The 57,671-nt window shown below is 42.2% G+C and carries 39 protein-coding genes (2 of these 39 running past the window's edge); 21 read left to right on the top strand and 18 right to left on the bottom strand.

Annotated elements, in window-relative coordinates; genetic code table 11:
• The 5 genes from ACTXGH_RS06440 to ACTXGH_RS06420 all read right to left on the bottom strand — a co-directional run.
• A protein-coding gene (locus ACTXGH_RS06440) for an ABC transporter permease (protein WP_439296012.1) crosses the window boundary here: on the bottom strand, nt 1–1,146 show its 5' portion. Its footprint begins 60 nt before the window's first position; the window shows 1,146 of its 1,206 coding nt (coding positions 1–1,146); its start codon is at nt 1,144–1,146; its stop codon lies off the left edge, out of view.
• Nucleotides 1,146–2,477, bottom strand: coding sequence for an ABC transporter permease (locus ACTXGH_RS06435; protein WP_439296011.1), 1,332 nt, complete (start codon nt 2,475–2,477; stop codon nt 1,146–1,148). Before ACTXGH_RS06435 ends, ACTXGH_RS06440 begins: the two co-directional genes overlap by 1 nt.
• A gap of 3 nt (nt 2,478–2,480) precedes the next feature.
• Complete coding sequence (locus ACTXGH_RS06430) at nt 2,481–3,662, bottom strand: HlyD family secretion protein (RefSeq protein ID WP_439296010.1); 1,182 nt, start codon at nt 3,660–3,662, stop codon at nt 2,481–2,483.
• A 60-nt stretch (nt 3,663–3,722) separates the two neighbouring features.
• Nucleotides 3,723–4,589, bottom strand: coding sequence for a YihY/virulence factor BrkB family protein (locus ACTXGH_RS06425; RefSeq protein WP_439296009.1), 867 nt, complete (start codon nt 4,587–4,589; stop codon nt 3,723–3,725).
• A 104-nt stretch (nt 4,590–4,693) separates the two neighbouring features.
• Complete coding sequence (locus tag ACTXGH_RS06420) at nt 4,694–6,313, bottom strand: TolC family protein (RefSeq protein ID WP_439296008.1); 1,620 nt, start codon at nt 6,311–6,313, stop codon at nt 4,694–4,696.
• A gap of 398 nt (nt 6,314–6,711) precedes the next feature.
• Here ACTXGH_RS06420 and glpK point away from each other — a divergent pair, with 398 nt between their 5' ends.
• The 4 genes from glpK to ACTXGH_RS06400 all read left to right on the top strand — a co-directional run bounded on the left by glpK (nt 6,712) and on the right by ACTXGH_RS06400 (nt 11,610).
• The gene (glpK, locus tag ACTXGH_RS06415; RefSeq protein WP_439260720.1) at nt 6,712–8,292 is read left to right on the top strand and encodes a glycerol kinase GlpK; all 1,581 of its coding nucleotides are present in this window, start codon (nt 6,712–6,714) and stop codon (nt 8,290–8,292) included.
• Nucleotides 8,293–8,866: 574 nt separating this feature from the next.
• Nucleotides 8,867–9,337, top strand: coding sequence for a hypothetical protein (locus ACTXGH_RS06410; RefSeq protein WP_299217962.1), 471 nt, complete (start codon nt 8,867–8,869; stop codon nt 9,335–9,337).
• Nucleotides 9,338–9,668: 331 nt separating this feature from the next.
• Nucleotides 9,669–10,697, top strand: coding sequence for an endonuclease/exonuclease/phosphatase family protein (locus ACTXGH_RS06405; RefSeq protein WP_439296007.1), 1,029 nt, complete (start codon nt 9,669–9,671; stop codon nt 10,695–10,697).
• Between the two features lie 220 nt (nt 10,698–10,917).
• The gene (locus tag ACTXGH_RS06400; protein WP_299216147.1) at nt 10,918–11,610 is read left to right on the top strand and encodes a TetR/AcrR family transcriptional regulator; all 693 of its coding nucleotides are present in this window, start codon (nt 10,918–10,920) and stop codon (nt 11,608–11,610) included.
• 138 nt (nt 11,611–11,748) lie between these two features.
• Here the strand turns inward: ACTXGH_RS06400 and ACTXGH_RS06395 are convergent, their stop codons facing one another.
• The 7 genes from ACTXGH_RS06395 to ACTXGH_RS06365 all read right to left on the bottom strand — a co-directional run bounded on the left by ACTXGH_RS06395 (nt 11,749) and on the right by ACTXGH_RS06365 (nt 26,266).
• On the bottom strand, nt 11,749–12,681 hold the full coding sequence (locus tag ACTXGH_RS06395; RefSeq protein ID WP_439296006.1) for a hypothetical protein: 933 nt from the start codon (nt 12,679–12,681) through the stop codon (nt 11,749–11,751).
• A 114-nt stretch (nt 12,682–12,795) separates the two neighbouring features.
• Nucleotides 12,796–18,096, bottom strand: a complete 5,301-nt coding sequence (locus ACTXGH_RS06390) for a hypothetical protein (protein WP_439296005.1) — start codon at nt 18,094–18,096, stop codon at nt 12,796–12,798.
• Between the two features lie 142 nt (nt 18,097–18,238).
• Nucleotides 18,239–20,347, bottom strand: coding sequence for a hypothetical protein (locus tag ACTXGH_RS06385; RefSeq protein ID WP_439260724.1), 2,109 nt, complete (start codon nt 20,345–20,347; stop codon nt 18,239–18,241).
• A 47-nt stretch (nt 20,348–20,394) separates the two neighbouring features.
• Nucleotides 20,395–20,859 (bottom strand): hypothetical protein, encoded by a 465-nt coding sequence (locus ACTXGH_RS06380; RefSeq protein WP_299216135.1) that lies wholly within the window; start codon nt 20,857–20,859, stop codon nt 20,395–20,397.
• A 244-nt stretch (nt 20,860–21,103) separates the two neighbouring features.
• Nucleotides 21,104–23,194, bottom strand: a complete 2,091-nt coding sequence (locus ACTXGH_RS06375) for a hypothetical protein (RefSeq protein ID WP_439296004.1) — start codon at nt 23,192–23,194, stop codon at nt 21,104–21,106.
• A gap of 512 nt (nt 23,195–23,706) precedes the next feature.
• Nucleotides 23,707–25,752: a hypothetical protein gene (locus ACTXGH_RS06370; protein ID WP_439296003.1), complete on the bottom strand. Its 2,046-nt coding sequence runs from the start codon at nt 25,750–25,752 to the stop codon at nt 23,707–23,709.
• A 43-nt stretch (nt 25,753–25,795) separates the two neighbouring features.
• Entirely contained in the window at nt 25,796–26,266 is a 471-nt protein-coding gene (locus ACTXGH_RS06365; protein ID WP_439296002.1) for a hypothetical protein, read from the bottom strand.
• A 940-nt stretch (nt 26,267–27,206) separates the two neighbouring features.
• Here ACTXGH_RS06365 and aceE point away from each other — a divergent pair.
• Nucleotides 27,207–30,023: a pyruvate dehydrogenase (acetyl-transferring), homodimeric type gene (aceE, locus tag ACTXGH_RS06360; protein ID WP_299216120.1), complete on the top strand. Its 2,817-nt coding sequence runs from the start codon at nt 27,207–27,209 to the stop codon at nt 30,021–30,023.
• 24 nt (nt 30,024–30,047) lie between these two features.
• A complete protein-coding gene (locus ACTXGH_RS06355; protein WP_439296001.1) occupies nt 30,048–31,790 on the top strand; it encodes a 2-oxo acid dehydrogenase subunit E2 in 1,743 nt (580 codons plus the stop codon).
• A 157-nt stretch (nt 31,791–31,947) separates the two neighbouring features.
• Here the strand turns inward: ACTXGH_RS06355 and ACTXGH_RS06350 are convergent, their stop codons facing one another.
• On the bottom strand, nt 31,948–32,580 hold the full coding sequence (locus ACTXGH_RS06350) for an OmpW/AlkL family protein (protein ID WP_439260729.1): 633 nt from the start codon (nt 32,578–32,580) through the stop codon (nt 31,948–31,950).
• Nucleotides 32,581–33,404: 824 nt separating this feature from the next.
• On the opposite strand from ACTXGH_RS06350, the gene ACTXGH_RS06345 reads away from it, so the two are divergent.
• Nucleotides 33,405–34,385 carry an ion transporter gene (locus ACTXGH_RS06345; protein ID WP_299216111.1) on the top strand — a complete coding sequence of 327 codons (981 nt, stop codon included), beginning with the start codon at nt 33,405–33,407 and terminating at the stop codon, nt 34,383–34,385.
• A gap of 26 nt (nt 34,386–34,411) precedes the next feature.
• On the opposite strand, the gene ACTXGH_RS06340 is transcribed toward ACTXGH_RS06345, so the two are convergent.
• From ACTXGH_RS06340 to ACTXGH_RS06330, 3 genes are all read right to left on the bottom strand, one after another.
• A complete protein-coding gene (locus ACTXGH_RS06340) occupies nt 34,412–35,068 on the bottom strand; it encodes a TerD family protein (protein ID WP_439260730.1) in 657 nt (218 codons plus the stop codon).
• Between the two features lie 41 nt (nt 35,069–35,109).
• Nucleotides 35,110–36,243, bottom strand: a complete 1,134-nt coding sequence (locus tag ACTXGH_RS06335) for a helix-turn-helix transcriptional regulator (protein WP_439260731.1) — start codon at nt 36,241–36,243, stop codon at nt 35,110–35,112.
• 231 nt (nt 36,244–36,474) lie between these two features.
• Nucleotides 36,475–39,180 carry an AAA family ATPase gene (locus ACTXGH_RS06330; RefSeq protein WP_439296000.1) on the bottom strand — a complete coding sequence of 902 codons (2,706 nt, stop codon included), beginning with the start codon at nt 39,178–39,180 and terminating at the stop codon, nt 36,475–36,477.
• A 290-nt stretch (nt 39,181–39,470) separates the two neighbouring features.
• Between ACTXGH_RS06330 and rsmG the strand changes: the two genes are divergently transcribed.
• The 10 genes from rsmG (at nt 39,471) to ACTXGH_RS06280 (ending at nt 49,740) form a co-directional block, all read left to right on the top strand.
• The gene (rsmG, locus tag ACTXGH_RS06325) at nt 39,471–40,187 is read left to right on the top strand and encodes a 16S rRNA (guanine(527)-N(7))-methyltransferase RsmG (RefSeq protein ID WP_439295999.1); all 717 of its coding nucleotides are present in this window, start codon (nt 39,471–39,473) and stop codon (nt 40,185–40,187) included.
• Between the two features lie 229 nt (nt 40,188–40,416).
• Nucleotides 40,417–41,196 (top strand): ParA family protein, encoded by a 780-nt coding sequence (locus tag ACTXGH_RS06320; protein ID WP_439295998.1) that lies wholly within the window; start codon nt 40,417–40,419, stop codon nt 41,194–41,196.
• Nucleotides 41,197–41,332: 136 nt separating this feature from the next.
• Entirely contained in the window at nt 41,333–42,481 is a 1,149-nt protein-coding gene (locus tag ACTXGH_RS06315) for a ParB/RepB/Spo0J family partition protein (protein WP_439295997.1), read from the top strand.
• A 148-nt stretch (nt 42,482–42,629) separates the two neighbouring features.
• Nucleotides 42,630–43,364: a MotA/TolQ/ExbB proton channel family protein gene (locus ACTXGH_RS06310; protein WP_439295996.1), complete on the top strand. Its 735-nt coding sequence runs from the start codon at nt 42,630–42,632 to the stop codon at nt 43,362–43,364.
• Nucleotides 43,365–43,414: 50 nt separating this feature from the next.
• Entirely contained in the window at nt 43,415–43,846 is a 432-nt protein-coding gene (locus ACTXGH_RS06305) for an ExbD/TolR family protein (RefSeq protein WP_439295995.1), read from the top strand.
• 260 nt (nt 43,847–44,106) lie between these two features.
• Complete coding sequence (gene msbA, locus ACTXGH_RS06300; RefSeq protein ID WP_439295994.1) at nt 44,107–45,885, top strand: lipid A export permease/ATP-binding protein MsbA; 1,779 nt, start codon at nt 44,107–44,109, stop codon at nt 45,883–45,885.
• A gap of 50 nt (nt 45,886–45,935) precedes the next feature.
• Nucleotides 45,936–47,138, top strand: a complete 1,203-nt coding sequence (lpxK, locus tag ACTXGH_RS06295) for a tetraacyldisaccharide 4'-kinase (RefSeq protein ID WP_439295993.1) — start codon at nt 45,936–45,938, stop codon at nt 47,136–47,138.
• Nucleotides 47,139–47,252: 114 nt separating this feature from the next.
• Entirely contained in the window at nt 47,253–48,080 is an 828-nt protein-coding gene (gene kdsB / locus ACTXGH_RS06290; protein ID WP_439295992.1) for a 3-deoxy-manno-octulosonate cytidylyltransferase, read from the top strand.
• 104 nt (nt 48,081–48,184) lie between these two features.
• Complete coding sequence (locus tag ACTXGH_RS06285) at nt 48,185–49,303, top strand: DNA polymerase III subunit delta' (RefSeq protein WP_439295991.1); 1,119 nt, start codon at nt 48,185–48,187, stop codon at nt 49,301–49,303.
• An 89-nt stretch (nt 49,304–49,392) separates the two neighbouring features.
• Nucleotides 49,393–49,740: a PilZ domain-containing protein gene (locus ACTXGH_RS06280; RefSeq protein WP_299216078.1), complete on the top strand. Its 348-nt coding sequence runs from the start codon at nt 49,393–49,395 to the stop codon at nt 49,738–49,740.
• A gap of 87 nt (nt 49,741–49,827) precedes the next feature.
• Here the strand turns inward: ACTXGH_RS06280 and ppk2 are convergent, their stop codons facing one another.
• Entirely contained in the window at nt 49,828–50,841 is a 1,014-nt protein-coding gene (ppk2, locus tag ACTXGH_RS06275; RefSeq protein ID WP_256713825.1) for a polyphosphate kinase 2, read from the bottom strand.
• Between the two features lie 249 nt (nt 50,842–51,090).
• Nucleotides 51,091–52,566 carry an acetyl-CoA C-acetyltransferase gene (locus ACTXGH_RS06270; protein ID WP_439296070.1) on the bottom strand — a complete coding sequence of 492 codons (1,476 nt, stop codon included), beginning with the start codon at nt 52,564–52,566 and terminating at the stop codon, nt 51,091–51,093.
• A 736-nt stretch (nt 52,567–53,302) separates the two neighbouring features.
• On the opposite strand from ACTXGH_RS06270, the gene ACTXGH_RS06265 reads away from it, so the two are divergent.
• The 4 genes from ACTXGH_RS06265 to ACTXGH_RS06250 all read left to right on the top strand — a co-directional run.
• Nucleotides 53,303–54,703 carry a 3-oxoacyl-ACP reductase gene (locus tag ACTXGH_RS06265; protein WP_439295990.1) on the top strand — a complete coding sequence of 467 codons (1,401 nt, stop codon included), beginning with the start codon at nt 53,303–53,305 and terminating at the stop codon, nt 54,701–54,703.
• Between the two features lie 348 nt (nt 54,704–55,051).
• Nucleotides 55,052–55,966 (top strand): MaoC family dehydratase, encoded by a 915-nt coding sequence (locus ACTXGH_RS06260; protein ID WP_439295989.1) that lies wholly within the window; start codon nt 55,052–55,054, stop codon nt 55,964–55,966.
• A 50-nt stretch (nt 55,967–56,016) separates the two neighbouring features.
• Nucleotides 56,017–56,532, top strand: coding sequence for a protein tyrosine phosphatase family protein (locus ACTXGH_RS06255; RefSeq protein ID WP_439295988.1), 516 nt, complete (start codon nt 56,017–56,019; stop codon nt 56,530–56,532).
• 123 nt (nt 56,533–56,655) lie between these two features.
• Nucleotides 56,656–57,671 carry the 5' portion of a serine hydrolase domain-containing protein gene (locus ACTXGH_RS06250; RefSeq protein ID WP_439295987.1) on the top strand. 370 nt of this gene lie beyond the right edge of the window, so 1,016 of the gene's 1,386 nt are visible here — the first part of the coding sequence; it begins with the start codon at nt 56,656–56,658; the stop codon falls past the right edge of the window.

Below are 57,671 nucleotides of genomic sequence, written 5' to 3'. Positions count from 1 at the left end.
GATAAAGTAAAACAGCCATAAACCAAACAAGGCATAAAACCCTATAGCGACTTGCGAGAGACTGGCGCCCATCTGATTTAGCTGTACTGAAGTATTGATCGCAGGGGTAGTAGGTATTAGCCAACGTAAAATTTGTAGTATTTCTGGCAACTGGTTAGCAGGCCAAGGATAACCACTCATAAAAAACATCGGCAGTGAGCTGAAAATCAAGATTTGCATACTGCGTTCACGCAAGCGAAACCACAAGCCAAACACACAACCAAGCGTCGCTACTGTCGGACAAAAAATCATCAGAAATAGCAAACTACCAAGCATGTTTTGTCCGCGCGGATAATGATGCAGCTCAAAGGTCCAGCCATAATAAAAGCAGCCAACTGTAAAGCTAAGTATACTCATGGCTGCAATCCGGCCGAGCCAGCCGCGAATACTGGTACTATGACGACGCTGCTCGTACCAAGTACTAATCAGCATTGCCGTGGCTATCAATAAAGTCTGTTGTAAAATAATAATAGACACTGCTGGTACCACATAAGCACCATAACCCTCAGTTTGATTATACAAAGGCATAATCTGTAATGGTACGGCTTGAGTGTTTTGCGCAGCAGTAGGCGCATAAGCCCCTTGAGCGACGTTTTTTTTGACTTCTATACCTGCAGATACTGTACTGACCGCCTGTAAGAATCCCATCTGCACGTTTTTATTTAATAAAAAGTAACCACCATTACCGAGTACGCTGACGCTGGCGGCTTTGCCTGATAACACTTGCTGCTCAAGTCCGCTTGGGATAATCATGTAGCCTGCAATCTGGTCTGTCCAAATGGCTTCTTTGGCTGCTTGCTCATTAAGGAAGCGTTTGGTGTTTAGTTGCGGACTGGCACTACTATAACGCACAATGGTACGCGATAAGTCGCTGTTATCATAATCAACAATACCGACCGGCACATGATTGACTACCTCAGATGAATAGGGCCATGGATAAAAAAAACCATAAATAATAGGCGCTATAACCAACATTAAGAGCACGCCTTTATCGGTAAACACGTCTTTAAACGTTTGGGTAAAGTTTGTCCAAAATGACTGTGGCACTGATGGTTTCTTTAAGGAGATTGGTGTTTTTATAGCATTGGTTTTAGATGGCTTTGACATTAGCGGGCTCCCCAGCGCTCAGGATGCGACAAGGCACGTTTGGTCAAAAAAACCATCAATATCAGCGCAATGATGGTTGCTAAAAGTAGGCCGTAGACAATGGGCAGTGATACCGCAACCGGAGCTTGCATTTGTAGCTGCGCAATGTGCAGCTGTAGATAATGCGTCAATGGTAGTGCATCCGCCCAATATTTGGCGCTGTCGGTAATGGCGATATAAGGATAGGTCACGCCTGCGAACGCATAGGAAGGTACGGAGATGAATCCCGTCGCAGATAATCCCATACGTAATGAAAACGAGCCGAGCGTAAACACGGCACCAAGCCAAAATGACAACATCATTAGTAATACTAGACTGATATAAGTGACTATCAAGGACTCTATGGCTACACCTTGTTGCGGTGTGGCAAGCCATAATGCCAATGCAGACCAGATGCTATAGGCCAGTATGGGCCAAAAATACTTACCTAATAATCCTGCAAATAATACAGCTAAGCTTGATTTTCTGACGTCAGCTATAGGTTTAGTAGGTTTAATATTTGGTACACTACTTAGCTCGTGTTGAGTATCTGTCACAGATTTACTGTGTTCGTTATATTGGTTGCTATCGCTGGTTGACTTTAAATAAGGTAAATCAGGCGTACCTGTATCAATAAAGCGAGACCAATGTCCAAGCTGCTTATCGCGCAGCTCGCGGCCAATTGTCGTTGCGCCAATCACCATTACTAAAATATGTAATAGTGCAGGAATCACCGTCGATGCCAAAAACTGCTGATAATTATTGATGGTATTAAATAGACTGGTACGCTGAATGGCGATAGGAGAGTAGTTGATTGCTGCCTGCGAAGGTGCCATCCCTTGCTTGACCATACGCTGTATCTCAACGCCTGCTGATAAAGTACCGACGACTGCTTGTACACTGGTCTGAATGATGCCTGAATGCGTACCATACTGAGCATTCACTTGCAGAATGACTGGTGCTGGTTTACTAGATGAGATATTGCGTGAAAAGTTCTCAGGTATGACGACGACCGCATAAACATCCAGTTGCAATATAGCCGCTTCGACATCGGCTGGCGAGTGGTACTGTTGATAGATGCTTAGCTCAGGACTGGCTTCTAAATAGCGCACCAGCGTATTGGCAATAGGGCCGTTATCTTGATCAACCACACCAATAGGCAAATCTTTGATTTGGGTTTGCGAAAATATCCACCAAACCAGCAATACCGTCGCTAATGGTATCCAGACTACCATTGCCAAATCCCATGGGTTTTTGGCTAAAAACCGCCGCTCGTACGCAGCACTACGTATGAATGCTTTTAACAGACGCATGCTTTACTCTTGAGCCTGAATAACAGCGGCCGGATCAATCTGGACAATAACACTCATACCAGAGCGAATCCGGCTGTCTGGGTTTGAAGGTCTTGCCTTGATTTCAAAAGTGCGTACATCAAAGCCGTCATTATTGTTGGTTGGTCGCCAAGTAGCGAAATCAGACAGTGTTGAAGTCGCATAAACTGTAAACTCTTTAGTAAAAGGCTTATCTGTAGACGATAGCGCTGGGATAGTACCCGTAAAATGCTGTCCAATGGCGAATTGGTTTAAATAATTTTCGGTAACGTTTAACACGACCCACTGCTCGTCTGTATTGACTAAGGTCAGTATTGGTACACCTTGTCCAATGACTTCACCTGCGCTGACGATGACATCATCCACAATACCAGCAATCGGGCTTTTGAGGTTGGCTTCTTCTTTTGCGACCAGCGCTTCATCTAGCTGAGCGTCGACTTGCGCGACTTGTGCGGTGGCAGCAGACTTATCTTCGCTGCGCGCGCCTTCTAATGCCAAGTCATACTGCAAACGCGCCGCTTCAGTTTGGTCTTGCGTAGCCAGATACTGTGCATAGGCTTCATCGCGCTTCTGCCTTGCCATAAGTCCTTCTTCATAAAGGCGATTGACACGTTGGTAGGTATTCTGTGCCAAATCAGAAGCGGCTTTATTGGCTTGCCAAGCGGCTTTTGCTTGCGCGATCTCTTGCGGGCGCGCGCCGTTTTCTGCCTTGTCTAACTGGCTTTGTGCCATATCTTTACCGGCACGAGCTTGAGCAATCTTTGCGTTGATTTCGGGAGAGTCCATCTCAATCAGCTGCTGACCCAGTGTTACTCTATCGCCCTCAGTGACCATAATCTGCGCAATACGCCCTGGTACTTTCGCTGCGATGGACGTTTGCTGCATTTGCATTTGTCCTTGTAGTGTCATGACTTGCGGCTTGCTCTGCCCAGTACTTTTGTACAAGCCATAAGCAATGACGCCAATGATGATGAGCAACACCATAGCAAGCAGCACTTTTTTTATCATGGCCGAGTCATTTGCTTTAGGCTTATTGTGATGATAATTGGGCGTAGCCTGTTCTTGTTTTGCATCTGACATATCCTCTATAGGCTCAGCAGCCAGCGCCGACTCATCAGAATCAGTTGGCTTGCTTGAGTCGTCTGATTCGTTTGGAAGTTTAGTCATGATGGTGATATTCCTAAAGCAACTAAGTTGAGGATAAAGGGGTTTATTACTAGGGGTGCTCTAATACACTCGAATAGTACAAGGTTTGTCGTTTCTTATGGCTTTAGAATTAAAAATAGCACCAAAGGCGACAACAAATGCGGAATAATAAAGCCACAGCATAATGACCACAGCTGCTGACAACGCTCCAAACTCGGCACTATAATTATTAAAGTTTTGCACATAAATCGAGAACAGCACAGACAATACAATCCAGAGAACGGTTGCAAGAACTGCGCCTGGTACCAGTTTCTTTAATGCTACAGCATCACGGTTTGGCGCTAGACGATAAAGACTTAGAAAGCTTAAAAATATGATACCTGCCAATATCGGCCATCTGCTCCAAAGCGCAATCGTCTTGGCTACTTGAGGGAAGGGAAAATAAGCCGCTCCTAAAGGAATTATAGCGATAGAAGAGATCGCTATAATTAAAATCACCACTGCTCCAAAGGTCAAACTGATGGCTCGAATCGTACCTTGTATAAAGCTGCGTTCTTGCGTGATATGGAAGGCAAGATTGATAAGAATAATCAATGACTTGATACCTTTAGAGCCAGCATAGAGGGCGAGCAAAGTCGATACAATAAGACTGAAAGTTAATGTAGATGTGGTGCTAGAGACCAATTCGCTTAAACGCGAGTTGAGGACTTCATATACTGTGTCAGGTATAAATGGACGCAAAATTAAAATCTGCTCTTGAATCTCAGTCGGTGAAAACGCGAGTCCATAAACTAGCACAAACACAGCCATTACTGGAAAAATCGATAAAAAACCAAAAAATCCTACGTTTGCACAATGTGCCCAAACATTAGAATTGTTCGCGGTACGCCATGTCTGTAGTAAAATCTGCAGCCAACTACTGGTCGATTTAGAAGTCATTTCTTTCATAAAAAATTGGTTCACAATAGGATTGGTGATGGAATGGTTATGAGATTATCTACAGTCATGAGTACAAAGGCCTATCGACGTAGCTTATTACTTTTAGTCATAAATCACTGTTTAGTATATAAAGTTGGCAATCGAATATCAGCCACCTTCAGATAATCGTTAAAGGCAAGCGGTGTACCGCAGCTTTGCATGAGAGCTGCAAGCCCTTGTACATAGTCGTTTGCAGCCTGCGCTTGTTCAGTACGGGCTTTAAGAGCTTGCGTTTGTGCTTGTACGACTTCGATAGTAGTATTCACACCTTCTTGCAGACCAAGGCGACGCAAGCGTAATACCTCTGCGGCTAAGTCGACATTGCTTTGAAGAGCCTGGTAGCGCGATTGAGCATTGTTCACATCGTTCCAGTTTTTTTCGACTAACAACAATAGGTTGTCACTGACTTCAATTTCGGACAAATTTGCTTGCCGTATCTTAGCATCATTGGATGCTAGCGACGCTGCTTTATCGAGTCCGCCCCACAGCTTCCAACTGGCTGACACACCTGCAATCCAGCTAGGATCTCTTTCAACCTGTCCATAGCCATACAGCATCACAGTTGGTTTATAACCTGTATCAGATAACTTACGTAGTTGCTCGGCTTGCATGCGCTTTGCAGCGACTTTTTGTAAACCTGGATGATGATTTAGTGCCAAGTTCTGAAAGTAACTGACATCTGGTAAAGAGCGGCTGGATACAAATAGTGGGGTGGTTGGTTTGATACGGTAGTCTGTTCGCAACAGACGTTGTAAGGCTATCATCGCCAGACGTGCGTCATTATTGGCATTCACTGATTCACTTTTTGCATCTGCCAATGCTGATTGCGCCTCCAATCTATCAACACGTGAGATAAAACCCTCTTCATAAAGTCGCTTCGCCATATAGTCGGTCTGTTGCAGCGTGTCATAAGCGTCTTCACGCAAGTAAGCGGCAATAATCGCCAGTTGCGCCTTGAAGTAACGCTCAATCAACGTGTTATAAAGCGCATTTTTATCAAGTACGCTGTCTGCCACTGCCTCTTGAGTGCGCGCATCTGATGCACCAGTGAGTGCTGAAGTGCGTCCAGCAGTATAAACAGGCCAAGCAAAACCAAGACCTGCCCCTGCTGTAGAGCCTGAGCGCTTAAAGTCGTAGGAGTCAGGGATACGATCACCAATCATCTCACCAAAGTTTGGCAAATCTGGTACAGGTGGCATCGGAGGAATAACGTCACCAGTATTAGCACCAGCATTATTTACACCGTTTTTGAGCGTTGATAAGTCAATATCTTCTTGTACATTGTAGGCATTGGCCGATAACTGCGCGAATACAAAAGGATTGTCTATTGTTTTAAGAGCATCGGTTTGATATTCATTGGCTACAATGGCAGCTTGATTGGCAGCAAGTTTGGGTGAAACTTGTAATAAGATTTCTTGTGCTTGCTCAAGACTTAAAAAGCTAGATACATCTAATGGATAGCTGTTAGCGACTTCTTTATGAGTAATAGGGTCAATGAGAGTGTCTAAAGTAGGGCTACTTGATGGCTGCAGTAAAACCGAGTGAACTGGTTTAGGATGAGTTTTATTCATTGAAACAAGTTTTTGGCCATCATCTGTACTTACAGTATGGTCGTTCGCTGTGCTGTGAGTTGATACTCCTACTAGCATAATAGTTGCAATCGTACATGGCAGAGATAAGATGGCAGATTTCATGAAATATAAACCGTCAATCAAGAAGCAAATGGTCGTCGTATAATAAGGTATTGCGATACAGAATACTTAAGTAAAAAACAATTGAACCCACTGTCACCTATAGTAGAAGCTTTAATACAGGTAGCAAGGCGTATACTGTAGAGATACAACTGTAACAGGTCAATGCTTATTACTTACTTATCGTTCATTCAGTGTTGAGGTTTTATATAATATGCATCAAGAGATAGGGGCATTATAATACTATACCGCTATAAATTTTGTAGAATGATGGTGTATGCTTTATTTTAGGGACTATCATAAAAACAGACAACTATATAACTGGCTTTAATACGGTTGGTCTTAAAAACATCGGGTAAGTAGAGCCAAAGATATTGCTTGATAAAGTTGAGGAGTAAAAAATGGCAGGATATATAGTGGCATTGGATCAAGGAACAACATCGAGCCGCGCGATTTTGTATGATGATCGTGCGCGTCCTATCGAGATTGCCCAGCAGCCCACTACGTTACACACGCCAAAAGCTGGCTATGTAGAGCAAGATGCGCGGCAAATCTGGCAAACTCAAATTAGCTGTGCGCACGATGTCATTAATCAAGCGGGGTTACTGGCAACTGATGTCACTAGTATTGCTATTACCAACCAGCGTGAATCTATTGTCGTTTGGGACAAACAAACAGGTACACCGCTAGCGCCAGCGATTATTTGGCAAGATAGGCGTACGACAAGCTACTGTAAAAACTTGGCCAGAGATAGTGTTGATGATGTAGCGATGCACATTCAACAGATTACAGGCCTGCGCTTAGATGCCTACTTTAGTGCCAGTAAGATTGCTTGGCTGCTTGAACATAATCCCAAGATTAAAGCGCGCGCTGCCAGCGGTCAGTTAGCGGTAGGTACCATCGACAGCTGGCTAATTTATCAGCTGACTGGTGGCGAGCATGTTATCGATATCACCAATGCTTCACGTACACTATTATATGATATTCATAAGCTGGCATGGTCAGAAGATCTGTGCGCGCGCTTTGATATTCCAATGAATATATTACCGAAAGTACTGCCATCAGATGGTGAGTTTGGCAAGACCAAAAAAGGCTTGTTTGCCAAACAAATTCCTATTCATGCCGTGCTAGGAGATCAGCAAGCAGCGTTATTCGGACAAGGTTGTCTTAAGCCTGGCATGGCCAAAAATACTTACGGTACTGGGTGTTTTATGCTGATGAATATTGGTCAGATACCCAAACTTAGTGAGCACCAACTACTGACTACGATAGCTTGGCAGCGTAAAGCTCCTATTAATCGTGTAGATAACCTATCTATCAGTGACATTGTGCAGTCTGGTAAACGTATGATACAAGCGCCCGCTTCTTTCTTTGGTCGCGAAGTTACTTACGCGCTAGAAGGTAGCGTCTTTATGGCAGGCGCTATCGTCCAGTGGCTACGTGATAATCTTGGCATGATCAAACAAAGCTGCGATGTTGAAGATTTAGCGCGGCAGGTAGACAGCAGCGAAGATGTCGTATTGCTTCCAGCCTTCACTGGGCTTGGCACCCCTTATTGGCGCTCGGATATACATGCTAGCATTAGCGGTATGAGCCGCGGTACTACTAAAGCACATATCGCTCGTGCCGCACTCGAAGCAATTGCCTTTCAAACTTATGATGTGCTGATTGCTATGCAAAAAGACAGTCCGCATTCATTAACGGAGCTAAGAGTCGATGGTGGTGCGGCAAACAATGATTTACTTATGCAGTTTCAAGCAGATTTACTCAATGTCCCTGTTTTACGACCTAAAGACACTGAAATTACCGCTAAAGGAGCAGCATTATTGGCTGGTCTAAAGAATGGTTTATATGACGATCAAACAATTAAGGAGTCGTGGAAAGTCGACCAGATTTTTGAGCCTCAAATGCCTTCTGATAGACGAGCGCAGCACATTGATAAATGGCAACAAGTGATTGCTAAAGCGCTAATGGAAGTTTGAGAGATATACAAATATAAGATGCCTTTGTTTAACATTCTTAATATAAGGTTTATATGGCTGACTAACAACTATACATCCTGTAACCTAAGGTCATCATGACATCGACATATTTTACATAAACGTTCTATCGACAAGTGTTGATGATTTTTATACTTTAATTGTGGTTAACCAAGAATAGTAGCCAATTAGAAGTTTGGCTTATCAATCTAAATTTATAAATAATAACCAATTTAAGGATAAAATTATGAGTAATAAAAATATAAATCGTAGCGACCGTGTGATTTTAGAAGATGAACACATAAATGACGATCAAAATAATAAAACTTTTGCTGGTGACCCATTAGTTAGTACCGATGGTTCTATCATAGAAGATCCCAACTCACATCCCTCTACTCATATTAGTGACCAGTTAGTTAGTACAGATGGGCACATTGTCACTGATGATGATTTAGGAATCTCTGATAAAGAGCGTATCATTGCTGACAATGCCCGTAGAACGGCCGATCCTGAAGTGGTCGACAGAAAAGTAGTTACTAATGATCGAGACAACATTGATCGGACTGAAGTAAAAAATATGTCTAAAGAGACAAAGAAAGATCTTAATGCAGATCCTATTACTGGCAAGCCAGGATCTCATCCGGTAGGTACAGGTGTCGGTGGTGTTGGTGGCGCAGCTGCAGGAGCAGCAATTGGTACAATGGCAGGACCACTTGGTACCTTAATCGGTGGTGCTATCGGTGCAGTTGTTGGTGGCGGCGCAGGACATGCAGCAGCAGAAGCGATAGATCCAACTCGCGAAGAAGCTTACTGGCGTGCAGAACATGCCAATACTAGCTATTATCAGCAAGGCCATGATTTTGAGCGTGACTTACACCCAGCTTATGCAGTAGGTTATGCCAACAGAGCACGTTATCCTGCTGATGCACGTTTTGAAGATCATGAGCACGACCTAAGACGTTCTTGGGAAGAGGTGAAAGGTGATTCACGTTTGGCATGGGATGATGCCCGCCTTGCATCACGTGATGCATGGAACCGTGTTAGCTAGTAATTACTGTTAGTAAGTTACATGTCGTCTAACAGCGTAGGTTTACAAATAGTTTAAGTTGTATACATTATTACTACTTAAAAGTAAAGGGTGGTAATTATTGTGTATAAAATATTGCTGGTTTGTGAGTCACAAGGGAACAAATGTATATGCAGTATAACGAATATACCCAACTAATGTAATTTGTGCTATGTTGAAGCTTCCAAAGGTAACTTTGGAGGCTTTTTTGTTTGCTTTTATTTAGTATCAATGAATATTGAGCAATAATGGATCGAAACACAATATTTAAAACAGTCATTTAAAGCCATATAAAAATAAAAATAGGTAATCTATGGATCGTCATACAGGTAAAAATGAACAAAGGCAATTTTATATAGCGACTGCTAATTTACTCAATTTTGCCAATCCAAATCGAATTTATTATGAGAATGCGCCAGCTTACAATCAAAAGACCTATCAAGATAAATTGCAAGGAATAACTGAATTACTCACCAAGGCTCATGCAGATATTATCGCAGTACAAGAAGTATGGGACAGTGAGGCGTTGGAAGCGTTGGCAGTATCACTGGGATTTAAAGCAGAACATGCGATCATTCCACTTGCTAGTAACGATAGCTCTAGTAAACATACCTACGGTCAAGGCGCACAAAAGACGCCAGCTGTTGGTTTTATTAGCCGTTTTGCTCAGTTAGAGAGCACACTATTGACAGATATAGTGTCCGAAGCTGTCATTGATATTCCTGATGTTGGAGCTTATCGTCAATTTAATCGCCCACCACTGTTATTACGGGTTGATGTGCATGGTCAGCCAATGACAATCATCACGGCCCACCTTAAAAGTAAACGTGCATACTTTTTAAGAGATGAGTCTGGTGATTTGTTAGAAGATATGGATGATCCTAATATTCGTGTGCGCGCTAAGTTACGCAGTTTATGTATGCGAGCGGCAGAAGCTGCATCGATACGTATGTCTATCATTCAGCGATTACAGCATACCCGTGAACCGTTGATATTGTTAGGTGATATGAACGATGTCACTGGTAGTGTGACTACGCAGTTAATGTCTGAGACAGGAGAGGTGAACTATGACAAAAGTATGCGTGACACAGCCTTGTTCGATGCGGCGCGTATTCAGGCTCGTTATGGTTGGATGAAAGACGTGGCATATACACATATTCATCAGGGCATGCCAGAAGTTATCGACCAATTATTTGTTTCAGAAGAGTTTTTGCCTGACAGTAAGTTTTCGCTAGGCCATGTAGAACGTGTGGATTATTTTAATGATCACTTAAAGTGGGATTATGATGATAGAGTCACTGACCATGGTATTGTTCGAGCAAAGATAAGACTTCACAATTAACCGTACAACATAACGAGCCAAATTATCAATAGGTACATTATCATCTAATCTATTCACGCCCCTTGTTTGATAATGTGCAAGTGTTTATGATGCTCCCTCATCGAATTTAGTAGCAACAATACTTACTATTAAATTGACATTAGTATGCTGGTTTAATGTTAGTGTTATTCGATGAAGATCATATCTATAAATAATAGGGCGTAATAACAAGAGGTTCATAATGAGTGATCATAAAGACGACAAAATAGAAGACATATTGGTCGATTCAGAATTGGCTAAGAAGTTGGTACCAAACAAGTTCAAGTTTACAAGCCAGCAAGGTCGAGTACGCCGTCAAAAACTGCTGATGGGCGCAAAAAAACTGAGTGAGACTCGCTCTATTAATGATATTAGCTTGGCTGATGTGTGTGAAGAAGCGGGTATTCCGCGAGCCTCTGCTTATCATTTTTTTCCAAACATTGAAGCGATATTTTTAGCATTACGCTTTTTGAATGCAATCGAGATTTTAGAAATACTAACCACGGTTGAGACCGTAGATTATGATAGATGGCAGGGTTATCTAACGGCTCTTATCCAGCGCTGCGTAAGTATCTTCCATGATGACCAGACCAAAGCCAAATTGATCTATGATACCAATACACCAGATTTTGAAGGTGATGGTTTTGGTGAAGACATGGATCATCAAATTGTTGAGCTAGTGTATAAGCGTCTATCAGAACGCTATGAGATGCCAAAGTTTGAAGACATACAAGATATACTATTAGTAACTTACAGTATTATCAATGGTGTATTTACTTTGTCTTATCGTCGTCATGAACGAATCACAGATAACTATCTACAAGAAGCTACCACAGCGTCTATTGCTTATCTACGTTGCTATTTACCAGAGAAGCTTCCTCGTAAAAACCGTTAAGACTCGGTTGTACTCATTTAAGCTTTATTTCATCATAGATAATACCGTTTACTATGAATAAATAACGAAACAACTGATATTGAAAAGCCGACATAATGTCGGCTTTTTTTGTTTTACAGATCTCTATAGAGCCATAACTTAGTTGATGAGATGTTTTATGGTGTTATGACCAATACTATATTTGGCAGTTGGCATAGTCATATTTAGTGTTATAGACTGAGTTAAAGACGAGTTTTTAACGTCATTAATGTTTGATGTATGGGAGGTCAAAGACAATGATTGACCACGACAAATATCATCTTGCGGATCTAATGGTACGTATTGCTTATAGTAATCGACGATTGAGTTCTCAAGTGCTACGTTGGTCTTTGAATCATGAGCGTTAACGTAGGCTTCACGTGCCTGCTCTAACCAACGCTCAGCCATCCGAAAATGCGTACCAGACTCACGTCTACCATGCGCACATTGATCAGCTGCTGCCCAAATGAGAGCGACTTCACTAAATGCTAACTCACGTGGAGCAATGATTTTGTTATCACTGTTTGTTGAAGCGCTACCTTTCAAGGCACTTATTATTGCCCACAGATCAGGCCTCATCAAAGCAGATGTCGATGGAATATCAGTTGTTAAACGTAGCTCCTCATCGGCATTACTTTGTAGCTTTTGTAAAATAGTAGCGGCAGCTTCTAATGCTTGTCTGCCAGCAGATGAGTGGCTTTTTATACTGTTCTCATAAGAAGCGTAGTTTAGCCAAGCTTGGGCTTTATAAGCAAAGTATTGCTGGCGTGCGGTTAGAGGGTTTTGTTGGTATGAAGCAAGCTCGGTCAGCATACAATCAATAGTTTGCGGCTCAGACAGCTGATACTGTAAGCGGGCATTTGGTTTTACTTCATTATCATAGCAATAGTTAATTGTACTGGGGTTGTCTTTAGCTGGGCTCTTGTTGTGACGATTACTATCTGCAGCCTCTGCCAAAGGCAAAAATGCTATTAGCGTCATTGCAGATAGTGCAGTACGTTTGCAAAGCTTGTAGACAGATACTATCGTCGTCAAGTTTGAAGTATTTAACATAGTGCAAGCCTTGTTGTATGTCGACTCATGCATGAGCCAACTTATAATTTTTACAAAATATCGTTATATATGAAGCTATTTTATCAACAAACATGCTCTCAACAATAGGTTTTTTTAGGTCTTAGGCTTAGCGCTTATATGTTTGTTTTTACGTGGGTCGGTACGTTCAAATAAGTCTTCATCAAACTTAAAGCGTAGCCTAAAGTAAGCGCCTTCTTGGGTGCTGTCATCATAGGCGATATCTTCGTCTTCAAAGCCCATAAAGTTATAACCAAGTGATAACCATAAGTTGGTCATTGGACTATAACCAACCTCCGCACCAAGCATATAAGCTAAATCATTGGCTTGATTGTTCCAGTAGGTGCCTGCTTGTAAGCCAATATCCCAACGCTCACTAATATCGTATAGACCACGTACATAAGCAGCATGAGCTGTGTTTTCGCTTTCTAAATTATCAGCTTCGTATTGGTTATATTTACCCGCATAATGTCCAGATAATGTTAATGGACGGGTTGGATGGTAGTTGCCACTCCATGACCATATCAGTGAGTCTTTTTGATATGGATCTGTTCCAGTACTGTTATCGTCTAAGCGATACTCAAGCTTTGCGAGCATATCTAACTGGTTGCTATCATAATCACGATACGCTGCACCCAGCTGGAAGCGGTTGATAGTACGATGACCATCATCATAGTCTACTCGTGAGTAGATGTCTTTTGCCAGTAGGGTAATGTCATCAGTATAGCGATAGGCGATACCGGCACTACCTAATAATGTATCACTAGAATTGCCCCAACGTTTCTCTAAGCGACCTGATGCTTTGTAGTTTTCTTGAGCCAAGTATTCAACACCAAAGCCAGCAGCGGTTGCCGTGCTGTCCTCTTCGCCTTCAAGCGATTCAACCCGCTCAAATAAAGTATTTAGGGTTAGACCTTCTTGGACATACCATTTGTTTTTCAAACCAATAGCCGCTTCGGCTTCACGTGCGCTAATGGCATCGCGGGCACGGTATTCACTATAGACTTTACCGTCTTTCATATAGGTCGCATCAAAACCTACAACAGTACGTTGACGCTCATCGGTATCATCAAGACCGTAGCTACCTGATAAGCTATTGATTAGGTCATGACGCGCATAAAGACGACCTAGATTACCTAGTGGAGTTTCACCGCCGATAGACGTTGCGTTACGTGCACTGTGCTCAACATCTTGCTCATATTCAGCAAATACCAAGGCTTTATTGAGCTTAGGTAGGCGAGCAGTGATACGGGCGCGGGCTGTCATGCCTTCTATATCTTTTTCTAAAGTATTCACGCCGTTGAGTGCTGACTGGTTAATCAAACTGTCATTAAATATTGGATTCTCATTTTGATCGACGATATCAGTGTCTACGACGTCGGTCGCTGCTTGCGTATTACGTGAGGCAGCAGTCGCTTCTTGTTTATAATAACGTAGTCCAATTTCACCAACGATGTTTTGGCTTAAGCGCTGCTCAATACTCGCCTGTACGCCTTCGCGACTGGCATTGGTAGTATGGTCTTCGGTACGTATACCTTCAAACGTTAGTACAGTTGTTTTGTTTTTAAATTTATGATTGGCTTCTATCCCAGATTCAGTACGTCCAGCGGTTAGAGGAGAGGCACCTGTAACGAAGCCTTCATCAGCTTTATTATAATAAGCTTTAGCGCGCGTGCGGTTTTTGTCGTCGTAATTTAGCTCGATACGTAGGGCATCGCCATCAGTATTGTCGCCTTCTAATAACTCTGCATTGATCTGATTGCTAGGTTCATAATTAGGATTTTCAGCTTTGTTCTTGGCATACTCTGCGACCAGATTCAAATTGTTGTTAAATTTGATGACACTGTTAATGCTGGCAAGCTCTTCTTTGTTTAGTGGATCATCACTATTGATATAGCTACCACCGACAGAGATTTTGCCAGTTAGCTGCTGTTTGGCTGCTACGCCGCCGACCCAGTAGTTTTCGCCGCCTTCGTCTACTTCAACAGTGACGCGCAGGTAGATAGGATTGCCATCAATATCTTGGCTAGCAATAGGAGCTTTGAGATATAGGCTGCGACTAATAGGATCGATCTCATAGTCAGCAAAGCGCGTTAATGTCTCACGGCGCACGATCAAGCCAGGATTGTTTGCATCGCGGGTGATGACTTCGATGGTTTCAGAATTTTCGAGTACCGCGTCAAAGTCGCCAGCGAGTAGATAGGGGCCTGAAATACCGAGACCACGAGTTTCATTTACACGTTGTGATGAGCTGGTTTCAGCAATGAAAGTCGTAACACGAGTATCTGCATCCTCATATTGGGCTTTAACACCCGTTAAGGTACGGTTGTATTGACCAAGCTTGATACCTTCGTCATTGTCGATCTGAGTTTTTAGGTCGCCGTACATAGCAAATGAGCGGCCTTTATCTAAGCGGATATATAGCTTGCTCGTAGATTGAGCGTCGAAACCTTTGGCGGATGAATCGCCATATACTGGGTAGTATTCACCTGGATCGATATCACGAAATAGACGCTCACCTTTTTTGTCGCTGTCATAAGCTAGGGTCAACAGATAATCACCACGTACTTTCCCTTTTAAAAACATTGCCGCGCGAACAGATGCTGCATAGTCGTCACTGCCTGCAAATTCATGCAGCTCTTGTTCAAATGCGCCTTGAGCATCAGTGATACTGCCGCTATCAAAGTCTTTTAGTGATATAGCGCCTTCTACAATACCTACCGCGATAAGCGGACGTAGTTTTGCGGTAAACTGCAGCGGAATCACTTGCTTGCTGCTACCAGTATCAATAATTAGCTCACCTTTACCAGGAGCATTTGGCGCAATTACTGGAATCAGTAGCTCGCCACCGTCTACGCTAAACTGGGTGCCAGCTTGATCTTTGTTGTTGTCTTTTAGATTGATACGGCCAATATTGGTATCAATAGTAATAGGTGTCGATGAGATATAAGGAAGATTGTTACGATCTTTTAGGCTAATGACGACTTGGTATTCGCTCACACCATCAGCTTCGATCAAACGCTCTTGAGTACGATAATTAATCGCCTGCAAGCTATCGGGCGCGATGACTTCGATAGTTTGCTCTGAGATAACCTTACCTGTGACGTCAGTTGCGACGCCGCGTAGAGTATTGCTACCACGCTTAAAATCAACGGCATAATAATCAAAAGCTGTGACATTTTGGTTTGCTTGTTCGGCTGTCTTTCCGATTTTCTCTTCTGGTACCGCTTTACCATTCGCATATAGAGTAAAGTTTGAGCCTAGTGGCGCTTGAACTTGAACCAATTGCTTGTACGAGTTTATCTGTTGACCTGCACTTAAGTTAATAAATGCTACATCGTTGTTGGCTACTTTTTTAAGATATTTTTCAAGCTCTGTTTGTTTGGGCGGTACGACAGTATTGACTGTTAGGTTAATACGTTCGTCAGTAGGGTTAGCCATATCGGCAACGATCGCTGAATCACACTGAATACCACGATCTAATTCATCATTAGACTTACAGCCACTGGCATCGACATTGTCGTCATTATTAAGGTCGTAATCAGGCTCCAAAGCTAACTCGCTCTTGACGGCTTGCTCAAGAGCGTCATTTTTGGCACTAATGCTTTTACTACGCGTCATAAGCTCTTGGTTTAGGCGCTCAGTACTATCGCCCATGCCGCCCACTAGCGCAAAATCCGCACGATGCATCTCGCCATATTTTAGGTCGACAAAACGGCTGCCCGCATCGCCTGCGTTACGGTTGCTTTGAGTAATGAGCTCGGTACCCACCGGTAGAGTCGTGCGATCGACTTTTAGTACGTGGGTCTTGGCGCTGATACCGTAGAAGTTATATTTACCTTCAGGATCTGTAACGATATAGTTGCCGTCTTCCATATAGATGCGGACACCAGCGACACCAAGCTCACCATTGTCTTTTTGCTGGATACCGTCGCGGTTGATGTCATGATAAATTTTACCAACGATAATACCATCGGTATTCATGACGCCGCGGCTTACATCAATTTTCCATTGTGCTTCTCTAGAGACTAATACTTGGTCGTTTTCATTACGACCTTGAGCGATAGCTCTATTAATACCGTCACCACCTAATGCCGATGAGCCAATCAACACGCGATAGTTGATGCTTCTGCTCTCACCAATGGCCATATCGCCCAAACCTAAAACTTGATATTTTCCCTCAGTTTTAAACTCAGTGATTTGGCTGTTATCAACGCGTAGACTGCCGGTCACATAATCGAAACCACGTGGTAGCGCATCTTTTAATTGGACGTCATAAGCAGTCGCTGCACCATCGTTTTTTACGGTAATACTATAGTTAACATAATCACCAAGCTCGGCAGATTTGACATCACCTTCTTTAGTCACCTGTAAGTTAGGAGACTCATTGATGATGGCGATATCACTGCTGATTTGCTCATCAATATAGCTAAAATGAGACGCATTAGGTTGCTCATCTAACCCAACTTTTTTGTCAATACAAGCAACCAATTTGGCTTGTAGCGTATCGCCCTTTAATGTTTGGATGATATTGTCATTGAGTGCATTGGCATTATTTTGTGTTGGTGCTGACAAACGGTACTTACCCGTATTGTCACCCGTTTCGACAGCTTTAAGAGAGTAGGTGTCTCCCGTTTTCGGTGAAGTAATAGTCACCCAGGTTTGATCTGGCTTATCAGGCTGTACATTACACTGTGCGTAACCGGCCTCAACATAAATATCGCTACCAATTTGCGAGTTTCTTTTACCACCAGTAAAGTTCCAAGACATAAAGTTAATACTAGGCTCGACAATGACGAGGCTGTCGGACACTGCTGCCTTTACTGACTCATCTTCAACGACGACTGCGCCGATCTTAATGTCAGCAGTATCGCCATCTTGCGCGTTTCTGTCAGTAAGGGCTTGTACGATGAGCTGGATACTCTCACCTTGTCCGATTTTGATTGAATTAACATTAGTAATTAATAAATCATCTGAATCAATCAGACCGTCTTTATTGATATCTTGATAGACTTTAAAGTTGGATAGACTGCTTGGGATATCATAGCTTAGCGCGATAGTTTCATCACTATAACTGTTATTAGTCAGCACGTTTTTCCATATCACTTCACTACCAGACGCTACAGTCTGTAATGGTGATTGGCTTAGGCGAAGGTCATACTTCTCTAACGCTGATGCTTGGACTTTTACTTGGTTTGAGGTGCTGGTCAGTAATACGTCTTTATCGTTATTGACATAATATTGAGCATTGGCAATATTATCAATGATGCTAAGTACATCAGACGTAGCTGCCATAGCGGAATTTGATTGCATAATCAGTATAGCCGCAGTTAATGCAGATAATTTGGCTGCTTTAGCCGATAGACGAGTAGACTGAGTGATACAGTGAAGTGTCATATTACGTGATTATCCAATCAAATCCAAAAACATAGGGATTGTCTTTGCTTACTTGTAGAGTAATCTAAGCAAAGACAATTTTTGCGTTATCTATAATCTAATTACAGATAACGGTATATAAAAATAAATAATTTACACAATGTTAAATTGAGCCAGGAGCAGCGCCGTCAGGATTAATTTTTACTGAAAATATAAGTGCTGCATACTTCTGTGGGTCTAAGCTTGGTACCGTACCGCTAATAGCAGTAGAGCCTGCCGCTGCACCATAAGTGTTGTTTGCAGGTGAGTCATTTGCATCGTCTACTTCAGCAAGTTTGACTGCAAAAGCAGGAGTAGTGCTAGAGGTCAGTACTTGAGCCTTGTTATTAAAGCGAGCAGTAGTATCCGTTATGATCAGATCGGTGAAGTTAAATCGTGCATCCGACGCTGCAAAGTTATTAAACGCTGTGATCTTATAAACGATACAGTCGCCAGGCTTAGCACCGACATCAGCCTGCGTAAAGACTAGCGACGCATTAGCATCGCAAGTCTCATTTAATGCTTGTTGTTTCACCAGTTTGAGACCTTTGACTACAGTCGTGTTTTCAACAGAGCGCGCACCTGTAGAAGGAGCGTCTTGCCCGCCAACGACTAACGTAACTGTGGTTTTTTCGGTTGAGTCAATAACGGCTTGTGTAGACTCTACTTTATAGTTGATGGTGACACTTGAGTTCGGAGCCATACCAGTCCATGCTGCTCCGCCATTTTTAGGGACGGCCGTACTGAGATCATAATCACCGTTACCGTCTTTTGTGACAGTGTAGGTAACATTAGCAGTGGCTGGGTTATCGTCAGCGTCGTATACCACTTCTACCGTGTTCGGTATTTGAGTGATTTGGTCATTGGCACCTTCAGTGATGGTAAACTTAATCTCACCGAGTTGATCGCCTTCGGTCTCTCTACCTGTATTTCTGATGACAGCTGAATGTGTGACTTGTGTGGTGTCGTCAGTAGTAGTTGGAATACCTCTGGTAGTAGGTGCTGTTATGCTAACAGCACGCTGGTTTGCGACTAAGGGGGCCGCTGAGTCACTACCAGTAGTTGTGCTAACAGTACCGTTCGTGACTTCGCTATCATCAGCAGCTGGATAGAAGTTGGCAGTGTTTTGCTTGGTGTCAGTGCTATCTGTCGTGTCGTAGATGGTCTGGTTTTCACCAAGATTGAGGGTGACAGAAGCATGATTAATGATGTTTTTTGGGTCAGCAAGTGGTTCGGCTTGATCTTTTTGCACATCGAACGTGATAGTGGCTGTTTCACCTGGCGCTAAATTCAGGAGAGTAACTCTGATACTATCGTTTGAATCACTAGTACCTTTACCTTCATTACCCGGTACGATAGTCGCATTATTACTCACACTTAGATTTGGCTGATCTGCTAAACGTAAGCCTTCTGGTAAGCCATCAAAGACAACAATGTTGTTGGCAGCGGCAGCGTAAGGAGCAGTATCGTCATTACGAACCGTTACGGTATAAGTAACCTTAGAGCTTGGATCATTCAAGTTTAGGGTACTGTTTACCTTACTGGTGATTTTGAACACAGCTACTTTAGTAATACTGTTGTCAATGTTCGTCAGTGTCGCTTTGGTAGTATCAGCACCTGTAAAGAATTCACTGGTTGCTGATAATGTTAGATTCTGTGAGTCACCACCGACGTTTCCAGCTGTTTTTGCTGCGATTGAAATGTCAGCATGTTCATTAGGTTTAAGAGTAATATTGGTGTCTTGAAACACAGTGCCAGTAACAGTGGTTGTGCTCTTTAAAGAGTCATCTGCATTATAGATAGTGTAGGTAACATTAGTCGTGTCCAAATCGTATGAGCTGGCATCTTGCGGGCTACCTGGAATAGTACCGCCTTGAGCCAAGTTAAGCTTAAAAGTGTCCTCTACGTTACCTGTGTTGGTTAACGTATGGCTAAAAGTCACTCGACCTTTAGGCGTTACGGGCAAGTCACGGTTATAGTCATCGGCGCTATTACCATCATCGTTTTTAGCCGTTAAACTAAAAGCTGCACTTTGTGTGATGTTGACAGTTACTGGATTGGACTGAACGGCCGTTTGCGCGACAGTGCCTATCTTATACGTTGCACTTGCTACGTTTTTAATAGTAGGGGTCGATGCAGCTGTGGATTCAGCGGCATTAGCGACATTAGTTATGCCAAAAGCTGCTGCAATACCGACTGTTAATACTGAGTATTTAAAGATACTGGATTCCATCCAGAGATTCTCCTGAGTAAAAAAATGAAAAGCTAAGGTCAAAGGGTTTATTTAACGGAGGTATTAAGTGATACGTCAGCTGACTTATTTGCAGGAAGTAATTTGATATTCCAGCGCAGGGCTTTGTATTCAGATAATGGAACCTTGACGACTTTGCCATCTACTTTACGCATAAGCGGCATATCAGCATAATTTTTGCCATCGATAGTCGCTTGTGCACTGTTTGGTTTTGCATCACCAGTGAATGTCATGCTGGCAGGGATAGGCAGGGTTACAGCGACATCACTAATAGGCTGATCGATGATATTGGTATAAGTGGCGCGGTATTGAACGGTTTCACCTTTCTGAGCATTTGACGCTGCGATATAGTTGAACTTACCATCAGCGGTTTTGACAACTTTATTAGCCTGTAACTCCATCTTTAGTGCATCCGCTGCATAAGATATATTGATTAGACATGCAGACACCGTAGTGGCAACAAGAGCATGGCGTAAAAATTGAAATGATTTCATATCATGTTCCTCGTTTGGATAATATCTACATGCAATATTCTTGCCAACTTATAAAAATATAAGTAAAAACAATTGTTTACTATAAGTGCTAGCGGCTTTTTCTACATTTTTATTCTTACAAAAAATTTATAAGTAAACACTAAAGAACCGATAAACGACGTTTATCGGTTCTTTAATGGATATAAGAGAATATTTAACAAGCTATAGCTTTAGTTTTCCAAAGTAGTAATCGATAAAAGCTTATTTATGGGGTTGTATTTTTGGCGCCATATTTGGTGTTGAAATATAAAGTAGCTTTGGTCGGCTCTGTCGAGGATGCAGACGTTTTTAATAAATTAAAACTATCAGATATGATGGTGCCGTTTTGGCCCATAGGCGCTGACGTATTGGTACTTTTAAATACTGATGAAGGGTTCCCTAGCGGTTTGGGTAGATTAAAGATTGACTCAACAGGAGTGCGCTGTAAAGAGTCGTTGATACTAACCTCATTTAAGTCAACGTGACCACGGTTATACGCTTCCAATTTATAAGCGATACAGTTACCTGGCTCGACATCATTGGCAGAATTGGTACTAAATCCTGTCGTTGGTTGATTGGTAGTGGCAACATTGGGATAGCTGAGCGCGCTGTCACAAGTGTGCACATATTGTGATTTTTTAAGTACCAGTGCGGTGTTGTCTGCTTTTACTTCACCAAAATCAAGATTGCGTGTGATATTGCCTGAGCTGTCCTTTTCGGTTTTGTAATTATAAACATTGGTGACTAGTGCAACTTCTTTAGTATTCACAGTCGTATCTTCACTATATTCCCAAGAGCTTGGCTCAGTTTCGATTAAGCACACTTTTGATCTACCCACTAGCGCATTTGGACTAACACTGAAACTATACCTACCAGTATTGGCTGCTGCACTTGAAACCGTTTGTGGATTTGGTGAGGTAGATACGATATTGTTGCCATTGCAGTCAGTCAGCCTGATTCGTAAACCACTGTCAAAAATACCTGATTCATTGTTGTCAAAGACACCATTGTAGTAATTGCTATTACTCGTAAAAGTAGTCGAAATGTCTTGCTTGGTATTGGCGTTAGCGATGATGCCACCATTGTCATTAAAAACGATACCTGCAAATGTATAACTCAACGGAACAGATGGACTATTGGTGATAGTACAAGTAATCTCGTCGCCATAAGCGGCATTAGCAAGGGTAAATGAACGCGTTTTTGCCGCTGCGTTGTAGTTCATCGCGGTCGTGGGCATGATAGTTGTGCTGCCAGTCATTGCATTACTACATGTATAAGCTGCGTTATAAGTGACGATATCGCCGTTATTTAGATTGTTTGTGACCCGCTCAGTAATGGTATAAGTAGTATTGGTTGCCAGATCTACGACGCCACTATTATCATTAGTAACGACTTGTCCTGAACCAGTCGTTTCAAACGTTTTTAGTGATGTGGCACTATTGTTGACACTGATCGAAAACTGATCGCGATTGATATTAGTGTCATTAACGCGATTGCCATCAAGCTGTTTTTTGACAATAAGTTTGGGAGGCGCTAGGCAGAAGTAGAAGTCTGAATAGCCAATAGCATGAGGGCTATTTCTTTGCGTGAACGTATTGCTATGCTTTAAATTGAGAAGAGCATCAGCAATGTTATAATTCCAAGCAGCGTCAATAGTACATTCTCCACTACCACAGTTCAGTCCTTCACGCGCTCTTACGATATTATTGGCAGTATTAATAGTGTGATAATTGGCATTAGCAGTCAGTTGTCCTTTATTAGCAGAGACATCGACTTGTTCGATATAGGGCACTTGACCAGAGCTGCCAGTTGAATCCAAATCTTGTATTTTATAACCGATTTTACTCACTGACCGATTAACGCTAATATCTAAAGTATGATTAATTCTGGTAGCAGGGGAGTTGTGAATCAAATTAATTGCTGAGGTGGTAGCACCGTTAAGAGATCCATAAATCGGAGGCGTGCCGCCATAGTTACTATTTAAATCTAAAAGCAGCGGAAAATTGATCAAAAAAGTCTTATTACCAGATGATTCTACAAAGGTAAAAGTATTGGAAGGATTGCCCGTCGTCCAATTAAGGGTTTGCGAATTAATCGGACTATACGCTGGTGGGTTTGCGCCAATGTAATACATCTTATGATTCGAAGGACAGCTACCTACTGCGGAGTTTGGAGTCGTTGTCGGCAAAAAGGGATTGGCCTGTACGTTCTGACTGTGTGCGCTTAGCCCTATGAACAGCATGGTAGATGTCGTTAAACCAAGCGCTATTCGAGCACTGATGTATGTTCTATAAATAGTATGGCTGCTTTCTTGCATCTTATTCTCTCGAGGCTAAATTCACTTTAAACATCGTAATACTGAATGATCAAAGTGTTTGTGTCGTAGACGGTAGATTGGCAATTATTAAAGGAAAAAAGTCGCCAAATTCAAATAACTTATGCAAGATATAGGTGCAAGATATATGCCATAAACTAAATATTGACTTAAGTTGACATTAACGACGGTTAGCCTAACTAAATAAGCTAAATTAAATTTAGAAATATAAAGTTAAGTAGAATTACAGCAGTTTGTTTGCTGAAAATTGGCACGTTACGCAAAATCGGTTACGCAAACCTGAAATGTGAGCTTATATTCTGAAAAGAGTATATGTATAACAAAGTGATAGGTTATAAGTACCGATAAAAGCTAGGTAGGAGATTGTGGTTGAAAAACGGACGTTAAAAAATAGGAGTCAGGAAACTAAAGTTGGCGCTACCTTAATATGCGATTAAGGTAGCGCTTTGAGTCTTAAATATAATATGTCTTAGATACAATATATGAGAATTGAGTTAAGGTTGGTTAGTACCTGTCTGAGATATTTTGGCAGAGAAATAAATAGTGCCTGTTTCATTTGCAGCTAAGTTATCGAATGTAGCGACTAAGTTTGGCTTACTATAAGTTGCTGTAGCTGCAAGTGAACTTCCTGATGTCTCAGAACTAAAGTCTTTTTCATACTCGATTTTAGGTGTCTCTAACGTGTCTGTTACTATTAGACCGCTAATCACGTTAGTTGCATCGGTAAAAGTGTTTTCTGCAGTAATTTTATAATAAACGCAGTTGCCAGGCTTGGCTTCACCACCACTGATAGGGTCACTTGTCCAGCTAAGGGTAGTCAAATCTGCTTTACAGGCGGCTACTGCCTGATACTTGAGTAGACTGACGCCTTTCATAGTAGTAGTCGAGCTCACACTGGTGTTAGCAGGGGCAGGGGTGCCAGCAACTGGGCCTTGTGGCAATACAGTAATAGCCATGGTTTCAGAGTCATCGATATTATTTGTGCCACCTGCAAGGTTACTGCCTGAACCATTTGTATTTACTGTTACACCGATCTTTACAAACTCATCAGGCGCTAGGCCAGCCTTGGCTGCTTTATTAAGATCATATCCCTTATCCGTTTTGGTCAAAACAGTTTCGCCACTATCATAGCTACCATTATCATTGGCATCGACAAACACTTCTGCTTCATTGATAGTAATGTTGGCATCATCAACAGTTGGGACAACTGTAAAGTAAACTTTATCAGGACTAGCAGCTTCGGTGATATCTGTCCCTTTATTAGTGATGGTATAGATATAAGTATTGTTTTGGCTGATGAGGGCAACTTCTTTGTCTAGAGTATTGCTCTTAACCGTCAAATTACGAGTCTGGCTACTGGTAGTAATAGTAGCGTTAGAGTTGCTATCTTTACCTTTGTAATTAGTAGCAGTGGTATCTTCGTAGGTTTTTTCAGAGACTGACGTATCTGCATCATCACCTGAGCTGTCAACAAGATCAAAAGAACCATTGCCATCAACATCATCTTCAACGAGTGCATAATTGGTGATATTGGTACCAGTAGCCGGCGTAGTCGTATCTTTTTTTGCACGGAAAGTCACGGTAATGGTCTCATTCATTTTGATATCTTGACCAATAACCGTTATCTCTTTGCCAGTGGTTGAAATATTTGCATCTTTAGCTGTACTTGTACCAGAGGCGACTACGGTAGGCGCTATATAGTTGTCTTCTCCAGTCTTTATAGCCACCAAACCTGCAGGTAAGGCGTCAGTAATTTTGACTGCTGTACCATCGATATTACCTTCGTTTTTCACAGTAATCGTATAGTCAACATAGGCGTTGGCATTGTTGGTATCGAATATCTTATTGTTAAGATTGGTGGTCGCAGACTTAGTAATGGCATAGACAGGGGTGATTGTAATAGCGTTATTGGTATTGGTCGCTCTTTTATCTGCTGTCGTCTGACCTTTATCTGTAAGATATTTACTGGCCGCGATTACCATAAAGGAGGTATTATGACCAATAACCCGATCACTATTTGATGTGGCAGTAATAGTAATATCAGCAGTTTGGCCTGGTTTAAGCGTTATCTTACCACCGATTGCAATGGTCTCAGAGTTACCAACATTGGTGGTACCTTCTTTTATTTGGTATTTAATGATAACGCTAACAGGCAAATTGTCTGATGGTTTAAATAGGTAGATGGTATAGGTATCAGAGATATTACCGTCGTTACTGAGCGTATGGCTAAAGTCCACAGAAGAGCCAGAGCTGGGGGTCGCTTCAATATTTTCATTTATATTGTCACCAATGGTGCCATCATCGTTTTTGGCAACTAAGCTAAACGCGCCTGTTTCAGTCACATTGACGACGACTTCATTTGACTCGGCTTTCTGCTCAGTCGTATTGTTGGCGACAGTATAAGTAGCCGTTGCCTTGTTCGTCACAGAAAAAGCATTCTCTTCGTCATATACTACATCAGCAGCGTTTGCAGCAGTCATACTCATAGCGGCTACAATACCAGCTGTTAATACTGAACGTTTGAACATAGTGGTTTTCATATAAAGAATCTCCTAAAAGTATTGCAAAAAGTGGTTAAAATTATTAATTGATAATAGTATTGAGAGATACGTCTGCCAGTTTGTTGGCAGGAAGCCATTTAATATTCCAGCGTAATGCTTTATATTCGGTCAATGGTACCCTGACGGCTTTGCCATCTACTTTGCGTATAAGTGGTATATCTGCATAGTTTTTACCGTCGATAGTCGCTTGCGCACTTTTTGGTTGTGCTTCACCAGTAAAGGTCATATTGGCAGGAATAGGCAGGGTTACAGCGACATTACTAATTGGCTGACTGATAGTATTGGTATAGGTGGCACGGTATTGTACGGTCTCACCCTTTTGAGCGTTTGATGCAACGACATAACGAGCTTTGCCATCAGCATTTTTTATAATTTTAGTAGCTTGTAGTTCCATCTTTAATGCATCAGCTGCTTGAGCGGTATGAAAGAACGCTGTAGATACTATCGTGGTTGTCATTAGTATTCTTAGATAACGTTTGGCAGCTATAATCATAATTAACTCCTTTCTCGACTTGTTGATACCGGCATTACAAAAGCCTTGATATGGTGTAAATCTAGCTTTTCTGAAAATACGAATAACTTTATTGCCTTTCTACAGACAAAAGGTATACGTACATTTCATGTTGTAAAATGTATATTTATATTAATAAGACTCGTTAAGTGTCTTTATATAGTTAATAAAGAATATAAACGCAAATTACTGCTATTGCGCCCGAAATCAGATGGATGGAGTTTTGGACTTGTTAAGCGGTAGCGGTTAAAAATCAACCTTATTTAAGTTTTTATTATCAATATTGGGTTCATAGTTCTTTAATTAAAATGATAAAAAGTAAAAATTTAGTTAGATCAAATATAGCTACTACAATTTTCTTTTTTGAATAATGCTACAACCGTTTGCCGCTTGCTCTTTGTTCGATACTAAGGCAGCATTGTTGGCTATAACCCCACCAAATTATTGCTGGTTGACTTGACACGATGAAAATTCCGTCAACTATAGAATAAATACAGTGGATGTCTAAGTATCATTAAGATATAGATACAAAGAACGAAACGTATATTTTGCTAACATTTTAAAAAAAACTAATCGCTATTTATTTACAAAATACTTGTTATGTTGTCATTTCTCTACAGCCATAAACATTTAAGTAATAAGCGCTTATAATGGATGCCTATAATTATTTTATGATCATACCTATAGACATTTTGAGTATGGTTGACAACTGATTTTAACAATCAAAGTAAATATATGATTGATATTGTATTTGTGCTTATTGTTTGTTCAATTACAAAAAAAATTTTTCATATACTTGCATAGGACAATGGAGTGCTTGAGCGCAGCAAGGACGTCGTAAAGTAACCCATCTCTCATCACATATTATTTAATAACCCCCTACCATAAGGTGGGAATGACTGATATAAAAGGACAAACAAAGATGAATTATTATAAGGATGCTGATAGCACCGAAACGCAAGAATGGTTGGATGCGTTTGAGTCCGTCATCAAGCACGCTGATAAAGACCGTGCCCAATTTTTGTTAAAAGCGCTGTATAACATGGGCGTACAAGAAGGCCTACCATTTAATCGCCTTGATACTGCTTATATCAACACCATTGCGGTTGAAGACGAGCCAATGTATCCCGGCGATTTAAGTATTGAGCGTAAGATTCGCGCCTTGATTCGTTACAATGCCTTGGCAATGGTAATGCGCGCTAATAAAAACGATGACGATTTGGGTGGTCACTTGGCCTCATTTGCGTCTAGTGCGACGCTTTATGAGACTGGTTTTAACCATTTCTTCCGCGCTGCTAGTGACCACTTCGGTGGTGATATGATTTACTATCAAGGTCACTCAGCACCTGGTATTTATGCCCGCTCTTATTTAGAAGGTCGTCTGACTGAAGAGCAACTTGATAACTTTCGCCGCGAAGTAGGTGGCAAAGGTCTATCTAGCTATCCACATCCATATTTGATGCCGGACTACTGGCAGTTCCCAACCGTCTCGATGGGTCTGGGTCCGATCATGTCAATTTATCATGCGCATGTGCATCGCTATATGGAAAACCGTAAATTGCTTGAAAAAGAAGGCCGTAAGATTTGGGCATTCTTAGGCGATGGTGAAACCGATGAGCCAGAAAGCTTGGGTGCCATCTCACTTGCTGGCCGTGAAAAGCTTGATAATCTGATTTGGGTCGTCAACTGTAACTTACAGCGTCTTGATGGTCCGGTACGTGGTAACGGCAAAATCATCCAAGAGCTAGAGTCTGTATTCCGCGGTGCTGGCTGGCGAGTGATTAAGGTTATCTGGGGTGGTAATTGGGATAGTCTACTTGCTAATGATGATACTGGTGTGCTGAAACATCGTATGGAAGAAGCAGTCGATGGCGAATATCAGCTTTATGAAGCCCGAACGCCTGACTTCACTCGCGAACATTTCTTTAATAAATATCCTGAATTAAAAGAAATGGCAGATGAATTAACGGATGAGGATCTCTCACGTTTGAACCGTGGTGGTCACGATCCTATGAAAGTGTATGCTGCATTTAGTGAGGCCATGAAAACCAAAGGTCAGCCAACCGTTGTATTGGTTAAGACAGTTAAAGGTTATGGTTTATCCACCACCCAAGCGGTCAATAAATCACATCAAGTTAAGAAGCTTGATCAAGAAGCGTTGGTGTATTTCCGTGATCGTTTTGATTTGCCATTTACCGATGAGCAACTAGAGACCCTGCCATTTTATCGCCCTGAAGAAGGTTCAGCGGAGATGAAGTATCTCAAAGGTCGCCGTGAAGCGTTGGGTGGTCATTTGCCAAATCGCCGTAGTGGTCATATCCCGCTTAATATTCCTGAGTTATCGATTTTTGATCGTGTGCTACAAGGCAGTAAAGGTAAAGAGCAATCGACTACCATGGTATTTGTACGTCTATTATCAGCAATGTTAAAGAATAAAGACATTCAAGACCGTGTAGTGCCAATTGTACCTGATGAAGCGCGTACCTTTGGTTTAGAAGGTATGTTCCGTCAATTGGGTATTTATTCTGCCGTTGGACAAAAGTACACGCCAGAAGATAGTGAAGCCTTGATGGGCTATAAAGAAGCCATCGATGGTCATATGTTAGAAGAAGGTATCAATGAAGCGGGTGCGATGAGTGCATGGATTGCTTTGGCAACCAGTTATTCTGTCAATGCGCTGCCGATGATTCCGATGTATATTTACTACTCAATGTTTGGTTTCCAACGCATTGGTGATTTGGCTTGGGCGGCAGGCGATTGTCAGGCTCAAGGCTTCTTATTGGGTGCAACTGCTGGTCGTACTACCTTAAACGGTGAAGGTTTGCAGCATCAAGATGGCCATTCGCAGTTACTATTTAATGTGGTACCTAATTGCGTGACTTATGATCCTTGCTTTGGTTATGAGCTGGCAGTAGTGATGCATGATGGTCTGCGCCGAATGTATGGCGAAGGTGAGCGTGTTTACTACTACTTGACCTTAATGAATGAGAACTATGAGCAACCTGCGATGCCTGAAGGAAGTGAGGAAGGTATTAAACGTGGTATGTACTTGCTTGAAGACAATGGTTCAACTCAAGTTCAGCTGTTAGGTTCTGGTGTGATCTTGCGTGAAGTCCAAAAAGCATCAAAAATACTAAAAGATGAGTTTAATATCACATCTAACGTATGGAGCGTGACCAGCTTTAATGAGTTGACTCGTGATGGTATGGCTTGTGATGATTACAACCGTTTGCATCCTATGGAAGAAGAAAAAGTCTCATGGGTAACAGAGCAGCTTGCGCCGCACGAAGGTATCGTAGTCGCTGCAACTGATTATATGCGTAATTATTCAGAGCAAATCCGTGCATGGTTACCAGATAACCGTCCTTACACCACGCTTGGTACAGATGGCTTTGGACGTTCAGACACGCGTGAGCAACTACGTAGTTTCTTCCACGTTGATGCAGCCCATATTGTAGTAGCTACACTCAAATGCTTGGCAGATGAGGGCGAAGTTGAGATGCGTTTGGTAAAAGATGCTATTTCAAGCTTTGGTATTGAAGTAGATCAGCCGCCAGCATGGCAGCAACAGCCTTATTATGATCATTTCCCAGATGCACCAGCTCCAGCATCTGATAATGTCCACCCGAAACCTGTACCTGAGTTTGTCGGTGAAGACGATGACGAAATCAGTAATGAAGGCCGTGCTGAAGATCAAGCCGATGCCAATTTACTCAATGATGGTGACGTCAAAGAATAATACCTATAGACAAGGAGAGAAAGGATGGAAATTAAAGCCCCCGATTTGGGTGTCGATAGTGCCGAAGTCAGTGAAATTATGGTACAGGTTGGCGACATCATCGAAAAAGACGATAATATCGTTTTATTAGAATCAGACAAGGCCTCGGTAGAAGTACCGAGCTCTGCTGCTGGTAAAGTGATTAAGGTTAGTGTTGCTGTTGGTGATCAAGTTAGCGAAGGTATGGTACTTATCGAGCTTGAAAGTGATGCGGCAGACGCAACAGATAATAACAGCCAAGACAAATCTGACTCAAATAAAGACAGTGAGGCAAGTAAAGATAGCGATGAAGGTAGTAAAGAGCCAGAAGCTAAGCCTACTGCTGAAGAATCAAGTGAGTCTGAAAGTAATGACAAGCCTGCAGCTACAGCGTCAGGATCGGCGTCTACCTATCAATTACCAGACTTAGGCGTTGATGAAGCACAAGTAGCTGAAATTATGGTTAGTGTGGGCGATACGGTTACCGCTGATCAGTCAATATTACTAATTGAGTCTGATAAAGCCTCGGTCGAAGTGCCAGCACCAGAAGATGGTAAGATTGAAAAAATCTTGGTACAAGCGGGTGACATGGTCGCCAATGGTCAAGACTTTATTATCATCGTTGGTAGTGGCACGAGTGATAGTAGTGACGAGCCTAAAGCCGCCGCATCAACGACTTCTGAAACGGCACGTCCAAATAAGCAAGCTTCGCAAACGTCAGGTGAACCTAAGCAAGCGCCGGTTAAAGCAGATGCTGATAAAGCGAGTGCTGCTACAAATACAGCAAGCAACAAGTTAAGTGAAGCTGAAGTTAACGAAAAATCAGCAGAAGTATATGCCGGACCTGCTGTTCGCAAGCTTGCTCGCGAACTGGGTGTAGACATTACCAACGTAACTGGTACTGCGCTAAATGATCGTATCTTAAAAGAAGATCTGTTCGCACATGTCAATAAGCTGATGACCAACAAACAGCAGGTCGCATCAGCTAGTGATGGTAGTACGCGTGCAAGTTTGCCTGCACTGCCAGACATGAGTAATACTGAAATTTGGGGCGAGACTGAAATACAAGACCTTACTCGTCTACAAAAGGTCTCGATACCGCAGCTTAATTACAATACCTACCTGCCGCAGGTTACTCAGTTTGATGTATCAGATATTACAGAGACTGAAAAGCTACGTGGCGAGCTAAAAGGCGGTATGAAAAAAGAAGGTATTGGTCTGACTATTCTAGCCTTCATCGTTAAAGCAACTGCCTATGCGCTTACTCAGCATCCGCGTTTTAACAGTCATCTAAGTGATGATAATACGCAAATTATCTTGCGTAAAAGCGTCAATATGGGTATTGCAGTAGCGACTGACGACGGTCTGATTGTGCCAGTGATTAAAAATGCGCAAGACAAAGGCATCAAGCAAATTGCGATTGAGATCGGCGAGCTGGCTGTAAAAGCGCGTGATAAAAAGCTTAGCACCAAGGACTTGCAAGGGGCTAGCTTTACGATTTCGAGCCAAGGTGTTTTGGGTGGAACGTCATTTACGCCATTGGTCAATTGGCCACAAGTAGGTATATTGGGTGCTTCTGAAGCAACAATGCAGCCGCGCTGGAATGCGGATAAGCAGACCTTTGAGCCGCGCTTGATGCTACCATTATCATTATCTTATGATCACCGCGTGATTAATGGTGCTGATGCGGCCGTATTTACTCGTTATGTTGCAAGTTTATTGGCTGACCCGCGTCGTATCTTGCTATAGAAAAGCTCATTGAGTAGTTATGAGTAGTATGTTTAAAAGATCGTCTACGGGCGGTCTTTTTTATGGTATTGATATTTTTACACCAATCATCAGACACAAAAAAGCCAGCAATCAAGCTGGCTTTTAAGGTGTATCTTTATCTTATGGCTGCGCTAATTTAGAACTGTTTAACGAAAGCTACGCCATATACCCAAGGACTGATGTCTACTTCACCAATGTCAGTGCCGTTTAAGCTAGCATCTGTTTTAATATCCATGTAACGAGCGTCAATACGGAAAGACTCTGTCTCTGCAAATGGAATATCAAGACCAATATGACCGGCGATACCAACGCTATCATCTAACTCTAAATCGTTGCCATTACCAAGATAGATTCTTTCTTTAAAGAAAGTCGTGTAGTTAACACCAACACCAACAAATGGTTTTACGTTCATTGGCATGTTATAGCCATCGAAGTGATACTGTACAGATAGAGTAGGCGGTAAATGCTGAGTTTTACCTTCAATTTCATTATCATTAGCATCAGTTAAAGTGATGTCATGATGAAACGGAACAGCAGCTAGCAATTCAACCCCGATATTGTTTGCAACAAAGTACTCGCCGCTGACCGTTGGACGAATATCGCTGTCTACATCTACAGAGTAGGCATCATTTAATACTGTACCGTTATCGCTTTTTGGATCAACCATATGGGCGCCAGCAGCAACGGTCCAAGTACCAGCAGGGACAGCAAAAGCAGTAGTCATGGTAAGTGCAGTAGCAGTTGCTAAAACTAGGGATTGTAGTTTCATCGGGTGGTTCCTTGAACTAATAAATGATGGAAAGTAAGTATTCAATGAGGGATTACATTAATTACTTATAAGGAATAATCACACTTATTTTATAAAATGTAACTAACTTGTTTCATTATAATACATATCCCTTACTAAGAGTAGGGCTGTGAAGCGTAATAAGCAAAATACCTGATATATGGTAGTAAATAAGTCTTTAATAGTGAATAACGTCTATTATCTAACCAATAGTATCCAAATATTATTTATAACGTGAAAAGTTAGAAGTAGAATAAGTCTTTAGGATTTATGCAAATTATCTGTGGTAACAGATAAAAGAGTGTTATAGGCTATATATATTGATTTTAGTCGTTATTCTATATTCTTATCTAATATAGATAAGAACATTTTAGACAACGAAAAGATCTATTAAAGTATTTTTATAAAGTAGTACAAGTGACAGGAGCGACAATATATTTATGACTGGCTATTGTAGTAATTCTCCTATGCGTTGTACAAACGCATATTCATTGATTATATTGAATCAAGCTGATAACAGCTGTTCTGAATGCGGGTTATCACTGGTGCCTGCAGCAAGCTCGAGTAGTAGCTCTCGGATGGAACTACAGTTTTTGCATATAAGTTTGGCTATTACTATTATGTTACTACTGGCTTTGATATATATATCGTATGCAAATTTTGTATGATTGATTCGTTTATTGTAGAAGCGACCTTATTCTTCTATACGTAAAATACGTATGTCTGTTCGCTCGTTTAATAAATTAACGATTATATTTTTTACTTTTTATTCATTCAATCACGGTATTTTACCGCATAGGGACGGCATGCTATTCCAATCTATACGGCGCCTGCGTCACTTTGTATATGATGTCTTGCAAAATGATGATCACGATACCTTATTTAGTCGTTATGTTGATTATTTTTTAATTTTTTTGATCATGACCAACGTTGCAGCAGTGATTGCTGAGTCTGTTGATCAATGGTATTACCCTTATCAAGAATACTTTACGTTGTTTGAAAATTTCTCAATTGTGGTGTTCTCTATTGAGTATTTATTACGTTTTTGGAGTGTGGCTGAAGCCAAGCCAGATAATACTACTTGGCGTCAACGCTGGGAGTGGATAAAAAGTCCATCAGCTTTGATCGATTTGATAGCGATTGTTCCTGCATTTTTAAACTTCTTTGTCAGCTTCGATCTGCGTTTTCTTAGAATCCTACGTCTGTTTAGAATCCTAAAGCTCACACGTTATTTTGCCTCAATGCGTATCTTACTAGTTGTTATTAGTAAAGAAAAAGGCTCATTCCAAGCCGTCATTTTTATTTTGATAATTATGATTGTAACGGCATCTAGCGGTATTTATTTAGTAGAAAACCATGCACAGCCAGAAGAGTTTGAATCGATACCCAAAGCGATGTGGTGGGCTGTTGTCACACTTACAACTGTCGGTTATGGCGATGTGACGCCAATTACCAATGCAGGTAAGATATTAGGGGCAATCATTACTATTTTAGGTGTGGGTCTGGCAGCATTACCAGCTGGTATTTTGGCAACAGGTCTCGCCAATGAGCTTGCCCAGCGACGAGATGAGCTTGAGCAACACTTTCGCGAACAGCTAGTAGATGGTGATTTTGACTTAGTGCAAAACCAAGTGATGATTGATAAGATTCGCCGTGAGCTTGGATTGGATAAAGAGCAAGCACAAGATATTGTGTTGCAAGTCCTACGTGAACAAGAGCTTGAGCGCCGCGAACAAGAAGTGCGCAAAAAGAATTTTTGTCCTAATTGCGGAGAGCCATTGGAATAGCGTTTTTCTTGATAACATTGTGAGCTTTAATTGGTGGTATGCAGTGCTGGGATGGGCAAAGCACGTGCAAGCTCATGTGCAACTTGTTGAGCTGCTTTTTGTAGGTCAGTTTCAGAGAGTGGAAGATTTTGTAAGGTTAAGTGCCAATCATCAATATCACGGCGCAAACCTGCGACCCAAACTGCACTGCAATCACGTGGCAGTTGCTTGAGATTGACCTTAAAAGCGTAGTTGCCTTCGTCGTCGCTTAGATGGATCTCACCGGCCTCTATCTTGCCAAAAGGTTCGCCATGATATGAGCTTGCAAGCAACCCTATATGACTGATATGAGATGGAACCTTATCTAGATACAGACGGATCTGTTCTTGATCCATTGGCGCATTGTACAACGCTTGCTCACCACGATCTTTGCCATTGAGACTATCGCCTTGATGACGGATAGACTCAGCTTTATCGCGCAGTTGTTTAAACCAGACCATATCACTGATCGTACAATTCTCGTCGTATAGTATGCAAGCAATATCGATATCCATTGCGCTTTGACTCTTTTTAAAGCGCTTCATTATACCTTTGGATTCGGTTTTAGTAAATTCGTAATTGAGCGAAAAAAACAACATATCGGCAGTCAAGCCCAACGTGCTTAAGCTTTTTGAAAGTAGGGGTGATGAGGCGGTAGATGACATGGTATTCCTTTTTTTTACTCAAACTTTTATTGATTATTTTGTTACTCATTGTCTGATGTTTTGTCCAAGACTACTTGATAAAGAAGCGGCGGCTTGGCCTCTAATAAGCCTTTTCCAAAACCGCGCAGCCACCAAACCAGTTGTGAGGTCAGATTAACGGTCGCATGAATCGTTAAAGTTTCATCGTCATTAAACACCACGATTTGATCGTCACTCAGCTTACTTTCTGTTAGACTTTTGCCAGCCCTTTTGGTAAAGCGCAGTTCAATAGGGGTATTTTTACCTCGATCAGGCAGCTGACTCAATAGGGGATGTGTAAAGCCCATGCTACCGGCGTCCAGATAGCTGTCTAAGTGAAAATCATTTGGTGTTACTGCAGTGCTATCTAGTATTTCAACACTAGCAAATCGATGCAGCGCAAAGGTACGGATAATGGCTTTTGGATCATCAGTTCGAGTGGCGAGCAAATAAATAATCACGCCACGTTGAATGATAGCAATAGGATTTAAGACATACTCACTGGCCTCTGACTTGTTACTGCGTGTATAACAGGCTTTAATCTGTAGTTGATAAAACAGCGCATGATAAATATTGTCTTTACTGTCCAAATCAATATGCGGCGCAATTAATGGCTGAGTTGCTGTTTCAATGCGTACGCGATCTATCCATGAGTGCGTGACTTTGCTATTTTTAAGCTGTCGCCGTGCCAGATCAAACCATGGGAATAGCTCATCTAAAATAGCTGGCGGAAGTAGCTGAGTAAGATTTGCTTCCACCATATTAAAGGCAACCGCTTGCGATAAATTCATATGTGGTAAGCTTTGCAGCGGAGCGTCGTCTTTCCAGCGCCAGCCTTGCGGGTTGGCATTATTTTTTTCAATTGGAAAACGTTTGGCCAAAGCGTTCAAATCTCTTTGTACTGTACGTAAGCTGATATCGAACCCAGCAAGCTTGAGCTGCTCATAAATATGTGTCGTGCCCACCCAGCGGTTGCGCTGGAGCTGTGACAACACTTGCCATTGCCGCGCAGTAGTCGCCGCTCCATGACGGCTAGCCGCTGTATCGTTCGCTACATTCTCCGTTTCTTCGGTAGCTGATAAAACAGGCTGTACTGTCTGCTCATCAGGAGCGTTAGAGGTAGAGAGTTCTGTTGCGTTAGCGTTTTGCGCAGTCATTGAGAGATAACCTATATAGAGTCTGTCATAAACAGTAACATGTTAAAACATAGCCTGCTTGGCATAAAAGACGTTTATCATCGCAGAAAATAGCTTAAGCGTCTAGAAGGTTTAAGTTTGGCTTTTGAAGATTGTCATCCAGCAATCTTCTGAATGATTTTAGCGAAAGAGTTTTAACACAAAGTATGAATGCAAATGATTGCCGAAGAGGACGATACTCGGTTTGCGTCATCATTGACCGTCATCAGCGTTCTCGCTTTTACGCTGTTTTTGTTTATCCTTTTTCTTACGACGTTTAGATTTACGTTTCTTGTTGGCTTTCTTTTTGGATTCTTTTTCTTCAATAGGCTCACATGTATCTTGATTATCGTCCCATATCATCAATCGGCGCAAGACTTTACCAAATAAAGTATCTTTACGATAACGACCTTTTTTATTCATTGTATCGATAGGCAAGCCTGTCATCAGTGTCAAGGCTTCACTAATCGTATGCACGCCATAAATAGAAAAGCTGCCTGCCTTGACCGCAGCAATAATATCGTCTCGCAACATCAATTGGCTGACATTGGCCATTGGTATTACTACCCCTTGTTGACCTGTCATACCTTGCTCGCGACAAGCATCAAAAAATCCTGCAATTTTGGCATTTATGCCGCCGACGGCCTGCACCTCACCCAACTGATTCATAGAGCCTGTAATAGCAAAGGATTGGTTGATAGGTACATTCGCTAAAGCTGAGAAGAGCGCACAAGCTTCACTGACTGTCGCGCTATCGCCATCAATATGAGCGTAGCTTTGTTCAAAGGCTAGGGAGGCACTAAAATTTAGCGCATGATGTTGGCTAAATAGCGCACGCAAATAGCTGGTCATAATCAACATACCTTTAGCATGTAAACTGCCGCCCAAATCGACATCACGCTCGATATCGAGAATCTCACCAGTACCAATGTTGGGTTGAATCAAAGCAGTAAGACGTGCTGGCATGCCAAACTCACTATCAGCATAGCTGACAACAGTAAGGGCGTTGACTTGACCGACAGCCTCTCCTTGAGTATTGATGAGCTGTTGGCCGTTTTTTAGCTCATCCCAGTATAGATCACGCAAGTATCCTGAGCGCTCATCCATATCACTGATGGCTTGGACGACATGACTGGCATCGACGATGCTCTTTTCATTGAGGCGTGCATGACGGTTCGACTCGTGTAAGAGCTTGATGAGGCGGTCACTGTGCAGGCTAAGACGGTCTTGATCTTCAGCTTGTAAGCTTAAATGCTCAAGAAGAGTAGTTTGTGCGCTATTGTCAAAAGGATATAGGTTGGCATAATCGATAATATCCGCCATTTTGGCGACCAACGCTAGCTCATGCTCAGCTGTACGTGTCACATCATCATGGAAGTCAGCACGAACTTTGAACACAGCATCAAATTCTGGCTCTAGCTCCAGTAGTTCATAATATAAATCTGCTTCTCCAAGCAAAATCACTTTAACATCAAGATCGATTGGCATCGGTGCTAGTGATAAACTGCCTGTTAAAGTCAGCATTTGCTCAAGACTAGACAACTTGATTTTACGTGATTGTAGAGCGCGTTTTAGACCTTGCCAAGCATAGGGGTGCTCAAGTACGTGACTGGCCTCAAGCAGCAGGTAACCGCCATTTGCTCGGTGTAGTGCGCCAGCTCTTATCATACTGACATCGGTAGTCACTGTGCCCAATTGGGTAATTTGCTCGACATGTCCCAATAAATTAAGATGAGTAGGCAGATCTTCAAAGATGACTGGCACGCCGCTTTCAGGCTCATGATTTACCATGATATTGACAGCGTATCGGCTAGGGGTAGTCGCTAGTACAGCAGGAGTAAACTCTTCATCATCGCCATTAACAATATGTTCGACATGGGTCACCATATCATCGAATATCGCATTAAGATAATTCATAACAGCTGGTAGGTTAGCAAACTGCTCCTGTATGGGAGCAAATAAGGGTTGTAACGCACGGCGAGCAATACTACGATGTAACGCTTCTATTGCGTCATTCGCTTCATCTTCTAGCTTTTCTAAAGCGATAGTGAGCTGGCTAAGACGCTTTTGCATGTGATTTTTTTGTGTAAAGCCATGCAGCTCAGACTCATAATCACTTTGTGTGGCAGTATTTCTTGGCTCAGTCGTCTCGGTGGATGTGGATTTAGAGGTAGTAGATGTCGTTTTATCATTTTCCTCTATAGGCAATTGGCTTGGATGCACAAACATCGCTTTATTATCAACTGCGCGAAACGTCAACGCCAAGTCGTATTGTTTACCTTCAGCATTTAGGGCGTCGTAAGCAAGACTCTCCTTTTGGTGCGTGTCGTTTTTTATCGCCTCGATCTTACTTTGATATTGGTCACTACGAAAACGTTGACTGAGACGTTTTTTTGCCTGTGTCCATAAGTCGCTAATTTGCTGTTGTAATAATACCGCTTGTCCAGCAGGCAACCGTATCGCTAGAGGGGTACGAGGGTCAGTAAAATTGTGCACGTAGACCCAGTCGTCTGGTGTGGGTGCATCCATAGCGATGTGCTGTAAGAAACGGCTGATAATGGTACGTTTACCAAGCCCATTTTCGCCAGCGGCAAAGACGTGATAGCCACTAGCTTTTATATCCAGTGCAGTGTGCAAGGCTTTGAGCGCACGCTTTTGCCCAAAACCAATGTCCAAATCGGGCGCAGTACGGGTGTCAGTAGGCAGGATATCAGCAGCACTATAACGTTTCAATTGCTTGGCGGCGATAAGACAGCGTTGATCAACTGCTCTAAATATCGGATGGGGTAATGAAGTATCTTGTTTGTCATCTGTGTGCTTCGCTTTTACTGATATAGGATCTGTCACAACAGTAGGTGTCGTCATCAGGTCAATATCGTCTGAAAGTTGCATTGTAGAGGCAATCGGCTGTTCGGTCATAGGCGTATGGTCATTTATCATGTAATAGTTTAAAAGGTGATAAGTTTTAATAACGATATCTTACAAGATATCTTAGTATTTTGAGTCATACGAACATAATACTAGAGTAGGTAATAACAAAACGGCAATCCTATATAAAGACATAAAAAATAAAAAGATAAGGGAATAACCCTCTAATCTTAGCGCTGATAGTATAAGATGATGGACATTAGCGCAATCTGCAACTATTCAATATGTGGCCTGCATGATAAAATAGAAGGTTCACATGCCAAAACTGGATGATTCGCCATATGTCAGCTTCTGCTAAAACCTCTTTACCTTCTACGAGCATGAGTAATACAAACATAGATGCTGCTGGTTTTACAAAACTTGGTAAGCAGTTGCCATTGCTTGCTGATATTTTGGCTCAAGCAGTGCAAGAGCTGGGTCTAACGTTGAGCCAAACGCAGCAGCGCACGTTATTATTGTACTTAGATCAGCTTTTACTATGGAATAAAGCGTATAATCTGACCGCGATTACGGATCCAGTCGAAGCCTTAATTAAGCATGTCATTGATTGTCTGGCTATTATACCGCATTTGCCTCAAGGGTCGCTGCTAGATATCGGTACAGGAGCGGGGTTGCCTGCAGTTATTATCGCGATTTGTCAGCCTGAACGCTCATGTACTGCACTCGATAGCAATCAGAAAAAGATTCGTTTTATCAAGCAAATTAGTAGTGAGCTTGGTTTGAGTAACGTGCAACCAATTGCTGCACGTATTGAAGCACATGAAACGACTTATGAAGTGGTCACTTCTAGAGCTTTTGCAAGCTTAACAGACTTTGTTGAAGTGGCGCAGTCGCGATTGGCGAATGGTGGTCGTTTGTGCGCTATGAAAGGCAAAATGCCAACGGATGATGAGCTACAAGTTTTAGAAGAAAAATGGCAAATCAAAACCGTTATTCTTGATGTGCCACGTTTACATGATAGTCGTCATTTGATTGAATTGTCTGCCAAAAATGACTAAGCTATGAGCACATTAATAACTGGGCGACATTTGGCATGGTCAGCTCGGTGTATATTTAACACAATGGCTAAAACGTGAGACCTTAATCTTAAGGTTTTCGTGTGATATTTTGCGTAAATTATAATAAAATTACGAACAGATTTTTTGTGAAACATGACAATAAGAATGTAAAACGAAAGTTTATTAAAGCGAAAACGAGCAACAGACCTTAATCAAATTGAGTAAGTGTATGGAAATCATAGCAATTGCAAATCAAAAGGGTGGCGTTGGTAAAACGACCACGGCGGTAAATTTGACTGCCAGTTTGGCGGCGAAGCGTAAGCGCGTACTGCTGATTGATTTGGATCCACAAGGTAATGCTACTAGTGGTACTGGTATTGATAAAAATGATTTAGAATTGACAATAGCAGATGTGCTACTTGATGATGTCTCATTACAAGATGCGACTGTTATGAGTCCGGCAGGTTTTGATGTGATTGGAGCCAATCGTGAGTTGGCAGGTATGGATGTCACATTAATGGGGCAAACCAACAGTCATGAGCTATTGCAGACTGCAATGACCAATTTAGTAGAGGCTCAGTCCAGCTCTAAAAAAGGACCCTACGATTATGTCATTATGGATTGCGCGCCAAGTTTAAACCTGTTAACAATCAATGCTTTGGTAGCCACTGATGGCGTCATTATTCCGATGCAATGCGAGTATTATGCATTAGAAGGTTTGGCTGATTTATCGCAAACGATTGAACGCTTAACCGAGCTCAACCCTAAACTGTATATTCGAGGGGTTGTAAGAACGTTGTTTGATGCACGCAACACGTTAGCGCGCGATGTGTCTGCCGAACTCGAAGCTCATTTTGGCGACATTATGTACAAAACTCATATCCCAAGAAACATTCGCTTGGCCGAAGCGCCTGCGCATGGACTACCAGTGATTGCCTATGAAAGATGGTCAAAAGGGGCGCGCGCGTATCAAAAACTGGCAGCTGAAGTTATCAAGCAAAGCCGTTAGCAGAGGCTAAAATTAAGAAGATATAGCAAACGTAATCATCAGCTAGCTGAGCGATAAAGTACTAAGTTGCGTATTTATCAGTGAGCATTTATTAATAAACATTTGGCTTTTATTTAGCGTTAGAGGATAGGTAATCATGGCGAAAAAACGAGGATTGGCTGCCAATCGAGGTTTAGATGCCTTATTAGGATCAATCAAAAAAGAAAAGCAAATTACCGCCTCTGCTTTGCAAGACGATTCTGTTACACGTGATGGTGACGATACGGTTACTGCCAGCTCTAGTGCTCAGACATCAGAATCATCTACTGCGCAGAGCAAAATTCAGACGACAAAAAATAATAAAAAAGTAGCTACGGACACAAGTGAGCCTACCACGCCGCGTACTACTCGCAATAGCGTAAAAACCCGTCATAATTCTAAACACAATACTAGAACCACAAGCGATGGAATAGATAGTGGTGCCTCTGAGGACCAGATCAGTTTGGTACAAATTGCAGTAAGCCAACTGCAAGCAGGTAAATACCAACCTCGCCGTGATATGAGTGAAACGGCGTTAGCGGAGCTGGCATCTTCGATCGAACAACACGGAGTGATGCAGCCTATTGTCATCCGGCCACTGCTTGCAAATGAGGATAAAAGTACAGTCGATGTGACTCACGAAATCATCGCAGGCGAGCGTCGTTGGCGTGCAGCAAAAATGGCAGGTAAACCAGTTATTCCAGCGATTGAACGCGCTTTATCTGATGAGCTGGCGATTGCACTTGCATTGATCGAAAATATTCAGCGCGAAGATTTGTCAGTCATTGAGCAAGCAGCAGCATTACAGCGCTTTCATACTGAATTTGGCATGAGTCATGCAATGATTGCAGATGTGGTAGGCAAAGCGCGAACGACGGTATCAAATTTACTACGTCTCAATCAGTTGCATGACGCGGTAAAAGATCATCTGGCAAATAACGCTTTAGACATGGGACATGCGCGTACGTTATTGGCGTTATCTTCTGAGCAGCAGCCTATCATTGCACAAAAAATTATTGATGGTGGAATGACTGTAAGAGAGGCTGAAAAGCTGGTCAAGTCAATCTTAAATCCTGTATCCAAAGCCGATCGTACTGAAAAATCACAGTCTCACGATGCTGAACGTTTAACGCAGCACCTCACAGATATGCTAGGGGCAGAAGTAAAACTTAAGCATAAAAAAGATGGTCAGGGTAGTGTAGAGATATTTTTTCACAATCAAGATGAGCTGGCAGCGTTAATCAAACAGCTAGAAGCGCAGCGCTAATGCACTCATTGAAACTGACGTATTAAAAACAACACACTTAATCAGTGTGTCAATGTTGTACTGTGGTACATGCTGCGCTAATAATGACTTTCATTACATAATGGTCGCAAGCTTTTGGACATTTTAGATAAGATATAAGAGAGTCATTATGTGGGAGTTGGTAAAAGCAGGTGGTTGGCTGATGATGCCAATCGTCATATGTTCGATAGTTACGCTTATCATTATCATTGAGCGCAGCAGTACGCTACAGTTTAGTAAAATCGTACCTGACAGATTACGTGAGCAACTAATAACGCGCCTACGTGAAAATGGCGATATTGGTCGCACTCAGTTAATGAATGTTAAAGAAAAAACCCCATTGGGCGATATCTTAGCGACAGGATTGGTATATCGTCAGTATGGTCTAGACTCAATGACTATGCACATGCAAAATAGAGCCAGTGTACAGATACATCAGCTCGAAAAAAACATTAATATGCTCGGTACAATAGGAGCAATTGCTCCACTACTTGGTCTATTGGGTACTGTACTGGGTATCATATCTTCATTCTTGGCCATTACAGATGGTGCGATGCAGGATCCTACTTTGCTGGCCGCCGGTGTCTCGCAAGCTTTGATTACCACGGCAGCTGGTATGGTCGTTGCGATACCAGCGCTCGTCGCTTATCGCTATTTTCAGCGCCGGATTGTAGATATTAATGCTAGGTTTGAGACTGAAGCTGGACTGATGATTCAAGAGCTTTACGACTATCAACTCTTGGCTGATGCTCATTTACCGTTCAATCAACCGTCCGCTACGGTAGTAAAGAATCAGCATACAGACGATGAGCAGTTGGGTGATACATTGGGTTTTGATACTGAAAATACGCACCAACCTGCATAGAAGATACTTGTATTTTCGCCTTCTAGCCTTACGTCATCAGAGAATTAGCCATGCGTTTTAGAAAGCCTACCGTTGAACCACTAGAAATCAACTTAACACCCATGATTGACTGCTTACTGTTTTTGATCGTGTTTTTGTTATTAGCAACGTCATTCAATCACTTTAGTCGCTTAAATATAGTTTTGCCTGAAGCGGAAGGTGTCGCACTTGTCGAGCAAACTACTAGTATTGAGGTGGCGGTACAAGAGGATGGCAATTATATGGTTAATGGTATGAGCCTTGCTAACAATAGTGAGGCTGAGCTGACCAGTATGTTGCAACAAGAAGCAGGTAATGAGCGGGACATTTTGTTTGTTATCGCTGCCGATGCCAACGCCACTCATCAATCAGTGGTAAAAGTAATGGATATTGCGGGCAAATTGGGCTTTTTAAATTTGAATATCAGTACTGTTATGCCGCTCGGTCAAACACTGCCGCAGTAGGCAGTGGTGAGCCATCTATTTTCTCATTACTATAGTTAATTCGCTATAAAAACGATACAGCGACACTGGTATAAATTTTTTGCAGCTTCTGTCAGCGTAGACACAGCAAGTAAGAAAAATTTATACCAGTTGCACATTACGTTACAATGTATCGGTTTGATTCGGTATCGACTATACATCCATATTCTTTTGTATGTAATGACGCTGCTAATGCGACGAATGTCACAAACCCATCTATCAACATTTGACCCGAGGCTTTTATGAGTCAATCTGACGTAACTAAAACCTCTGCCAATCTTAAACTTGAACAGCCATCGAGTCCGCCTAAGCGTAAGACGTTGCTGCGTCTGTTAAGGTATTTAAAACCCTACTGGTGGGCACTTCTTTTAACCGTATTAGGGTTTGCTATCAATGCGGCAACAGAGATCTGGATTGCCAAACTATTACAATATATCACCGATGCTATCAATCAAAACGATCAAGCAAAGCAAAATTGGTTTCCTGCTTTGATTATTGCGCTATTCTTTGTGCGCGGTGTTGGTAGCTTTTTGGGTAACTATTATTCTGCATTAGTCTCACGAAATCTGGTTTATGAGCTACGGGTACAAGTGTTTAATAAGTTATTACGCTTGCCAAGCTCTTTTTATCTGGCCAATCCTGCAGGAACCATCTCTTCCAAACTAATATTTGATGTCGAGCAGGTAACGGCGGCTAGTACCGACTCTATGAAGACTGTGTTGCGTGATGGCTTAACAGTCGTCGCTTTGATTGGTTTTTTACTTTATAGTAATTGGCGCTTGACGTTGATTTTGTTTTTGGTATTGCCACCGATCTTATGGTTGATTCGTTTTGCCTCTAAGCGTTACCTAAAGCTGTCCAAAGGTATCCAAGAAACCATGGGTGATGTGAGTCACATCACTAATGAGGTGATTGGCGGTTATCAAGTAGTAAAAAACTATGGCGGGCAAGCTTACGAGGCTCAACGCTTTAACGTCACATCAAAAAAGAATCTGCGTCAAGGCATGAAAGTGGTCGTTACCAATAGCATCAACACTCCAGCGGTGCAGCTGTTGATGGCAATGGCGATGTCTGTGGTAGTCTGGCTTGCTCTGCGCCCGTCGGTGATTGACAATATCTCAGCAGGCGAGTTTATATCCTACATTGCAGCAGCAGGTCTTCTAAGTAAACCTGTACGTTCATTGACCGATGTCAACCAAAAACTGCAAAAAGGTATCGCTGCAGGTGAGTCTATATTTGCATTACTTGATGAGCCTGAAGAGCGCGATACGGGTACGCTTAGTCCCTCATTGTCAGGTGAGATTCAGTTGGATAACGTTAGCCTAATCTATCCTGACTCAACTGTCGCGTTGCAGGACTTTAGCTTAGATGTACGGGCAGGTGAGACTGTCGCATTGGTTGGTCGTAGTGGTGCTGGCAAGTCATCCTTGGTTAACTTACTAACGCGCACCTTAGCCACAACTTCAGGGCAGATTACGATGGACGGCATGCCTGTTGAAGACATTACTTTAGAGAGTCTGCGTGCGCAAATTGCTATGGTTAATCAACAAGTGGTACTATTTAACACCACCGTTTTTAATAACATTGCTTATGGCAGTTTAGCGACTAAGTCGCAAGCTGAAGTTGAAGCTGCTGCTAAAGATGCCTTTGCTCACGACTTTATCATGAAAATGCCGCAAGGCTATCAAAGCCAGATTGGAGCAGAAGGCTTGCAGTTGTCTGGTGGTCAACGCCAGCGCCTATCGATAGCACGCGCCCTATTAAAAGATGCGCCAATCCTAATATTAGACGAGGCGACCAGTGCGCTTGATAATGAGTCAGAGTATTTTATTCAGCAAGCGCTCGACAATGTCATGAAAGATCGTACTACTTTAGTCATTGCGCATCGTCTCACAACGATTGAGTCAGCAGATCGTATTGCAGTGATGGACGGCGGGCAAATCGTTGAAATTGGTACCCATAATGAGCTTATGCAAAAGCAAGGTCATTATGCGCAAATGTATGATCGAGATTTTGAATAATAAACAGTTTGGGTTACAAATTACGGGCAAAACCAGATGGATGCTAAATAATGAGTATTGAGACGACAATTACTCGTGCTTGGCAGCAAAAAGCAGCTTGGCTTTGGTTACTATTGCCGCTTAGCTGGCTATATGGCTTGCTTGTTTGGTTGCGCCGTCAGGCTTATAAACTGGGAGTATTGACAAGTTTCCGTGCGCCTGTACCAGTTATGGTCATCGGTAATGTTACGGTTGGCGGTAGTGGCAAAACGCCTTTAATTATCACTTTGGTCAGTTATTTGCAGAAGCAAAGCATAAAGGTTGGCGTGATTAGCCGTGGTTATGGCGGCGATACATCCCAAATGCCAGCGTTAGTAACCAAAGAGAGTTTGCCAAATACAGTAGGCGATGAGCCGTGTTTGATTGTCAACACCACTGCTGCGCCAATGGCAGTATGCCCAAACCGCAAGCAGGCAATTACGACTTTGCTAAACGCGCATCCTGACTTACAATTAATTATCGCTGACGATGGTTTACAGCATTATGCGTTGCAACGTGATATCGAATGGATAGTAGTAGATGTAGCACGTGGATTTGGCAATCAGCAGCTATTACCGACAGGGTTTTTACGTGAACCGATAGCGCGATTAAAGGATGCAACCGTTATCTATCATGAGAAACCCAACGTAGTACCAGCTCTTAACGATAATGAAAACTTAGCTCAGCGTTTAACGATGCAGTTACAGCCAGATGAGCTGTATCCTTTGCTGTCTGATGATGAATTAGTCGAGTTGAACGTTTCAAACATAACCATACCTTTGTTATCTAAACCTTTGTCAGCTAAGGTAGTACCGTCAAAAGGTGATAAGGTACATGCGATTAGTGGTATTGGCTATCCTCAGCGCTTTTTTGCCACCCTGAGCACGCTTGGTTTTGATGTCATAGGACATCCTTATCCGGATCATCATAACTTTAGTCTGACCGAGCTACTGCAATACACTGAGCATCCTATGATTGTGACGACTAAGGACGCTGTAAAAATTCGAATAGTGCTATTAACAGAGCTTAGTAAAATAAATGCTATAAAATCCACTGAATCCACTGAATCCACTGAATCTATTGATAGTCACAGTGGCAATGACATTATAGCTTTAGTAAACAAGCTATGGGTACTACCTGTGACTGCCAAACTATCTGACGTTTGCTATCAGACATTGCAGCAGCAATTGACCGTACATGGTATCAACATGGTTGGGTCAAGTTATGATAATTAAGTTAAGGTAGTCGATGTATATAGTTGTTTTTATGTCTAAGCGTATGTCTAAATTACTCGCTTATTTTTATATTACCTATTTGAATTTATGTACCTTTTGTTATAGGAATTATTTATGTCGTCAGCTTTAGCACCTGCCAAAACTCATATCGTTATTCCTGCACGCTTTAAAAGCACACGTCTACCAGGTAAACCTTTGTTAGATATTCATAGTAAGCCTATGATACTTTGGGTCGCTGAAAAGGCTCAAGCCGCGCATTTTGCCGATGATATGTGCATTGCGACTGATGATGAACGAATCGCTAAGGTTTGCTCGGATGCAGGGTATGAAGTGGTAATGACAAGTGCTGATCATGCTTCAGGCACAGATCGTTTGGCTGAAGTTGCGACGATCAAAGGCTGGGCTGATCATGATATCATTATTAATATGCAAGGAGATGAGCCATTAGTGCCGCCGCTCTTACTACAGCAAGTCAAAGACCTGTTGGTACAAGATGATGACAGCGTTATGGCGACTTTATACGAGCCTATTGAAGATTATCAGACGTTCATAAGACCGTCGGTGGTCAAGGTTGTGAGTGCAATCGTTGGTGACACTCAGCGCGCGCTGTACTTTAGCCGTGCACCGATTCCTTGTGATCGTGATGTGGCGTTGGCAGTGGCTGCTGGTAACTTAGATATAGCGGATCTACCCGCCCCAAAAGAGGCTTACCGTCATTTGGGATTGTATGCTTATCGGGTAAGTTTGTTACAACAATTTGTCCATTGGTCTCAAACACCGCTTGAAACGCTTGAGAGCTTAGAGCAATTACGCATTTTAGAAAACGGTGGCAACATAGCTATTGCGGCTGCAAAAGTTCAGCTACCTGCTGGCGTGGACACGCAAGAAGATTTGGATCGTTTAAATGCAATGAGTGTCAATAAGTTTATAAGCAATACATAATAAATAGCCTAAGCATTTATTTAGCAATTGATATTTGAAAGAATCTATAAGATAAGATAAGTACCAAGCTTAGTAAATTTTAAACGAAATAGTAGGCAACAAGCGTGAATCATATGACAGACAGTATTTATTTTGCGCCACTATTACCATGGCAGCAAGCATTGTGGACGCAGCTTACAAGTCGTGTACTATCACCGCCCCATAATTTGCCGCATGCATTACTTGCCGCTGGTATGCAAGGAATGGGCAAGCGTGCTTTTATTTGGCGACTGATAGCTTGGCTATTGTGTCAAGAGCGTCAGCAGCATCCGCTTGGAGCTTGTGGTCATTGTCAAAGCTGTCAATGGCTTAGATCTGGTACGCATCCAAGCTTACAAGTATTGCCTATTACCAGTATGCCTATTAGCACTGAAAGTCAGGAAAATAACCAAGCTGTCAGTAATAATAAAAAAACGAAGACCAATACCAAGTCGGTAAAAGCAACCAGTAGTGCTGCGTTGACAGTAAAGGTAGATGATATTCGCGCATTGCAGCCTTTTATCTACCAGGGCGGACAGGGGATGCGCATTTGCGTGTTAGATCATGCTGAAAAAATGACTATCGCAGCGGCCAACGCCCTTTTAAAAACGTTAGAAGAGCCACAAGCACAAGTTCATCTTTTTTTAATCAGTGACATGCCAGCAAAACTACTGCCAACGATTAAAAGTCGTGTACAGCAGTTACCATTGCAGGGAGTAGAACCAACTATTACAAATGACTATGTGGCTCAAGAGCTTGGCAATACGATTAATCGTGAAGTGGTAAGTCCGATACAAATTACCCAGTTGTTACAGTTAGCAAACGGTGCACCACTTGCAGCAATAGAGCTGGCAAAAGCTACCTGGTATAGCAAACGCGCTCTATGGTTGACGACATGGCAAGCCTTACGTAGTGGTAAGCGTAGCAGTGTAGCGGCTAGTGACTATTGGCAAGCTGAGATTGATCTACCAGAGTTTCTCAAGCTGACTGAGCTTATGCTGATTGATATTCGGCGCGTTTGTTTAGGTCTTGATAGTAACCAAAAAGATATTGCTCTATCAGCCGCTTTAGAAAAATATCAGCCTACAGACAACGCATTAGAAACATTGCTAAGCCAGTTGCAGCAAACAAAAACAGCCCTTCAACAAAATGTGCAAGAAAAATTTGCCTATGATAAGCTGATGCAAGACTTGGTTTATCTATAGAATCTATCTGAGCATATAGACTCTATATAGTAAAACTAAAGTGACAGTCAAGCGATATCTAACCGTATATCAAAATTAAGGATGTTATTATGGCAATGCCAGGACGTGGCGGTATTATTACCTGTCATATTGAAGATGTCGAAAAACTATATGCCAGCTATTTATCTTTTGTAGATAATGGTGCCCTGTTTGTACCCACCAATCGTGTCCAGGAGTTGGGTGATGAAGTCTTCATTGCGATTACCTTACCCAATTCTAGCGAACGCTTACCGATGAATGGCAAAGTGGTTTGGATCAATCATAAAGCACAGGCCAACCGTCCTGCAGGGTTTGCCGTCCAAATCGGTACGGATGTTGCGGGACAAAAAATAAAACATGAAGTTGAACGCTTACTAGCAGGCAAGATTGATAGCCAGCAAGCGACTTATACTATGTAAGATAGACTATAGTGTAAGACAGACCATAGTAGGTCACATTATATAAGTAAACGTCTTGTCAGTTATTGACTGTGACATTACGAAGGTCTAATAACGTGATGGAACGTACATATCGTCTGGAATAGGCTCTCGATAATATTCGTCATCGCGTTTACGTTCGGGCAATTCTACTTCCTCGCGCGGCACTTCTTTGTAAGGTATCTGCTCAAGCAAATGAGCAATACAATTTAAACGCGCCCGTTTTTTATTGTTGCCCTCAACCACCCACCACGGCGCTTCTGGAATATGAGTACGCTCAAACATAGTCTCCTTGGCTTTGGTATAATCTTCCCAACGCCGCCTTGATTGCAAGTCCATTGGCGACAGCTTCCATTGTTTGAGTGGATCATGAATCCGGCTCATAAACCGCGAATGCTGCTCATCGTCAGTGATAGAAAACCAATATTTAACCAACCTAATACCAGAACGCACAAGCATACGCTCAAACTCAGGTACAGATTGAAAAAACTCCTCATACTGGGCATCGGTACAAAACCCCATTACGCGCTCAACACCGACACGGTTATACCAACTTCGATCAAACAACACAATCTCACCAGCTGCTGGTAAGTGCGCCACATAACGCTGAAAATACCATTGTGACTGCTCACGCTCAGTTGGTGCGGGCAGAGCAGCAACTCTACAAACGCGTGGGTTAAGACGTTGAGTAATACGCTTTATAGCACCGCCTTTGCCTGCTGAGTCACGACCTTCAAATATCACGACAATGCGCTCACCGCGATCGACTACCCAATCTTGTAATTTGATCAACTCACGCTGCAAGCGGACCAGTTCTTGAAAATAAGTACGACGATCAAGCTTTTCTTGCTCTGTCATCTCAAGCCCATCAAAACGAAAATCACGTACATAATCGTCTATTTCATTTTCAAGCTCTTCATCATAACCGTCAATTAAATCCTGATGCATCTTACGACGTAGCTCATCATTGAAGACTTCTTTGTCCATGCGTGTAATGAAGTTGCCTTGTTCAGGTTTGCTTAGCTCGGCATGTTCCTGCGGTGTCAAAGACTTTGGGTCAATTGCCGAGGGAATCTTACTCATAGAAAACTCCTAATAACTATTCTTATCATTGTATTAATTGTGGTCTTTACTTTAGCATATCTGATGGCGAAGCTATGCGGTGACTGCGTTTTATTATTGTGTGATGCAACCTTGTATTGCTCATTATCGCGCTAGCAGATTTGTCACTGCATTTAAAAATAAGGAAGCATAAAAAACACCCTCTAACCAATCGATTAAAGAGTGTTAAAAATTCAAAATATTTAAGCTATTTGTCTGATAAGCACCAGATTATTTTTCTAGGATACAAGTGACACCTTGACCGCCAGCTGCGCAAATAGAGATAAGCGCACGACCTGAGCCTTTTTGATCTAGTAGCTTAGCTGCTGTCGCAAGGATACGGCCACCAGTTGCTGCAAACGGATGTCCAGCAGCAAGTGATGAACCATTCACATTTAGCTTACTACGATCAATAGAGCCCAACGGCGCCTCAAGTCCTAGGCGCTCTTGGCAAAATGTCTCATCTTCCCAAGCGGCAAGGGTTGAAAGAACTTGTGAAGCAAAGGCTTCATGAATCTCATAAAAATCAAAGTCTTGTAGAGTAAGACCAGCACGCTCAAGCATACGCGGTACTGCATAGGCTGGTGCCATTAATAAACCTTCTTTATTGCCAGATTTACCAATGAAGTCAACAGCCGCTGTTTCTTGGTGAACAATATAGGCTAAAGGCTTCAGACCGTGTGCTTCTGCCCACTCATCATTGGCTAGCAGTACACAAGAAGCACCGTCAGTTAGTGGTGTTGAGTTGGCCGCTGTCATGGTTGGGTTGGCATTCTTTTTACCAAATGCTGGTTTAAGCTTGCCCATTTTTTCAAGAGTAGAGTCTGGGCGTAAGTTATTATCGCGTGTCAGACCTTTATATGGCGTAATAAGATCATCAAAGAAGCCTTCATCGTAAGCGCGAGCCAAGTTTTTGTGACTATTAAAAGCCAATTCGTCTTGATCTTCACGGCTGATGTTCCATTCAAGAGCAGTAATCGCTTGGTGCTCACCCATAGACAAGCCAGTACGCGGCTCACCGTTTTGTGGTGATTCAATCAGATCTTTTGGGTTCAGACCCATGAGGGCTTGCAAACGCTGTTTGTTGTTTCTTGCTGCTCCTAACTTTAGGATGACTTTACGTAGGCCATCACCCACAGCGAGAGGCGCGTCTGAAGTCGTATCGACACCGCCCGTAATGGCTGAGTCAATCACACCTAAAGCAATTTTATTGGCCGAGGCAAACGCAGACTGTAGACCAGTGCCACAAGCTTGTGAGACATCATAAGTGGGTGTGTGTGGGTCTAGAGCAGTATTTAGAGCCGCTTCGCGTGTTAAGTTAAGATCGCGGCTAAGCTTTAAAACAGCGCCGGCGACCACTTCACCCACACGCTCATCTTGCAAATTATAACGTTCGATAAGACCATTAAGTGCAGCGGTTAACATATCAATGTTGCTAGCATCAGCATAAGGTCCATTTGAGCGGGCAAAAGGAATGCGATTGCCCCCTAAAATGGCAACGCGATGTTGGCCTGAACTTAGTTTGGTAGCGCGGCTCTTTTTAGAAGCAGTATTTGGCTTGCTAGTCTTAGCCGCTGCCTCATCGGTATTATCATCAGCACGATCCTCTGATTTTACTGATTGGTTTTGTGTATTGTCTTCATGCGTTTTGGCCGCTTCAGACTTTGCTGTAGTATCAAATACATTGAGGTCTTCTGATTCACTCATATTAGACTCATTAACTAAATCTTCTTTAATTTTTGCTTTTTTCTGCGCTTGATCGTTTTCAGAGTTGTCATCAACTAGATTGCCGTCAGCATCAACAATATCAGTGGCTTTTTTTAACTCAGCAATTGAATCGTAATGGTCATTGTTCTTTTGGACATCTTTTTGTGATTGAGGGTTTTTCTGTGTGTTGTCTGCTGCTGGAGTGTTACCTTTGATAACTGTACTCTCAACGACTGGGCTATTCTTTTTGTTACTCATAAAGTTATCCTTAAAACGAGTGAATGTAGTAGATAATAAGGTAATAAAACATTGTCATAAACAAGGTAGGTCATCAATATAGAAGATGGTAGCCGTTTATCGTAATAGTTTTTACCCTGTTATTGTATACCTTTAGCAATTCAGGTAACAAAAACTCAAATTTACATAAGCCAAAAATACATAGACTGAGCAGTATTACTTATTAGTATTGCTTAAATGACTGTCTGATAATATATTGTTATCAGTATATAATTGAGTCATAACTTCTAGGTTTTATTTTAGCATATAAGTTTGTTTTTCAAAGAAAGAGAAAGTAACTGCTGCGTTTGTAAGTCTGCGCGTTTACTCATGTTTATATCGTTGACTTTTGGACTTGTTTAGCTTAGGCGTGTATAGTTATGTCAACTTTAAATTCACTTATTAAAGACCCCTCTGTTTTCATTCATTATTGTTTTAATTTTAGATACAGGAGTATTTTATGTCAGACCGTTATGGTGATTTTGTTCAATCTTCTATTGGTAAAAAAGTTGCTAAAAACTTAGGTCTACCGCTACCAGTAAGTCTTGATCGTTTTGAGAGCGGACAACGTCTTGTACGCGGCAGTGTATTAGTTGGTTCAGCCGATGGTAATGACAATCGTGTGAGCAAGTCTATCGCGCGTATCTTGTCAGAATTGCATGCTGAAGTGTTTGTTAATAGCAGAGACAGTATTAAAGATGCACTTGCTGATGCAAACGTAGAAGCAAAGGCCAATACAGGCAGTGAAGACAACTTTAAGGTATTATTGTTTGATGCCAGCAATATCAGCAATGCAGATGAGCTCAAGCAAGTCTATGAGTTCTTTCATTTTTTGGCTCGCCGCGTAGAGAAGTCAGGTCGCGTCGTCGTTATTGGTCGTCCACCTGAAGAGATCACTGATGTAGAAACAGCTTTAGCCCAGCGTGCGCTTGAAGGATTTGTGAAGTCTGTCGGCAAAGAGTTCAAACGGGGTATTACCGCTCAATTGATCTACGTCGCTGAAGGCTCTGAAAACAATCTTGATTCAACATTGCGCTTCTTTACCTCAGCGCGTTCAGCTTATGTATCAGGACAAGTCGTACGTGTCGGTAAGGGTAATGCAGTTGAAGTAGACTGGACGCAGCCATTAGGTGGCAAGACGATGTTAGTCACTGGCGCCAGTCGCGGTATTGGTGAGGCGATCGCTCGCGTATTGGCTCGTGAAGGCGCACATGTCATCTGCCTAGATGTACCACAGCAACAAGCTGACTTACAAAAAGTTGCAAGCGAGATTAGTGGATCGACTTTGATGGTTGATATCACTAGTGATGATGCTGGCGAACAAATCGCTGAAGCTGCCAAAAAGCGTGGTGGTCTTGACGCTATTATTCACAATGCAGGGGTTACTCGTGATAAAACGCTTGCCAAAATGGATGAAAAAAAGTGGAATATGGTTATCAATATTAACCTTGCCAGTATCGCTAGATTGAATCGTTATTTACTTGATAATGATGTATTAAAAGAAGATGCTCGCATTGTATGTGTGTCTTCAATCTCTGGTATCGCAGGTAACCTTGGTCAGACCAACTATGCTACCTCTAAAGCTGGTGTTATTGGGCTGGTCGATGCGACTGCAAAACAGTTGGCAGGCAATGACAAAGGCATGACGATAAATGCGGTTGCTCCAGGCTTCATTGAGACTCAGATGACCGAAGCCATCCCATTTGCTATTCGTGAAGCAGGTCGCCGTATGAACTCAATGAGTCAAGGCGGATTGCCAGTCGATGTGGCTGAAACGATTGCGTGGCTTGCTTCTCCTGCATCAGGCGGCTTAAATGGCAATATCGTACGTGTCTGTGGTCAAAGCTTGCTAGGTGCATAATATTTATATATAACTGTTATTTTTCTATATAAAATATATAGATATAAATTCTGTACTAAGTTGATGATGTTACTATTGATTTATTGTATAAATCATCGTTACTTATGACAAATTTACTAACTTATTGTAATAAAGCTGCCTATGGGTGGCTTTTTTATGTTAAAACCACAAGGTTGACAAGGTTAATAAAAATTTTGTTTTTAATAGATATTTTCATGTTTGTCTTTAGTTTTGCTTATTTAGTAACTTTTTAGTTCTGTATTTCTGAGCCAAGATGTTGCAAAATAAGCGACTAAACAGCCAATGGATGTGCTAAAAATTCGCTTAAGCCTCAATCAGGATAGATTTATGTCAGATAAACACTATGATGCGTTGCCAAAAGCGCATACCACTTACGCTAATATTATAAAGAGCCTGTTGCCTATCGGTGACAACGCAAAAGTTGGCAAGGATGAGCTGCCGCAAGCGACCTACTATGTGAATGATTTGCACATCGATCAAGATAATTTAGAAGATTACCGTAATATTTGCGGTTTTGCTGATGATGGTAAAATCCCTATTACTTATTTTTCTGTGCTATCGCAAGCGTTACAGATGAATATGATGGTTAAAGAACCATTTCCTTTTGCAATGTTAGGGCTGGTACATGTAGATAATAGTGTGACGCAGTATCGTCCTATTGGCGAGCGTGAGACGATCGCTATGTCCGTGTCGTTCGATAATTTACGTGATCATGCTCAAGGCCAGCAGTTTGACTTTGTAACTACGGTCAAGTCACAAGATGATGTCATTTGGGAAGGGGTCTCGACGTATCTAGCCCGTGGTAAAAAACCTGCTAGTAATGCAAGCAACAAAAACAAGCCGCGTCCCGCTACTGTCAAACCAATGGTCGATGAAGAAGGGACCCATTCTGTCTTTGAAGTGCCAGAAGATATTGGTCGTCGTTATGCCTTTATATCTGGGGACTTTAACCTTATTCATTTGCATCCATTGTCAGCACGAGCTTTTGGGTTTCCTAAAGCAATCGCTCATGGCATGTGGTCTAAGGCCAAATGTTTGGCAATGATGGGCGAACTACCCGATGCATGTACTGCTGAGGTATCATTTAAGCTACCTATATTTTTGCCATCTGAGGTTGAGCTGATTGCTGAATCCCTAGCAAAGCTTGAGAGCAGTGATGACAGCTGTAATTTTGGTTTGTATAGCGCCAAAAACGATAAGCCGCATCTTGCTGGTGTTGTTAAGTTAATTTCAGAAGATTAATCAGTATAATCTTAACTCAAATCTTAATATCTACCAATATATATACGACTATGACTCTAAATACAAATGCCCAATCCTTTACAGATGAACATGATAATCAAGACCCGGTAGCTGACAATGGTATGAATCTTTCAGAAGTACTAGAGCCTTATTTTCGCCCTGATGAACAGACAATCGTTTGCGGTGCGCTTGATGAGTCCAAAGTAAAAGCGTTAGCAGCTGCAGGGGTTGAGCTTGTTATTAATTTGCAGCCTGATGATGAGCTTAGTTTCGATGAGTCAGAGGCAGTAACGCGCGCTGGTATGCATTACGAACAGCTACCTATAAGTGGCGCCAAAGATTTAAAGCAGCTCAATATATTAGCGTTTGATAATATACTGCGCCAGTACCATGGTAAAAAAACCGCATTGCATTGCGGGTCAGGAAATAGAGCAGGGGCAGCGATTGCCCTACGTGCTGGCTGGTTACGCGGGCGTAAGATGGATACTGCTATGGAGCGTGGGCGTAGTCATGGACTGGCTGGTCTTGAGCAAGAGGTACATAATCGATTGCTAGTACCGCGTTAATGTGATAGTAGGGTTAAAGGTGTGTTTTAGAAGGCGACCAATGGGTGGCCTTTTTTATTATTGTCTAGTAAAACTATCTATCATCAAAAACCACGTGATAATTAATAAGTGAGTAAAACGACAATGCCATATACTGCTAACAACTATGATCGAAGTGGTAGGGTTGATACCAAAATACAGCAGCGCCTACAACAATTACTGACCGATCTACAGCTAGATGACGCGCCAGCAGGTGGGTCAATAGTCGTTTATCAAGCTGGCAAGTGTATTGCGCAGGCCAGTGTCGGCATGGCACAACCTGATGTCTCATGGCAACCAGAAACTTTATCCCTAAATTTTTCAACGGGCAAAGGCATATTAGCAACGTTGGTCCATGTTTTAGTGTCACAAAAACTACTTGATTATGACAGACCAATTGCCAACTATTGGCCTAAGTTTGCCTCCAATGACAAAGCTGATATCACTTTACGCTCATTAATGTCGCATCAAGCCAATTTGTTTTCGATAAACAGTATTGATGCTGATAGCGAAACCTTGCTCGAATGGGACAGTATGCTTGCTAAGGTCGCTGCAATGCCCATAACCTTGCCTGAGGATGCAATGCGATATGATAGTGCTTATAGTGCGCTGGTTTATGGCTGGATATTAGGAGGTGTCATAGAAGCGGTCACCGATATGGCGCTGGCCGAAGCGTTACGTCATTATCTAACGGAGCCGCTAGGTATTGCTGATAGTTGCTACTTTGGTGTGCCAAGCGATAAAGCAGATAAAGTGGCTGTATTGGTCAAGGATTTTGTAGCCTCAACGCAAGATCATACCGTAGAGCGTACTCAGCTCCGTTCTCGTCGAAATAAGCCCGTATTAAAACCGGACTCTGAACATACATTACGTACCTATGCAACTCTGTCAAGTTATGAATGCTGGAAACAGCATGCGGCCAAATTTCAAACAGTTGAAGAATATAATAACGACAAAAATACAGAAGAATTGTCTATACTAGATACCGCTCAGATCAACCGTCTATACCTTAATACAAATCAGTTAAATTTAAAGAACTATAAGGCTGCACTCATACCAGCCAACAAGCAACCTATAGATTACTATAATCGTCAAACGCTACAGGCAGTTATTCCAGCTGC

Origin of the sequence: Psychrobacter sp. 1Y10, assembly GCF_052259005.1 — a bacterium.
GTDB lineage: Bacteria > Pseudomonadota > Gammaproteobacteria > Pseudomonadales > Moraxellaceae > Psychrobacter > Psychrobacter saeujeotis.
This window is presented reverse-complemented; position numbering and strand designations above follow the sequence as displayed.

Bases quoted from the DNA above. Each gene is read 5' to 3' on its own strand.
- ACTXGH_RS06435 (WP_439296011.1), bottom strand. From the start codon at position 2,477: ATGCGTCTGTTAAAAGCATTCATACGTAGTGCTGCGTACGAGCGGCGG.
- ACTXGH_RS06400 (WP_299216147.1), top strand. From the start codon at position 10,918: ATGAGTGATCATAAAGACGACAAAATAGAAGACATATTGGTCGATTCA.
- ppk2 (WP_256713825.1), bottom strand. From the start codon at position 50,841: ATGAGTAAGATTCCCTCGGCAATTGACCCAAAGTCTTTGACACCGCAG.
- ACTXGH_RS06430 (WP_439296010.1), bottom strand. From the start codon at position 3,662: ATGACTAAACTTCCAAACGAATCAGACGACTCAAGCAAGCCAACTGAT.
- ACTXGH_RS06410 (WP_299217962.1), top strand. From the start codon at position 8,867: ATGTCTAAAGAGACAAAGAAAGATCTTAATGCAGATCCTATTACTGGC.
- ACTXGH_RS06420 (WP_439296008.1), bottom strand. From the start codon at position 6,313: ATGAAATCTGCCATCTTATCTCTGCCATGTACGATTGCAACTATTATG.
- ACTXGH_RS06315 (WP_439295997.1), top strand. From the start codon at position 41,333: ATGGCGAAAAAACGAGGATTGGCTGCCAATCGAGGTTTAGATGCCTTA.
- ACTXGH_RS06340 (WP_439260730.1), bottom strand. From the start codon at position 35,068: ATGTCATCTACCGCCTCATCACCCCTACTTTCAAAAAGCTTAAGCACG.
- msbA (WP_439295994.1), top strand. From the start codon at position 44,107: ATGAGTCAATCTGACGTAACTAAAACCTCTGCCAATCTTAAACTTGAA.
- ACTXGH_RS06355 (WP_439296001.1), top strand. From the start codon at position 30,048: ATGGAAATTAAAGCCCCCGATTTGGGTGTCGATAGTGCCGAAGTCAGT.
- ACTXGH_RS06395 (WP_439296006.1), bottom strand. From the start codon at position 12,681: ATGTTAAATACTTCAAACTTGACGACGATAGTATCTGTCTACAAGCTT.
- ACTXGH_RS06335 (WP_439260731.1), bottom strand. From the start codon at position 36,243: ATGACTGCGCAAAACGCTAACGCAACAGAACTCTCTACCTCTAACGCT.
- ACTXGH_RS06260 (WP_439295989.1), top strand. From the start codon at position 55,052: ATGTCAGATAAACACTATGATGCGTTGCCAAAAGCGCATACCACTTAC.
- ACTXGH_RS06385 (WP_439260724.1), bottom strand. From the start codon at position 20,347: ATGGAATCCAGTATCTTTAAATACTCAGTATTAACAGTCGGTATTGCA.
- ACTXGH_RS06265 (WP_439295990.1), top strand. From the start codon at position 53,303: ATGTCAGACCGTTATGGTGATTTTGTTCAATCTTCTATTGGTAAAAAA.
- ACTXGH_RS06425 (WP_439296009.1), bottom strand. From the start codon at position 4,589: ATGAAAGAAATGACTTCTAAATCGACCAGTAGTTGGCTGCAGATTTTA.
- ACTXGH_RS06345 (WP_299216111.1), top strand. From the start codon at position 33,405: ATGCTATTCCAATCTATACGGCGCCTGCGTCACTTTGTATATGATGTC.
- glpK (WP_439260720.1), top strand. From the start codon at position 6,712: ATGGCAGGATATATAGTGGCATTGGATCAAGGAACAACATCGAGCCGC.
- ACTXGH_RS06350 (WP_439260729.1), bottom strand. From the start codon at position 32,580: ATGAAACTACAATCCCTAGTTTTAGCAACTGCTACTGCACTTACCATG.
- ACTXGH_RS06270 (WP_439296070.1), bottom strand. From the start codon at position 52,566: ATGAGTGAATCAGAAGACCTCAATGTATTTGATACTACAGCAAAGTCT.
- aceE (WP_299216120.1), top strand. From the start codon at position 27,207: ATGAATTATTATAAGGATGCTGATAGCACCGAAACGCAAGAATGGTTG.
- ACTXGH_RS06280 (WP_299216078.1), top strand. From the start codon at position 49,393: ATGGCAATGCCAGGACGTGGCGGTATTATTACCTGTCATATTGAAGAT.
- ACTXGH_RS06310 (WP_439295996.1), top strand. From the start codon at position 42,630: ATGTGGGAGTTGGTAAAAGCAGGTGGTTGGCTGATGATGCCAATCGTC.
- ACTXGH_RS06380 (WP_299216135.1), bottom strand. From the start codon at position 20,859: ATGAAATCATTTCAATTTTTACGCCATGCTCTTGTTGCCACTACGGTG.
- ACTXGH_RS06375 (WP_439296004.1), bottom strand. From the start codon at position 23,194: ATGCAAGAAAGCAGCCATACTATTTATAGAACATACATCAGTGCTCGA.
- ACTXGH_RS06370 (WP_439296003.1), bottom strand. From the start codon at position 25,752: ATGAAAACCACTATGTTCAAACGTTCAGTATTAACAGCTGGTATTGTA.
- rsmG (WP_439295999.1), top strand. From the start codon at position 39,471: ATGTCAGCTTCTGCTAAAACCTCTTTACCTTCTACGAGCATGAGTAAT.
- kdsB (WP_439295992.1), top strand. From the start codon at position 47,253: ATGTCGTCAGCTTTAGCACCTGCCAAAACTCATATCGTTATTCCTGCA.
- lpxK (WP_439295993.1), top strand. From the start codon at position 45,936: ATGAGTATTGAGACGACAATTACTCGTGCTTGGCAGCAAAAAGCAGCT.
- ACTXGH_RS06390 (WP_439296005.1), bottom strand. From the start codon at position 18,096: ATGACACTTCACTGTATCACTCAGTCTACTCGTCTATCGGCTAAAGCA.
- ACTXGH_RS06320 (WP_439295998.1), top strand. From the start codon at position 40,417: ATGGAAATCATAGCAATTGCAAATCAAAAGGGTGGCGTTGGTAAAACG.
- ACTXGH_RS06365 (WP_439296002.1), bottom strand. From the start codon at position 26,266: ATGATTATAGCTGCCAAACGTTATCTAAGAATACTAATGACAACCACG.
- ACTXGH_RS06305 (WP_439295995.1), top strand. From the start codon at position 43,415: ATGCGTTTTAGAAAGCCTACCGTTGAACCACTAGAAATCAACTTAACA.
- ACTXGH_RS06405 (WP_439296007.1), top strand. From the start codon at position 9,669: ATGGATCGTCATACAGGTAAAAATGAACAAAGGCAATTTTATATAGCG.
- ACTXGH_RS06255 (WP_439295988.1), top strand. From the start codon at position 56,017: ATGACTCTAAATACAAATGCCCAATCCTTTACAGATGAACATGATAAT.
- ACTXGH_RS06330 (WP_439296000.1), bottom strand. From the start codon at position 39,180: ATGACCGAACAGCCGATTGCCTCTACAATGCAACTTTCAGACGATATT.